General features: G+C 64.0%; 49 protein-coding genes and 2 pseudogenes (2 of these 51 running past the window's edge). 13 read left to right on the forward strand and 38 right to left on the reverse strand.

Annotated features, from left to right (window positions below):
• Together creB and rloA2 are read right to left on the reverse strand one after the other, a co-directional pair.
• On the reverse strand, positions 1-443 hold the 5' portion of the coding sequence (creB, locus tag ACVWY1_RS10255) for a two-component system response regulator CreB (protein ID WP_038707205.1). The gene continues 238 nt to the left of window position 1, outside the view; 443 of the gene's 681 nt are visible here — the first part of the coding sequence; its start codon is at positions 441-443; the stop codon falls past the left edge of the window.
• Between the two features lie 108 nt (positions 444-551).
• Positions 552-1052: a retropepsin-like aspartic peptidase RloA2 gene (gene rloA2, locus ACVWY1_RS10260; RefSeq protein ID WP_094011550.1), complete on the reverse strand. Its 501-nt coding sequence runs from the start codon at positions 1050-1052 to the stop codon at positions 552-554.
• A 182-nt stretch (positions 1053-1234) separates the two neighbouring features.
• On the opposite strand from rloA2, the gene ACVWY1_RS10265 reads away from it, so the two are divergent.
• Complete coding sequence (locus ACVWY1_RS10265; protein ID WP_102681868.1) at positions 1235-2122, forward strand: acyltransferase; 888 nt, start codon at positions 1235-1237, stop codon at positions 2120-2122.
• 171 nt (positions 2123-2293) lie between these two features.
• The gene (locus ACVWY1_RS10270) at positions 2294-3643 is read left to right on the forward strand and encodes an APC family permease (RefSeq protein ID WP_457378222.1); all 1350 of its coding nucleotides are present in this window, start codon (positions 2294-2296) and stop codon (positions 3641-3643) included.
• 53 nt (positions 3644-3696) lie between these two features.
• Here ACVWY1_RS10270 and ACVWY1_RS10275 read toward each other — a convergent pair whose 3' ends face one another.
• Both ACVWY1_RS10275 and ACVWY1_RS10280 read right to left on the reverse strand, forming a co-directional pair.
• Positions 3697-4266 carry a DUF2780 domain-containing protein gene (locus tag ACVWY1_RS10275; RefSeq protein ID WP_139667966.1) on the reverse strand — a complete coding sequence of 190 codons (570 nt, stop codon included), beginning with the start codon at positions 4264-4266 and terminating at the stop codon, positions 3697-3699.
• Positions 4267-4476: 210 nt separating this feature from the next.
• Positions 4477-4785 (reverse strand): hypothetical protein, encoded by a 309-nt coding sequence (locus tag ACVWY1_RS10280; RefSeq protein ID WP_046857444.1) that lies wholly within the window; start codon positions 4783-4785, stop codon positions 4477-4479.
• Between the two features lie 392 nt (positions 4786-5177).
• On the opposite strand from ACVWY1_RS10280, the gene ACVWY1_RS10285 reads away from it, so the two are divergent.
• Together ACVWY1_RS10285 and ACVWY1_RS10290 are read left to right on the forward strand one after the other, a co-directional pair.
• The gene (locus tag ACVWY1_RS10285) at positions 5178-6005 is read left to right on the forward strand and encodes an RHS repeat-associated core domain-containing protein (RefSeq protein WP_457378223.1); all 828 of its coding nucleotides are present in this window, start codon (positions 5178-5180) and stop codon (positions 6003-6005) included.
• A 76-nt stretch (positions 6006-6081) separates the two neighbouring features.
• Entirely contained in the window at positions 6082-6906 is an 825-nt protein-coding gene (locus ACVWY1_RS10290) for an RHS repeat-associated core domain-containing protein (RefSeq protein WP_457378224.1), read from the forward strand.
• Between the two features lie 66 nt (positions 6907-6972).
• On the opposite strand, the gene fdhA is transcribed toward ACVWY1_RS10290, so the two are convergent.
• From fdhA to ACVWY1_RS10325, 7 genes are all read right to left on the reverse strand, one after another.
• Positions 6973-8172, reverse strand: coding sequence for a formaldehyde dehydrogenase, glutathione-independent (gene fdhA / locus ACVWY1_RS10295; protein ID WP_046787516.1), 1200 nt, complete (start codon positions 8170-8172; stop codon positions 6973-6975).
• Between the two features lie 290 nt (positions 8173-8462).
• Entirely contained in the window at positions 8463-9320 is an 858-nt protein-coding gene (purU, locus tag ACVWY1_RS10300; protein ID WP_023631289.1) for a formyltetrahydrofolate deformylase, read from the reverse strand.
• A 12-nt stretch (positions 9321-9332) separates the two neighbouring features.
• Positions 9333-9965, reverse strand: a complete 633-nt coding sequence (locus tag ACVWY1_RS10305) for a sarcosine oxidase subunit gamma (RefSeq protein ID WP_277502515.1) — start codon at positions 9963-9965, stop codon at positions 9333-9335.
• A gap of 176 nt (positions 9966-10141) precedes the next feature.
• Entirely contained in the window at positions 10142-13159 is a 3018-nt protein-coding gene (locus ACVWY1_RS10310; protein ID WP_277502514.1) for a sarcosine oxidase subunit alpha, read from the reverse strand.
• Positions 13156-13491: a sarcosine oxidase subunit delta gene (locus tag ACVWY1_RS10315; protein WP_023631299.1), complete on the reverse strand. Its 336-nt coding sequence runs from the start codon at positions 13489-13491 to the stop codon at positions 13156-13158. The genes ACVWY1_RS10310 and ACVWY1_RS10315 overlap by 4 nt, the downstream gene beginning before the upstream one ends.
• 17 nt (positions 13492-13508) lie before the next feature.
• A complete protein-coding gene (locus ACVWY1_RS10320) occupies positions 13509-14759 on the reverse strand; it encodes a sarcosine oxidase subunit beta family protein (protein ID WP_457378225.1) in 1251 nt (416 codons plus the stop codon).
• Between the two features lie 15 nt (positions 14760-14774).
• Positions 14775-16028 carry a serine hydroxymethyltransferase gene (locus tag ACVWY1_RS10325; protein WP_102681861.1) on the reverse strand — a complete coding sequence of 418 codons (1254 nt, stop codon included), beginning with the start codon at positions 16026-16028 and terminating at the stop codon, positions 14775-14777.
• A 318-nt stretch (positions 16029-16346) separates the two neighbouring features.
• On the opposite strand from ACVWY1_RS10325, the gene ACVWY1_RS10330 reads away from it, so the two are divergent.
• Entirely contained in the window at positions 16347-17387 is a 1041-nt protein-coding gene (locus tag ACVWY1_RS10330) for a threonine aldolase family protein (RefSeq protein WP_457378226.1), read from the forward strand.
• 70 nt (positions 17388-17457) lie between these two features.
• Here ACVWY1_RS10330 and ACVWY1_RS10335 read toward each other — a convergent pair whose 3' ends face one another.
• From ACVWY1_RS10335 to ACVWY1_RS10350, 4 genes and pseudogenes are all read right to left on the reverse strand, one after another.
• Positions 17458-18195 (reverse strand): methyl-accepting chemotaxis protein, encoded by a 738-nt coding sequence (locus tag ACVWY1_RS10335; RefSeq protein ID WP_457378256.1) that lies wholly within the window; start codon positions 18193-18195, stop codon positions 17458-17460.
• A 126-nt stretch (positions 18196-18321) separates the two neighbouring features.
• Positions 18322-19488: pseudogene (locus ACVWY1_RS10340) on the reverse strand (cache domain-containing protein); the annotation flags it as partial.
• 58 nt (positions 19489-19546) lie between these two features.
• A complete protein-coding gene (locus ACVWY1_RS10345; RefSeq protein ID WP_023630184.1) occupies positions 19547-19849 on the reverse strand; it encodes a cell division protein ZapA in 303 nt (100 codons plus the stop codon).
• A complete protein-coding gene (locus tag ACVWY1_RS10350; RefSeq protein ID WP_102681859.1) occupies positions 19846-20076 on the reverse strand; it encodes a hypothetical protein in 231 nt (76 codons plus the stop codon). The genes ACVWY1_RS10345 and ACVWY1_RS10350 overlap by 4 nt, the downstream gene beginning before the upstream one ends.
• A 291-nt stretch (positions 20077-20367) precedes the next feature.
• On the opposite strand from ACVWY1_RS10350, the pseudogene ACVWY1_RS10355 reads away from it, so the two are divergent.
• Positions 20368-21123, forward strand: a pseudogene (locus ACVWY1_RS10355) (MCP four helix bundle domain-containing protein); the annotation flags it as partial.
• Positions 21115-21978 (forward strand): methyl-accepting chemotaxis protein, encoded by an 864-nt coding sequence (locus ACVWY1_RS10360; RefSeq protein ID WP_371920989.1) that lies wholly within the window; start codon positions 21115-21117, stop codon positions 21976-21978. The pseudogene ACVWY1_RS10355 and the gene ACVWY1_RS10360, both read left to right, overlap by 9 nt.
• Positions 21979-22065: 87 nt before the next feature.
• Here ACVWY1_RS10360 and gbcB read toward each other — a convergent pair whose 3' ends face one another.
• On the reverse strand, positions 22066-23166 hold the full coding sequence (gbcB, locus tag ACVWY1_RS10365) for a glycine-betaine demethylase subunit GbcB (RefSeq protein WP_046857453.1): 1101 nt from the start codon (positions 23164-23166) through the stop codon (positions 22066-22068).
• Between the two features lie 297 nt (positions 23167-23463).
• Between gbcB and gbcA the strand changes: the two genes are divergently transcribed.
• The gene (gbcA, locus tag ACVWY1_RS10370; RefSeq protein ID WP_102681858.1) at positions 23464-24756 is read left to right on the forward strand and encodes a glycine-betaine demethylase subunit GbcA; all 1293 of its coding nucleotides are present in this window, start codon (positions 23464-23466) and stop codon (positions 24754-24756) included.
• A 92-nt stretch (positions 24757-24848) separates the two neighbouring features.
• Here gbcA and ACVWY1_RS10375 read toward each other — a convergent pair whose 3' ends face one another.
• From ACVWY1_RS10375 to ACVWY1_RS10410, 8 genes are all read right to left on the reverse strand, one after another.
• Positions 24849-25649, reverse strand: a complete 801-nt coding sequence (locus ACVWY1_RS10375; protein ID WP_457378257.1) for an RHS repeat-associated core domain-containing protein — start codon at positions 25647-25649, stop codon at positions 24849-24851.
• 160 nt (positions 25650-25809) lie between these two features.
• A complete protein-coding gene (locus ACVWY1_RS10380; RefSeq protein ID WP_457378227.1) occupies positions 25810-26757 on the reverse strand; it encodes an RHS repeat-associated core domain-containing protein in 948 nt (315 codons plus the stop codon).
• Between the two features lie 579 nt (positions 26758-27336).
• A complete protein-coding gene (gene etfB, locus ACVWY1_RS10385; RefSeq protein ID WP_457378228.1) occupies positions 27337-28107 on the reverse strand; it encodes an electron transfer flavoprotein subunit beta in 771 nt (256 codons plus the stop codon).
• A gap of 10 nt (positions 28108-28117) precedes the next feature.
• A complete protein-coding gene (etfA, locus tag ACVWY1_RS10390) occupies positions 28118-29350 on the reverse strand; it encodes an electron transfer flavoprotein subunit alpha (protein ID WP_457378229.1) in 1233 nt (410 codons plus the stop codon).
• Positions 29350-31302 carry a dimethylglycine demethylation protein DgcB gene (gene dgcB, locus ACVWY1_RS10395; RefSeq protein ID WP_277502507.1) on the reverse strand — a complete coding sequence of 651 codons (1953 nt, stop codon included), beginning with the start codon at positions 31300-31302 and terminating at the stop codon, positions 29350-29352. The genes etfA and dgcB overlap by 1 nt, the downstream gene beginning before the upstream one ends.
• A 176-nt stretch (positions 31303-31478) precedes the next feature.
• Entirely contained in the window at positions 31479-33539 is a 2061-nt protein-coding gene (dgcA, locus tag ACVWY1_RS10400; protein WP_038707195.1) for a dimethylglycine demethylation protein DgcA, read from the reverse strand.
• A gap of 15 nt (positions 33540-33554) precedes the next feature.
• Positions 33555-34085: a DUF5943 domain-containing protein gene (locus tag ACVWY1_RS10405; protein ID WP_012316656.1), complete on the reverse strand. Its 531-nt coding sequence runs from the start codon at positions 34083-34085 to the stop codon at positions 33555-33557.
• A 77-nt stretch (positions 34086-34162) separates the two neighbouring features.
• The gene (locus ACVWY1_RS10410) at positions 34163-35140 is read right to left on the reverse strand and encodes a dipeptidase (RefSeq protein ID WP_011536164.1); all 978 of its coding nucleotides are present in this window, start codon (positions 35138-35140) and stop codon (positions 34163-34165) included.
• Positions 35141-35415: 275 nt separating this feature from the next.
• Between ACVWY1_RS10410 and ACVWY1_RS10415 the strand changes: the two genes are divergently transcribed.
• Complete coding sequence (locus ACVWY1_RS10415) at positions 35416-35817, forward strand: lysozyme inhibitor LprI family protein (RefSeq protein WP_046857459.1); 402 nt, start codon at positions 35416-35418, stop codon at positions 35815-35817.
• Between the two features lie 55 nt (positions 35818-35872).
• On the opposite strand, the gene ACVWY1_RS10420 is transcribed toward ACVWY1_RS10415, so the two are convergent.
• A complete protein-coding gene (locus tag ACVWY1_RS10420) occupies positions 35873-37549 on the reverse strand; it encodes a DUF4153 domain-containing protein (protein ID WP_110700272.1) in 1677 nt (558 codons plus the stop codon).
• A 350-nt stretch (positions 37550-37899) separates the two neighbouring features.
• Here ACVWY1_RS10420 and ilvD point away from each other — a divergent pair, with 350 nt between their 5' ends.
• Positions 37900-39741 (forward strand): dihydroxy-acid dehydratase, encoded by a 1842-nt coding sequence (ilvD, locus tag ACVWY1_RS10425; protein WP_046857461.1) that lies wholly within the window; start codon positions 37900-37902, stop codon positions 39739-39741.
• Between the two features lie 164 nt (positions 39742-39905).
• Here ilvD and ACVWY1_RS10430 read toward each other — a convergent pair whose 3' ends face one another.
• The gene (locus tag ACVWY1_RS10430; RefSeq protein ID WP_258599615.1) at positions 39906-40961 is read right to left on the reverse strand and encodes an HAD family hydrolase; all 1056 of its coding nucleotides are present in this window, start codon (positions 40959-40961) and stop codon (positions 39906-39908) included.
• A gap of 247 nt (positions 40962-41208) precedes the next feature.
• On the opposite strand from ACVWY1_RS10430, the gene ACVWY1_RS10435 reads away from it, so the two are divergent.
• On the forward strand, positions 41209-42600 hold the full coding sequence (locus ACVWY1_RS10435; RefSeq protein WP_217867546.1) for an L-cystine transporter: 1392 nt from the start codon (positions 41209-41211) through the stop codon (positions 42598-42600).
• Between the two features lie 40 nt (positions 42601-42640).
• Here ACVWY1_RS10435 and ACVWY1_RS10440 read toward each other — a convergent pair whose 3' ends face one another.
• The 4 genes from ACVWY1_RS10440 to ACVWY1_RS10455 form a co-directional block, all read right to left on the reverse strand.
• Complete coding sequence (locus ACVWY1_RS10440; protein ID WP_457378230.1) at positions 42641-45031, reverse strand: TonB-dependent siderophore receptor; 2391 nt, start codon at positions 45029-45031, stop codon at positions 42641-42643.
• 120 nt (positions 45032-45151) lie between these two features.
• Complete coding sequence (locus ACVWY1_RS10445; RefSeq protein ID WP_457378231.1) at positions 45152-46135, reverse strand: FecR family protein; 984 nt, start codon at positions 46133-46135, stop codon at positions 45152-45154.
• Positions 46132-46665, reverse strand: coding sequence for an RNA polymerase sigma factor (locus ACVWY1_RS10450; RefSeq protein WP_198753764.1), 534 nt, complete (start codon positions 46663-46665; stop codon positions 46132-46134). The genes ACVWY1_RS10445 and ACVWY1_RS10450 overlap by 4 nt, the downstream gene beginning before the upstream one ends.
• A 100-nt stretch (positions 46666-46765) precedes the next feature.
• On the reverse strand, positions 46766-47281 hold the full coding sequence (locus ACVWY1_RS10455) for a dihydrofolate reductase (protein ID WP_457378232.1): 516 nt from the start codon (positions 47279-47281) through the stop codon (positions 46766-46768).
• 54 nt (positions 47282-47335) lie between these two features.
• Here ACVWY1_RS10455 and ACVWY1_RS10460 point away from each other — a divergent pair, with 54 nt between their 5' ends.
• Together ACVWY1_RS10460 and ACVWY1_RS10465 are read left to right on the forward strand one after the other, a co-directional pair.
• Positions 47336-48727, forward strand: a complete 1392-nt coding sequence (locus ACVWY1_RS10460; RefSeq protein WP_111532513.1) for a DUF2868 domain-containing protein — start codon at positions 47336-47338, stop codon at positions 48725-48727.
• Positions 48720-50084 (forward strand): GTPase/DUF3482 domain-containing protein, encoded by a 1365-nt coding sequence (locus ACVWY1_RS10465; RefSeq protein WP_102681844.1) that lies wholly within the window; start codon positions 48720-48722, stop codon positions 50082-50084. Before ACVWY1_RS10460 ends, ACVWY1_RS10465 begins: the two co-directional genes overlap by 8 nt.
• 174 nt (positions 50085-50258) lie before the next feature.
• On the opposite strand, the gene ACVWY1_RS10470 is transcribed toward ACVWY1_RS10465, so the two are convergent.
• From ACVWY1_RS10470 to ACVWY1_RS10505, 8 genes are all read right to left on the reverse strand, one after another.
• On the reverse strand, positions 50259-50672 hold the full coding sequence (locus ACVWY1_RS10470) for a hypothetical protein (RefSeq protein ID WP_277502500.1): 414 nt from the start codon (positions 50670-50672) through the stop codon (positions 50259-50261).
• Between the two features lie 4 nt (positions 50673-50676).
• Positions 50677-51093: a hypothetical protein gene (locus tag ACVWY1_RS10475; protein WP_110700251.1), complete on the reverse strand. Its 417-nt coding sequence runs from the start codon at positions 51091-51093 to the stop codon at positions 50677-50679.
• Positions 51093-51995, reverse strand: a complete 903-nt coding sequence (locus ACVWY1_RS10480) for an NAD synthetase (RefSeq protein WP_277502499.1) — start codon at positions 51993-51995, stop codon at positions 51093-51095. The genes ACVWY1_RS10475 and ACVWY1_RS10480 overlap by 1 nt, the downstream gene beginning before the upstream one ends.
• A gap of 95 nt (positions 51996-52090) precedes the next feature.
• Positions 52091-53017: a type VI secretion system-associated lipoprotein TagQ gene (gene tagQ, locus ACVWY1_RS10485; RefSeq protein ID WP_102681842.1), complete on the reverse strand. Its 927-nt coding sequence runs from the start codon at positions 53015-53017 to the stop codon at positions 52091-52093.
• 78 nt (positions 53018-53095) lie between these two features.
• On the reverse strand, positions 53096-54862 hold the full coding sequence (locus ACVWY1_RS10490) for a formylglycine-generating enzyme family protein (RefSeq protein ID WP_457378233.1): 1767 nt from the start codon (positions 54860-54862) through the stop codon (positions 53096-53098).
• Positions 54855-56057 carry an FtsX-like permease family protein gene (locus ACVWY1_RS10495; RefSeq protein WP_277502497.1) on the reverse strand — a complete coding sequence of 401 codons (1203 nt, stop codon included), beginning with the start codon at positions 56055-56057 and terminating at the stop codon, positions 54855-54857. The genes ACVWY1_RS10490 and ACVWY1_RS10495 overlap by 8 nt, the downstream gene beginning before the upstream one ends.
• On the reverse strand, positions 56057-56761 hold the full coding sequence (locus tag ACVWY1_RS10500) for an ABC transporter ATP-binding protein (protein ID WP_110700244.1): 705 nt from the start codon (positions 56759-56761) through the stop codon (positions 56057-56059). The genes ACVWY1_RS10495 and ACVWY1_RS10500 overlap by 1 nt, the downstream gene beginning before the upstream one ends.
• Positions 56761-56940, reverse strand: partial view of a serine/threonine-protein kinase gene (locus tag ACVWY1_RS10505; RefSeq protein WP_457378234.1) — the 3' end only. It continues 2823 nt past the right edge of the window; 180 of the gene's 3003 nt are visible here — the last part of the coding sequence; its start codon lies off the right edge, out of view — the gene reads right to left on this strand; it ends in the stop codon at positions 56761-56763. Before ACVWY1_RS10505 ends, ACVWY1_RS10500 begins: the two co-directional genes overlap by 1 nt.

Here is a 56940-nt window from a genome sequence, read left to right on the forward strand (position 1 = left end):
AGCGCCTGACCCCGGTAGCTGATGCGCATCGCCAGGGTATCGAGCTGGAACGGCGTGCTGTCGCTGGCCACTTCAACCCTCGGCGCCATGCGCTTAAGGATCGCCCGTACCCGCGCCGCCACCTCGCGGGGGCTAAACGGCTTGACCACGTAGTCGTCGGCGCCGATCTCCAGGCCCAGCACGCGGTCGATCTCGGCGTCGCGGGCACTGAGGAACATCACTGGCACCTCGCTGAAGCGGCGCAACTGGCGGCAGGTCTCGAAGCCACTGATATCGGGCAGGCCGATGTCGAGGATCACCAGGTCTGCCGGGCGCAGGCGCTGCTGCTCGACGGCGGCGCTGCCAAGGGTCACCCACTCGGTGCTGTGGCCGTCGGCCTGCAAGGCGTAGATTAGGGTGTCGGCGATGGCGGATTCGTCTTCGACGATGAGGATGTGGGGCATCTGAGCGGCGAGCCTCGAGCTGCAAGCTTCAAGTGAAAGCGGATCGCGGCAACTTACACCGATCCGCCGTTTCTTGCAGCTTGTCGCTCTATGCTTGCAGCTGCTGCATCAGCAGCCCGGATTGCCTGCCGTGAACTTCTCGCGCGGGTCGACCGCCGCCTTGAACTTGCGCAGGGCCTTGGAGCCGATCAACAGCGGATAGCGGAAATTGCTGCGGTCGACCAGGTTGACCTCCACGGTGCGTTTCACATCGCCCAGGCACATTTCCAGGTCGATCACCGGGCGATGCGAGAGCGCTGGCGACTCCTCCTCGTCATCTTCCTCGGCGCGGTTCTTGATCTTGCTGATACGCGACACTTCATGCTCGTAGAGCTTGTCGCTGGCGCCCTCGGTCGCCAGGCGGAAGCGCACCCACTCGTTGCCATCACGGGTGAACATCTCGATGTCCTTGGCCGACAGCGAAGCGGTCCAGGCACCGGTATCCATCTTGGCTTTGAGGGTCTGGCCGATCTCCGGCAGCTTGATGTTCTCGTAACGGCCATAGAGCGTCGGTTCGGCGGCCATTACCGGCAACGCCAGAAGGGACAGCAGGGCAAGCAAGGGTTTCACAGGGCAGGCTTCCTTGAGAGGGGTCAGTGCTTAGACTGTGCGGGCAGGATAGGTTCGTCGCCACAGGTTAAACAACATAATGTGAAACATTTGTCCCAGTTAATGGACGTACGACGTTTGGCTAAGGGCCATACCCTGCTTATCATTGCCAACCGTTCACTTCACACAACAAGAGTCCCCTTATGCGTCGCCTGCTGACCGGCATCCTCACCCTCACCCTGCTGCTGCTCAACACCCTGGTGCTGATCGGCCCGCTGCTGGTCTTCGCCCTGCTCAAGCTGGTGCTGCCGGGCCGTGGCCGCGACTACGCGTCGGCCGCGGTGATGTGGATCGCCGAAACCTGGTCGGAAATCGACAAGGCCATCTTCGCCCTGTGCATCCCCACCCAATGGGACATCCGCGGCGTCGACACGCTGCGCCAGGACACCTCGTACCTGTGCGTGAGCAATCACCAGACCTGGGTGGATATCCCGGCGCTGATCGAGAGCCTCAACCGCCGCGTGCCGTTCTTCAAGTTCTTCCTCAAGAAAGAGCTGATCTGGGTACCACTGCTTGGCCTGGCCTGGTGGGGGCTGGATTACCCGTTCATGAAGCGCTACAGCAAGGCCTTCCTCGACAAGCACCCCGAACTCAAGGGCAAGGACCTGGAGATCACCAAGGCCGCCTGCGAGCTGTTCAAGCGCCAGCCGGTGACCGTGGTCAACTACCTCGAAGGCACCCGCTTCACTGAGGCCAAGCGCGCCGAGCAGCAATCGCCCTACCGCCACCTGCTCAAGCCCAAGGCCGGCGGCGTTGCCTTCGTGCTGGCGGCGCTGGGCGAACAGCTGGATGCGCTGCTCGATGTGACCATCGTCTACCCGGGCGACAAGGCGCCGGGGTTCTGGGACCTGCTCAACGGCAGCATCAGCCGGGTGATCATCGACATCCGCGTGCGCGAGCTGGACCCGGCGCTGTGCGAGGGCGATTACGAGAACGACCCGGCGTTCCGCCAGACCGTGCAGGCCTGGGTCAACCAGCTGTGGCTGGACAAGGACCAGCGGATCGCGCTGTTGCGCGCGGAGATGCGCTGAAACCAATGGCCCTGTCGCGCTCTTGCCCGCGATAGGGCCTACAACTACCTCACCAAACCCCGATTAAAATCCAGATTTATAATCGACATAAAGAACTCTTTGTTTGTCACCACCCACCTGAGTGGATAAAAATCGATCAACCACAACTACAAAAAAAGCCAGGATCGATCGATGGCCAACCCTCCCTGCTCCGCCCCCGCGCAACTGCGCCGCGTCCTGGGCCTGCCCGCCCTGGTGTTCTTCGGCCTGGTGTACATGGTCCCGCTGACCATCTTCACCACCTACGGCATCGTCACCGAACTCACTGGTGGCCGCACCGCCGGTGCCTACCTGGTCACCCTGCTGGCCATGCTGTTCACCGCCACCTCCTACAGTTTCATGGTCAAGCGCTTCCCGGTCGCGGGCTCGGCGTACTCCTACACCAACATGGCCTTCGGCCCCAACGTGGGTTTCCTGGCGGGCTGGTCGCTGCTGCTCGATTACCTGTTCATCCCGATGATCAATTACCTGCTGATCGGGCTGTTCCTCAACATCGCGTTCCCGGCCATCCCGGCCTGGGCCATCGTGCTGGCGGCCATCGCCGTGGTGACCGTGCTCAACGTGGTCGGCATCCACTCGGTGGCCAAGACCAGCAACCTGATCGTCGGCGCGCAGATCGTCTTCATCGGCGTGTTCGTCGCCCTGTCCTGGCAGGGCCTGGCCGGGCAGCCGGTGGACCTGCTGGCGCCGCTGCGCGGTGATGGCAGCGCGCCGGGCTTCGGTGCCCTGATGGCGGGGGCGGCGGTGCTGTGCCTGTCGTTCCTCGGCTTCGATGCCGTGTCGACCCTGGCCGAGGAATGCAAGGACGCCCGCCGCGACGTGCCGCGGGCGATCATCCTCACCACCCTCGGCGCCGGGCTGCTGTTCACCGTGCTGGCCTATGTCAGCCAGCTGGTGCTGCCGGGCAGCACCTTCGCCAACACCGATGCCGCGGCCAACGAAGTGATGATGAAGGCCGGTGGGCAGTTCCTCGCCAACTTCTTCACCGCTGCCTTTGTTGCCGGCAGCCTGGGCTCGGCGCTGGCCTCGCAGGCGGCGGTGTCACGCATCCTGTTTACCATGGGCCGCGACCGCGTGCTGCCGCAGCGCAGCTTCGGCTACCTGTCGCCGCGCTTCGGCACGCCGGTGTTCGCCACCCTGCTGGTGTCGGCGTTCTCGCTGCTGGCACTGGTGATCGACCTGACCACCCTCGCCTCGCTGATCAGCTTTGGCGCGCTGGTGGCGTTCTCGGCGGTGAACCTGGCGGTGGTGAAGACGCACCTGATGGATGACGCCGGACAGCGCACGCCGCTGGGCCTGTTGCGCTACGGCGCGGTACCGCTGGTGGGGTTGAGCCTGACCTTGTGGCTGTGGACCAGCCTGTCGGCGCTGACGCTGGTGATCGGCTTATGCTGGTTTGCCCTGGGGCTGGCGTACCTCGCGGTGCTGACGGCCGGTTTCCGTCGGCCGGTGCGGTTGGTGGATTTCTCCGAGACCGCATAGTCCCACACATTTCCTGTAGGAGCGGGCTTGTCCCGCTCCTGCAAAATCTTGGATCAAACCGACGGGGTGGCTACCGCTGGGTTACCCCACAAACTCCCCAGGTTCTGCAGCAACGACCCGGCAATCCCCTGCTGCCCCAGGTACTGCAGGATCAACGGCGCGAACTGGCCGATCATCCCGGTATCCATGCCCAGCGCCTTGAAGGCGTTGTCCAGGTCATTGCGGTTCTCGACTTCACCGCCCAGCGCATTGCTCAGGGCCGAGCTGTTCTTGTCATTGCCCAGCAACTGCCCCAGCCCGTTCAGCCCACCCAGCGCATTGTTGCCCGACAACAGGTCGAGCCCCGGCACAGCCTTGGTCAACTGCCCGTAGTCATCGCCGCTGAGGTTGTTGCGCGCCAGGCCCAACATGGCCCCGGCGCCGCCGATGGCCTGCTCGGGGGTGATTTTCAACTCGCTGCCCAGCGTATTGAGCAGGTTGGCCTGGGCGGCTGGCGCTTGCCCCTGTGCCTGTGGGTTCTGGTTCTGCATGGCCGAGACGGCATTGGCCGCGTCGCTGAGGTTGAAGGCGAACACCGGGCTTGCGGCCAGGGTCATCAAGGTTGCCAGGGTGAATGCTTTCATCGGGAGGGACCTCGTCGGCCGGAATGGCCGGGAAACGAGGGTTGGACTGGGGGGGCAGAGGTTTGTTCCGGGCCGGCCATCGGTGTTCATCCCAGGGCCCAATCGCTGGCAAGCCAGCTCCCACAGTGGATTGCGCAATAGTCTGAGCCCTGCGCTGTCCCTGTGGGAGCCGGCTCGCCGGCGATGGGCCGCACGGCGGCCCCAGCTATTTCAACCCGGCTGATAGAAGCCCGAGGCAGGCACCTGCTTCAACGCCCCCACCAGCGCATCGACCTGCCCCCAGGCGACGGTCAGGTGCTGCAGGCTGGACGCCTGGAGTTGCTTCAGATCGCCGTCGGTCGCCAGTTCCTGGGCGTGGTAGCCGTCGGTATAGGCGATGAACATGAAATGGCAGACGTTCATCAGCACTTCCTCGATGGGCACGGCGCCTTCGAGGATGGCGGTGGAGAGGGATTGGCCGGGCGGGAGTTGGAATTTGGCGTGGAGGTCTTCGGGTGGGTCGGGGACGATCTTTTTCATAACAGTCACTCGTGTGGTTGAACTGCTCCCGTCCGTTTCCACACGTAGGGTGGCAGTTGTACACGGGGTGGAAAACCGGTCACGAGTAACCCGGTAGGCCATACGGCCTCCCGTGCACAACTGCCATGACGGCAGGAGTCGTGATTGTCGGGTTTCCACACCCGATCGCTGAACCGACAGCGACCGGGAGAGCCTAGTGAGCAGGATTTCCCCGGACAATCAGACGTGCATCGACAGATTGCGTAGGGTATTTCCTTCAACCCCATCCAGTCAGTGAGATACGTCCTGCGAGCAAGTAGGACTCATCTGCGTAACTGACATTTTTGCCAGTTGCTAGCACCGCTCCTTCGTCGCAGAGTCATGCAAAATCGAGCGAACGCCAGGGGTGTGCCGTGAGACAGGGATTCAAAAAAAGCTCAGAAACAGTGCTTTTGGCAACAGACAGGCAGGGATCTGTATTGCACCGGCATAAGCCGCAGGAGCAACACTCCTGCCACTATACCGCATTTGGCTTCGGTCCTCTCAATGGCATGACCCGCTTGCTGGGTTTCACCGGCGTACACCGTGAAAAAAACGATATCTACTTATTAGGCAATGGTTACCGCGGTTACAAAACCGCATTAATGCGTTTCAACTCGCCCGACAGCTGGTCCCCATTTGAGCGCGGAGGTCTGAATAGCTACGCATACTGTCAAGGTGACCCTGTTAACATGACAGACAGGTCCGGACACGCCCTCGACCTCAGCCTCCCTGGCAAAACAAACACTGCATGGCATATTGATAAGTTGTCCGGTTGGCCCGCACTGCTGCTAAATAACAGCGTAGTCGACGGAATTACGACGCACCTACCTGACACCGAAGCCAACAACTTAAAAACACTCGCAAAAAAAACTCAGCGCGTCGCCATCAAAGCATCAAACAAAGCCGCTTTCGAAAACATCACGAGTGACAACTACAGCGACATTCGCGATGCTATTCATGAAGGCACATTTTACATGAAGACTGTTTCACTCGAAGCGGCAGAACACCGTATATACGAACTCCACATGCAACATTCAAAAAGTCTGTGGGGTAATGATGATTCCCTCCCTAGTGGCCGAGATGGGCGCCGCCGTGCAATAGGGCGAGAAACTATTGAACATCGTGAAGATAGCCTTGACAGGCTTGCCGAACATAATGAACGCGCTCAACGCATTCGGGACCGACGCGACAACCCATAGTTAATACCGAACCAGTGAGCTTTACTAGACAAAAATCACTCATGGCGTAATACGGTGGCTATCTCGGGGAGGCAACATGACGAGAAAGTCTATGCTTACATCAGTAAAGGTGTTACTTGGCACAGACAAGAATGGATCTATAATCAGACATTCAAACTCAGCCCAAAACACCATTTCTTATTCAGCTTTTGGCCACAGCCCGCTCAATAGCAGTGAACCCACACTATTGGGATTCAATGCTGAACACAGAGCGCGCTCAGGACTCTACCTGCTCGGAAATGGCTATCGGTCGTATAACCCATCACTGATGCGCTTCAACTCACCAGACAGCTTTAGTCCATTCGATGACGGCGGGATTAATGTGTACGCATATGTACTAAATGACCCCATAAACAAAACCGACCCATCAGGCCACAAGCCGGTGCTACCGCTTTTAAACAGTCAGGGGGTGCTTGTTCTTTCGCAGCCCAGAAAGCTTCAACGTGATTCACTGCTCATAAAAGCTCACGGACTTCCAGGTGCAGTACGAGCCAACGACAAAAAAATGAGCGCAGCACAATTCACCAATTTCCTATCAGACAATAAAATAAATTTAAAAAAATTCAAAAAAATTCATATCTCAATATGCGACTCAGCCACCCCAGATGCCAATGGAAAAATATTCGCCCAGGAACTATCTAACATTTCAGGCCGCAAGGTAAAAGGCTATGAGGGGACGGTATTCGACTTACGTAGCGAATATCTAAATACAGGAAAGGTCGACCTAGAAATCCTTAAAACAGACCGCAGAGGAGCACTTACCGACGCTAACTTTGAAGTTAGCGAGACAGAACCTTTCAACTACAAACCCAGGACCTTCTTCCCCATGCAAGATAGCAGTATCGACTTACGTAGGGTCTAACCCGCAAAGTCACTGGCCGTTTTCAAAAAACTACAACGCCCCAAAAGGGGCGCTGTAGTTAACATCTTACGCCGCACTAAATGTCTTATGCGGATCAATCACAAACTTCTTCGGCACCCCTGCATCAAACTCGCCATACCCCTCCGGCGCCTGGTCCAGGCTGATCACCTGCACCCCCACCACTTCGGCGATATTGATGCGGTCCCACATGATCGCCTGCATCAGCTGGCGGTTGTACTTCATGGTCGGGGTCTGCCCGGTGTGGAAGCTGTGGGACTTGGCCCAGCCGAGGCCGAAGCGAATGCTCAGCGCGCCGATCTTGGCGGCGGCATCCACCGCGCCCGGGTCTTCGGTCACGTACAGGCCCGGAATGCCGATGTTGCCGGCCACGCGGGTCACTTGCATCAGCGAGTTGAGCACGGTGGCCGGGGCTTCGTGTTTGGCGCCTTCATGGCCATGGCCACGGGCTTCGAAGCCGACGGCATCGACGGCGCAGTCCACTTCCGGCTCGCCGAGGATATCGACGATCTGCTCGTGCAGCGGGGTGTCCTTGGACAGGTCGACCACCTCGAAACCTTGGGATTTGGCGTGGGCCAGGCGCAGCGGGTTGAGGTCGCCGACGATCACGCAGGCGGCGCCCAGCAGGCGGGCGGACGCCGCGGCGGCCAGGCCGACCGGGCCGGCTCCGGCGACATACACCGTGCTGCCCGGGCCAACGCCAGCAGTGACAGCGCCGTGGTAGCCGGTGGGGAGGATATCGGACAGGCAGGTCAGGTCGCGAATCTTCTCCATCGCCTTGTCGCGGTCCGGCAGTTTCAGCAGGTTGAAGTCGGCGTACGGCACCAGCACGTATTCAGCCTGGCCGCCGGTCCAGTCGCCCATGTCGACGTAGCCGTAGGCGCCGCCGGCGCGGGCCGGGTTGACGGTAAGGCAGACACCGGTGTGCATCTCTTTGCACGAGCGGCAGCGGCCGCAGGCGACATTGAACGGCACCGACACCAGGTCGCCGATCTTCAGGCGCTCGACGTCACGCCCCATCTCGACGATTTCACCGGTGATTTCGTGGCCCAGCACCAGGCCGACCTGGGCGGTGGTGCGGCCGCGGACCATGTGCTGGTCGGAGCCGCAGATGTTGGTGGAGACCACCTTGAGGATGACACCATGCTCGATCTTCTTGCCGCGCGGGTCCTGCATCTTGGGGTAGTCGATCTTCTGCACCTCGACCTTGCCCGCGCCGAGATACACCACTCCACGGTTACCAGACATGCTTCTTACCTCGCTTGATTTGTATTTATGCAGCGGTGGTGGAAAGCGCCGCCTTTCCGTGGGCGGCCTGTGTTACTGGAATGAAGGGATTGTGGGCTTGATGGGGGATGGGGCGGTGACTGGATGCGACAGGGGGATGCCTGTTTGCGGCGGACATCGCTGGGGCCGCTGCGCAGCCCATTCGCTGCGGTTCGTCGCCACGACAAGCCAGCTCCCACAGAGGTGCGCGCACTGTACCTGTGGGAGCTGGCTTGCCAGCGAAAGGGCCGCAAAGCGGCCCCAGCGATCTATCAGAGAACCACGGTGCGATTGGCGTTGAGGAACACCCTTCTTTCGATGTGATACCCCACCGCCCGCGCCAGGGTCAGGCACTCGATGTCCCGCCCTTTGGCGATCAGGTCTTCCGGGTAGTGGCTGTGGTCCACCACCTCCACGCCCTGGGCGATGATCGGCCCTTCGTCCAGGTCGTTGTTGATGTAGTGCGCGGTGGCACCCACCATTTTCACGCCCTTGTTATAGGCCTGGTGATACGGCTTGGCGCCCTTGAAGCCAGGCAGCAACGAGTGGTGGATGTTGATCGCCCAGCCATCCAGCCGGCGGCACAGCTCCGGCGACAGCACTTGCATGTAGCGGGCAAGAATGACCAGTTCGGCGCCGCTCTCCTCGATCACCTGCAGCACCTTGCGCTCCTGCGCCGGCTTGTCGTTGGGGTCGAGGGCGAAGTGGTAGTACGGAATCTTGTGCCAGTGCGCCAGGGGCTCCAGGTCGGGGTGGTTGGACACCACCGCGACCACGTCCATCGCCAACTGGCCAATGCGTTGGCGGTACAGCAGGTCGTTCAGGCAATGGTCGGCCTTGGACACCATGATCACCACCTTGGGGCGGTGGTTCGGCGCGGTCAGCTCAAAGGCCATGCCGAAGGCTTCGCTGCGTTCGGCGAGGCCGGCGCGGAAGCCCTCCTCGTCGAAGCCGTCCGCGGCGCGGAACTCCACACGGATGAAGAACCGCCCCGACAGCCGGTCATCGAAGGAATGGTGCTCGGTGACGTAGCAGCGCTGCTCGTAGAGATGACGCGTCACCACATCGACCGTGCCGAGCATGCTCGGGCAGTCGGCAGTGAGAATCCAGGTGTCCGGTGCCCGACTCATGGGTAATGCTCCTTAGGCTTCGATGGCCAGGCCGTATTCGGCCGATGCGTCCTGCAGCCACAGCCACCAGTAGTCGGAGAAGCTGCGGCGAATCACCAACTCCCAGGTGTCCTCGGCGGTACGGCGGATCACCAGTTGCGACTTGGCGAACACGGTGCCAACGGCCTTGCCGACCGGGAAGTTGTTCGGGTGTACATCGTAGCTGGTGGATTTCATCAGCACGTCGCGCACGTTGGGGCCGCGCAGCTCGAGCAGGGTCTGCCCGCCGGTGACGTTGACCACCTGGATGTGCTGGCCGTCGAGGGCGTCGCGCAGCTTCTGCTCGACGGCGAACTCCTGGCCGCCGGGGACGATCAGCAGCCACTCGTCCGGGCCCACCCACTGCAGCGACATCTCGCTGTTGGCGACCACGGTCAGGGCCACCGGCAGCTCCAGGCCCAGGGCCTTGTGCACGCCGCCGGCAAAGGCCTGGTCATGGCCGTCGCCACGCAGGGTCAGGTGGCCGAGCAATTTCTTTTCGCGCAGGGTCACGCCTGCGTTCTTGCGGCCCTTGCCGACCAGGCTGGCCAGGTCGGCGTGGTGCAGTGGCGACTGGGCCTTGGCGTCAGGGCCTGGGTTTTGCTGGAAGACGTTGATAGCGCTCATTTCTTACCTGCCTTGAATTCGTGTTCGTCGAAGCGATGCAGCAACTGGATGGATGCGCTGGCCCCATCGCTGGCAAGCCAGCTCCCACAGGGACCGCATCGACCTCAGGAGCTGCATCGAACCTGTGGGAGCCGGCTTGCCGGCGAAGGGCCTGGCCTGCCCCACAGGGCCCGGAATCAAACGTTCTGCCGCTCACCCTTCGGATCGAAGAACACCGAAGACACGATCTCGGCCTCGATCACGCTGCCATCGGCCTGCGGCGAATAGACCCGCTCGCCCAGGCGCTTGAGGCCGCCCTTGACCACGCCCATGGCGAACGAATAGCCCAGAGAGTTGGCCGCGTAGCTGGAGGTGACGTGGCCGACCATGTCCATCGGGATCGGCTGCTTGGGGTCGAACACCAACTGGGCGCCTTCCGGCAGCCACACGTTCGGGTCCACGGGCTTGAGGCCCACCAGTTGCTTGCGATTGTCGCGGGTGGTGTCTTCACGGTTCATGCCGCGCAGGCCGATCCACGAGAAGGCCTTGTTGCGGCCCACGCACCAGCTCATGTTGAGGTCGTCCGGGGTCATCGAGCCGTCGGTGTCCTGGCCGACGATGATGAAGCCCTTCTCGGCGCGCAGCACGTGCATGGTCTCGGTGCCGTACGGGGTCAGGTTGTACTTTTTGCCCGCCTCGACGATCTGTTCCAACACGCCCATGGCGTAGTTGGCCTGCACGTTGATCTCGTACGACAGCTCGCCGGTGAACGAGATGCGGAACACCCGCGCCGGCACGCCGCCGACCAGGCCTTCCTTCCAGCTCATGAACGGGAAGCCGTCCTTGTCCAGGTCGATGTCGCTGACGTCGGCCAGCAGCTTGCGGCTGTTGGGCCCGGACAGGGTCATGGTCGCCCAGTGGTCGGTGACCGAGGTGAAGAACACCTTCATTTCCGGCCATTCGGTCTGGTGGTACAGCTCCAGCCACTGCAGCACGCGAGCGGCGCCGCCGGTGGTGGTGGTCATGATGAAGTGGTTGTCGCCGACGCAGGCGGTCACGCCGTCGTCGAAGACCATGCCGTCTTCCTTGCACATCAGGCCGTAGCGGGCCTTGCCCACGTCGAGCTTGGTCCAGGCGTTGGTGTAGATGCGGTTGAGGAACTCGCGGGCGTCAGGGCCCTGGATGTCGATCTTGCCCAGGGTCGAGGCGTCCAGCAGGCCGACGCTGTCACGCACGGCCTTGCACTCGCGGGCCACCGCGGTGTGGATATCTTCGCCGGGCTTGGGGAAGTACCACGGGCGCTTCCATTGGCCGACGTCCTCGAACTCGGCGCCGTTCTTGATGTGCCAGGCATGCAGGGCGGTGAAGCGCACCGGCTCGAACAGGTGGCCGCAGTGCCGGCCTGCTACCGCGCCGAAGGTCACCGGCGTGTAGTTGGGGCGGAACATGGTGGTGCCCATTTCCGGGATGCCGATCCCGAGCGAGCGGGCGGCGATGGCCAGGCCGTTGATGTTGCCCAGCTTGCCCTGGTCGGTGCCAAAGCCCAGGGCGGTGTAGCGCTTGACGTGCTCGACCGACTCGAAGCCTTCGCGGGTGGCCAGCTCGATGGCCGCGGCGGTGACGTCGTTCTGTTGGTCGACGAACTGCTTCGGCGCACGGGCGGTGCCTTTGTCGTGGGGCACTTGGAACAGGGCCACGGTGGCCTCTTCCTTGCGTGCCAGGGTTTTCGGCAGGGTGCCGACGCTGGCCTTGAAGCCGGCCTCGGTGGCAGCGCGAACACCGCCTTCGAAACCGTCGGCGATCACGTCCCCAAGGGCATAGACGCCGTTCACGCCACCGACGCACACGCGTTTCTGCGGGGCATCGCCCGGCACGAAGCCGAGGATGTCTTCACGCCACACCGGGCGACCGCCCAGGTGCGAGGCCAGGTGCACCACCGGGCTGTAGCCGCCGGAGGTGGCGATCAGGTCGCAGTCGAGGGTTTCACCAGGGCTGGTGACCTTGTGCGCCTGCACATCGATGGCGGCCACGCGGGCGCCGGTGACGTGCTTGCTGCCCTTGGCCTCGATCACGGCGCTGGAGGTGAGGATGCGAATGCCTTTGGCGCGAGCCTCTTCGACCAGCGAGCCACGCGGGTTGTGGCGGGCGTCGGCGATGGCGACCACTTGCAGGCCGGCATCGTGCCAGTCCAACGCGGCACGGTAGGCGTGGTCGTTGTTGGTCGACAGCACCAGCTTGCGGCCCGGGGCCACGCCATAGCGGCGCACGTAGGTGGATACGGCGCCAGCCAGCATGTTGCCCGGCAGGTCGTTGTTGCCGTACACCAATGGACGCTCATGGGCGCCAGCAGCCAGCACTACACGATTGGCACGTACACGGTGCACGCGCTGGCGCACCTGGCCGATCGGGGCGCGGTCACCAAGGTGGTCGGTAAGACGCTCGTGGATGGTCAGGAAGTTGTGGTCGTGATAGCCATTGACCGTGCTGCGTGGCAACAGGGTGACTTCCGGCAGCGACTCCAGTTCGGCGACAACGGCATTGACCCAATCGGAGGCTGGTTTGCCATCGAGGGTTTCGCGGCTGTCGAGCAAGGTGCCGCCGAACTCTTCCTGCTCGTCGGCCAGGATCACCCGTGCGCCACTACGGGCGGCAGCCAGCGCGGCGGCCAGGCCGGCAGGGCCGGCGCCGACGATCAGCACGTCGCAGTGCTGGTTCATGTAGTCGTAGCTGTCCGGATCATTCTGCAGCGGCGCGCGGCCGAGGCCCGCCGCCTTGCGGATGTACTTCTCGTAGGTCATCCAGAACGACTTGGGGTACATGAAGGTCTTGTAGTAGAACCCGGGCGGCATCATGCTGCCGCCGACCTTGCCGATGATGCCCATCATGTCGTTGTTGACGTTCGGCCAGCCGTTGGTGCTGGTGGCCACCAGGCCTGCGTACAGGGCCTGCTGGGTGGCGCGCACGTTGGGGATCTGGGTAGCTTCGCTGGCGCCGATCTGCAGGATCGCATTCGGCTCTTCGGTACCGGCGGCGATGATCCCGCGGGGGCGCGAGTACTTGAAGCTGCGCCCGACGATGTCGACGCCGTTGGCCAGCAGCGCGGCGGCCAGGGTGTCGCCGGCATAGCCCTGATAGGTCTTGCCGTTGAAGGTGAAATTCAGCACCTTGCTGCGGTCGATACGGCCGCCGCTGGCGAGGCGATAGGTCTGGCTCATACTTTTTCCCCTTGGCCCTTGGCGGTCGCTGGCGCGCTGCTCTGTTTCGAGGCGGCGGTGACCTGAGGCTTCTCGCCGATCTTGTAGGTTTCCAGAATCTCGTAGGTCACGGTGTCGCGGGTGACGTTGAAGTACTGGCGGCAGCCGGCAACGTGGTCCCACAGCTCGTGGTGGATGCCACGCGGGTTGTCGCGGAAGAACATGTAGGTGCCCCACTCCTCGTCGGAGCAGGCGTTCGGGTCCAGCGGGCGGGCGATATGCGCCTGGCCGGACGCGTGGAATTCTTCCTCGGAGCGCAGCTCGCCGCAGTGGGGACAGAAGATGTGCAACATGACGGTTGTCTCCGGGGTCAGTGGGCGACGGCAGCGGCGCCGTGTTCGTCGATCAGCGCGCCGTTGTAGAAACGGTCGATGGAGAAAGGCGCGGCCAGCTGGTGCATCTCGCCCTTGGCCAGGCTGGCGGCAAACACGTTGCCCGAGCCCGGGGTGGCCTTGAAGCCGCCAGTGCCCCAGCCGCAGTTGAAGAACATGTTCTTCACCGGGGTCTTGGAGATGATCGGGCAGGCGTCGGGGGTGGTGTCGACGATGCCGCCCCACTGGCGATTCATGCGCACGCGCGAGAGGATCGGGAACATCTCGACGATCGCCTGCAGGGTGTGCTCGATGACCGGGTACGAACCGCGCTGGCCGTAGCCGACCCAACCGTCGATACCGGCGCCGATCACCAGGTCGCCCTTGTCGGACTGGCTGATGTAGCCGTGCACGGCGTTGGACATGATCACGCTGTCGATGATCGGCTTGATCGGCTCCGATACCAGTGCCTGCAGCGGGTGCGACTCCAGCGGCAGGCGGAAGCCGGCGAGCTTGGCCATGTGCCCGGAGTTGCCTGCGGTGACCACGCCGACGCGCTTGGCGCCGATGAAGCCCTTGTTCGTTTCAACCCCGATCACCGCGCCGTTTTCTTTACGGAAGCCGATCACCTCGGTCTGCTGGATCAAGTCCACGCCCAGGGCGTCGGCGGCACGGGCGAAGCCCCAGGCCACGGCATCGTGGCGGGCCACGCCGCCACGGCGCTGCACGGTGGCACCGAGGATCGGGTAGCGGGTGTTCTTCGAGCAGTCGAGATAGGGGATCTCGGCCGCCACCTGTTCGGTGCGGATCAGCTCGCCGTCGACGCCGTTGAGGCGGTTGGCGTTGACCCGGCGCTCGGAGTCGCGGATGTCCTGCAGGGTGTGGCACAGGTTGTAGACGCCGCGCTGGGAGAACATCACGTTGTAGTTGATGTCCTGCGAAAGGCCTTCCCACAGCTTCATGGCGTGCTCGTACAAGTGCGCCGACTCATCCCACAGGTAGTTGGAACGCACGATGGTGGTGTTACGGGCAGTGTTGCCGCCGCCCAGGTAGCCCTTCTCGATCACCGCGACGTTGGTGATGCCGTGCTCCTTGGCCAGGTAGTAGGCGGTAGCCAGGCCATGGCCGCCACCGCCGACGATGACCACGTCGTAGACCTTCTTCGGCGTCGGCGTGCGCCACATGCGCTGCCAGTTCTCGTGGTGGCTGAGGGAGTGCTTGAAGAGGCCGAAGCCCGAATAACGTTGCATGGTGTTCTGCTCCACTCAGCGGTAGACCGGGAAGTCGGCGCACAGCGCGGCGACGTTCTTGGCCACATCGGCCTCGACATCGGCGTCGCCCAGGTTGTCGAGCACATCGCAGATCCAGCCGGCCAGCGCAGTGCACTGGGCAACCTTGAAGCCACGGGTGGTGACGGCCGGGGTACCGATGCGCAGGCCCGAGGTGACGAACGGCGACTGCGGGTCGTTGGGCACGGCGTTCTTGTTGACGGTGATATGGGCGCGGCCGAGGGCTGCGTCAGCGTCCTTGCCGGTCAGGCCCTGGCGGATCAGGCTGACCAGGAACAGGTGGTTGTCGGTACCGCCGGACACCACGTCGTAGCCGCGCTCGATGAATACCTGGGCCATGGCCTGGGCGTTTTCGATGACTTGTTTCTGGTAGGCCTTGAATTCGGGCTCCAGCGCCTCCTTGAAGCACACCGCCTTGGCGGCGATCACATGCATCAGCGGGCCGCCCTGGGCGCCGGGGAACACGGCGGCGTTGAGCTTTTTCTCGATCTCTTCGTTGGACTTGGCCAGGATCAGGCCGCCACGCGGCCCGCGCAGGGTCTTGTGGGTGGTAGTGGTGACCACGTCGGCGAACGGGATCGGGTTCGGGTACAGCCCCGCGGCGACCAGCCCGGCGACGTGGGCCATGTCGACGAACAGCAGCGCGCCGACTTTATCGGCGATCTGGCGGAAACGCGGGAAGTCCAGGGTCTTGGAGTAGGCCGAGAAGCCGGCGACGATCATCTTCGGCTTGTGTTCCACCGCCAGGCGCTCGACTTCGTCGTAGTCGATCAAGCCGGTTGCGGTGTCGATCCCGTATTGAACGGCGTTGTACAGCTTGCCCGAGGACGACACCTTGGCGCCGTGGGTCAGGTGGCCGCCGTGGGCCAGGCTCATGCCCAGGATGGTGTCGCCAGCCTGCAGCAGGGCCAGGTACACAGCGCCGTTGGCCGAGGAGCCGGAGTGCGGCTGGACGTTGGCGTAATCGGCACCGAACAGCTGCTTGGCGCGCTCGATGGCCAGCGCCTCGACTTTGTCCACATGCTCGCAGCCACCGTAGTAGCGCTTGCCCGGGTAGCCTTCGGCGTACTTGTTGGTCAGGCCGCTGCCCTGGGCCTGCATCACGCGCTTGCTGGTGTAGTTCTCCGAGGCGATCAGCTCGATGTGATCTTCCTGGCGCTGCTCCTCGGCATTCATCGCCGCCAGCAGTGCGTCGTCGTAACCCTGGATCTGGTCTTGCTTGCTGAACATCGTGTATCTCCCGGCAGCGATCGTTTCTTGTCTGGTGAGGGTTTTCCCACCCTTTGCAGCGATGGTATGACCGGGCACGGCGGTACAGATGCCTGCGCGCGCCTTGCAATGGCGCGTTTACGACATTGCTACCCCAAGCGCCACACAGCCCTGTGGGAGCCGGCTTGCCGGCGATGGGGCCAGACGTAGAACCATCGCTGGTTGAGCGGACGCTATCGCCGGCAAGCCGGCTCCCACAGGGATAGCGTTGGCCTGTATAGGCAACCGCCGAATCGATGGTTTAGAGTGCGTGCCTGCGTCGTAAAAAGGACAGGCGTCATGACCAATAACAACCAGCAATTCGCCAGCGACAACTATTCCGGCATCTGCCCCGAAGCCTGGGCCGCGATGGAAAAGGCCAACCAGGGTCACGAACGCGCCTACGGCGACGACCAGTGGACCGAACGCGCCTCGGAGTACTTCCGCAAGTTGTTCGAGACCGACTGCGAAGTGTTCTTCGCTTTCAACGGCACCGCCGCCAACTCCCTGGCCCTGGCCTCGCTGTGCCAGAGCTACCACAGCGTGATCTGTTCCGAGACCGCCCACGTCGAGACCGACGAATGCGGCGCGCCGGAGTTCTTCTCCAACGGCTCCAAGCTGCTCACCGCGCCTAGCGTCAACGGCAAGCTCACCCCCGAGTCAATCCGCGAAGTGGCGCTCAAGCGCCAGGACATCCACTACCCCAAACCACGGGTGGTGACCCTTACCCAAGCCACCGAAGTGGGTACCGTCTACCGCCCCGACGAGCTCAAGGCGATCAGCGCCACCTGCAAGGAACTGGGCCTGAACCTGCACATGGACGGCGCGCGCTTCACCAATGCCTGCGCGTTCCTCGGCTGTTCGCCGGCCGAGCTGACCTGGAAGTCTGGCGTGGATGTGCTGTGTTTTGGTGGCACCAAGAACGGCATGGCGGTGGGCGAGGCGATCCTGTTCTTCAACCGCGACCTGGCCGAAGACTTCGACTACCGCTGCAAGCAGGCCGGGCAGCTGGCGTCGAAGATGCGCTTCTTGTCCGCACCGTGGGTCGGGCTGCTCGAAGACGGCGCGTGGATGCGCCATGGCCAGCACGCCAACCACTGCGCGCAGTTGCTCGCATCGCTGGTGAGTGACCTGCCGGGGGTGGAGCTGATGTTCCCGGTTGAGGCCAACGGGGTGTTCCTGCAGATGCCGGAACCTGCGCTGGAGGCGCTGCGCAACAAAGGCTGGCGTTTCTATACCTTCATCGGTAGCGGTGGTGCGCGGTTCATGTGCTCGTGGGATACCGAAGAGGCGCGGGTGCGTGAACTGGCGGCGGATATCCGCGCCATCGTTGGTGCCTGACAGACCGTAATCGCGGGGCAAGCCCGCTCCCACGCAACTTTCGTGGGAGCGGGCTTGCCCCGCGATTGTTTTACAGCCTGAACCCACCCATCTGCCGCGCCAGGTCATCGGCCAGCCCACGCAGCGCCTGGCACTCCTCGCGGCAATCCTGCACCTCGGCGGCTGTCTGCCGCGCCAGGTCGGAAATGCCCTGGACCGTCCGGTTGATCTCCTCGGTCACCGCCGACTGTTCCTCGGTGGCGGTGGCCACCTGCTCGTTCATGCCGCTGATGCGCTCGACCTGATCGGTGATCGCGCCGAGCGAGGTCCCGGTGCGCTGGCTCGACTCGACACCGTTGCCGGTGGCCGTTTGCCCGGCCTGCATCGACGCCACCGCCGTGCCGGCGCCGTGCTTGAGGCGCTGGATCATCTGCTGCACTTCGTCGGTGGACACCTGGGTGCGCCGCGCCAAGGTGCGCACTTCATCGGCGACAACCGCGAAGCCTCGCCCCATCTCGCCGGCCCGCGCCGCCTCGATGGCGGCGTTGAGCGCCAGCAGGTTGGTCTGCTCGGAGATGCTGCGGATCACCGCCAGCACTTCATCGATCGAGGCAACCTCGTCGGCCAGCTGGGTCACGGCCTCGGCAGCGCGGCCAATCTCCCCGGACATGCCCTCGATGTTGTGGATGGAGCGGCGCACCACTTCCCGCGCCTGCAAGGCCTCGTCCCGCGCCGACTGCGAGGCGTGGGCGGCGGAGCCGGCGTTCTGGGCGATGTCCTGCACGGTAAGGCCCATCTCGTGCACGGCGGTGGCGACCATCTCGGTCATTTCCTGCTGGCGGCCCGAGCGCTCGGCGGTGTTGTCCACCACCTGGGTCACCTGCTCCACCGACTGGTGCAGACGTTCGGTGGTGCGCAGCACCTCGCCGATCAGACCGCGCTGGCTGTCGAGGAAACGGTTGAAACCCCGGGCCAGGTCACCCAGTTCGTCCTGGCGCGCATCGTCCAGGCGATGGCTGAGGTCGCCCGCGCCGCCGCCGATCTGCACCAGCGCCGCGGTGACCTGGCGGATCGGCCGCACCAACCCGCGCGCCAGCAGCACCACCAGCAACAACGAGATCAGCGCCACGCCGCCGCCAATCAGGCAGGTCTGCCAGATGGCCTGGCGCGCCTGGGCGTAGATCTCGGCTTCCGGCACTTCGGCCACCAGCGTCCAGTTCAGGTCGCGCAAGGGCAAGCCCAAGGCCAGGTAGTCCTCGCCATCACGTTGCAAACGGCTGCTGCGCAGGCCCTCGCCGCCCACCAGCACAGCCTTCGCCGACTCGACGTCCAGTTGCTCGGCAAGTTGACGCTTGCCGCTGAACTGCTGGTCGGGATGGACCTGGATCAGCCCGTCGTTGCGCACCAGGAACACCTTGCCGTGCTCGCCGAAGCTGAAGTCGTGGATCAGCTTGGACAGCTCGGTCATGCGCAGGCCCATGCCTGCCACGCCCACCAGCTGGCCGGCCTTTTCCACGCGATAGTCGATGAACAGCGCCAGCTCCCCCGTGGAGCCATCGATGTCGATGTTCAGCATGCGTTCGGCGCCGCTGTCGATGTAGCCGTAGAACCAGTTGTCCTTGGGGTTGGCGCGGCTGAGGGTGCGGTCCAGGCCTTTTTCGTTGTAGTAGTTGCCGCTCACCGTGGAGGCGAACAGGGTGGTAAAGGCGTGGTTGCGCTGCTTGGCGGCGTCGAGGTACTCGATGAACGCCGGCAAAGCGGCGGGGTCTTCACCGGCAGCCAGCCAGTCACGCAGGAGGGTGTTGCCGGCAATATCCGCGGCCGCCACCAGCGGGCGGCCGAGCATGCGCTCGATATCGTTGCGGATGGCCTCGATACTGGCCGGCAAGGCCGTATCCACCAGGTAGCGCTCGGTAAGGCGGTTGAGCGCCACCGTGTAGATCGCCACCACCACCAGGATACTCGCCAACAGGGCGGCGCCCATGCTCGCGATCAATTGCCATTGGATGCTCCGCCGCCAGATGCGCATGTGCCACTCCCCGATAATTATTGTTTTTCGGGAAGTGTATACACTTAAGTATCCAGTTGTTCCAGTGATCTGCGACAAGCTGGACGCCTTCATCGCGGGGCAAGTCGGATCGCCGCATCGCCGCTCCCACGAAGCCGCACGATGGCGTCAGTCAGACGTCGGAGACGGCCTTGCTGATGGCATCGACCGTGGCGTCGATCTGCGCCTGGGTGCGCTCGAGGGTGCGGTCGTGCTCGCGCTGCAGTTCGATCTGCTTGGAGCACAGGTTCAGGGCGGCCAGCACCAGCAGCTTGTCGCCGATCAGGGTCGGGTAGCTGCGCTTGGTCTCGGCCAGGGCGACATTGAGCATGCGCACGGCCTGGTTCAGGGTTTCTTCCTGGCCCTCGGGGGCCTTCAGCGAATAGTCGTTGCCCAGGATCGACACGACGTTGACCGGCTGCGCTTGCAGTCTCATGCGTTCACGACACCTGCGCTGGCGCGCTCGACCAAGGCCTGGATGCGCGCGGCGGTGGCGCCGTGCTTCTCTTCCTGCTCCATGAGCGACAACTGCAGGCTGTCGTTCTCTTCCTTGGCCTGGGCCAGTTCCTGGCTGAGGCTGGTGTTCTGTTCGGCCAGCTGTGCGTTCTTGTGCATCAGGTCGCTGACCAGTTGCTCGAGTTGATTCAGGGAAGTTTCCAACATGCGTCTATCTCGGTTGTTGCAAAGGGCGCACACGATAAGGAAAAACCTGCGCCCCCGCCATTAAATATCGGATTCAAAAGGTGTTTGCCGGGTTCAGGTTGACCCAGGATCACCGCCCTTGTTCCGACCTGGGTCAACCGCTGGTCAGGAAAATAGTTAGCTGCCTCACAATTTTATCAAGTCGGCCTAAAGACTGGTCGGTCGCGACCGATAGGCAGGCAGGTCTTCTTCCGTCGCATGGATCGCGGCACCTCTTCTGCCTTGGAAACCGCCTCCATGTCCTTACGCAATATGAATATCGCGCCCCGCGCGTTGCTCGGGTTCGCCGTGATCGGTGTGCTGATGCTCGGCCTGGGTATCTTCTCGCTGATCCAGATGGGCAACATCCGCCAGGCCGGCGTGACCATCGAAGAAGTCAGCGTGCCCAGCATCAAGACCCTCGACGAGCTGACCGCGCTGAACCTGCGCCTGCGCACCCTCTCCTACCGCCTGCTGCTCAACCGCGAGCCAGCCACCCAGCAAGACACCCTGCGCCTGCTGGACGAGCGCAACGCGCAGATCGACAAGGCGCGCCGCGCCTACGAGCCGCTGGTGACCGCCGCCGACGAGAAGGCCGCCTTCGACCAGTACGGCCTGCTGCTCAACCAGTACCGCCAGCTCGAGGCGCGCATGCGCAGCCTGAGCCAGGCCGGCGACCTCGATGCCCTGCGTGACCTGCTCAACCGCGACCTGCTGGACAACTCCGAGCAGATCAACAAAGTCATGGACGCGCTGGTGCGCATCAACACCGACCAGACCAGCGCCACCAACGCCCAGGCGGCCGAGCAGTACAGCGGCGCCTTCGCCCTGGTCATCAGCCTGCTGGTGGCGGCCACGGTGCTGACCTTGCTGTTCGCCTTCCTCCTCACCCGCAGCATCGTCAAGCCCATCGACGAGGCGCTCAAGGCCGCCGAGCAGATCGCCGAAGGCGACCTGACCCACAGCATTCACGCCGACGGCACCGATGAGGCCGCGCGCCTGCTCAAGGCCATGGCCAAGATGCAGGACAAGCTGCGCGACACCCTGCAGCTGATCGCCGGCTCCGCCACCCAGCTGGCCTCCGCCGCAGAAGAGCTGAACAGCGTGACCGACGAAAGCGCCCGTGGCCTGCAGCAGCAGAACAACGAGATCGAGCAGGCCGCCACCGCCGTTACCGAGATGACCAGTGCCGTCGAAGAAGTCGCACGCAACGCGGTCAGCACTTCGGAAGCCTCCAGCGAAGCCAGCCGTTCGGCCGGCGATGGCCGCGACCTGGTACTGGAGACCGTGGGCGCCATCGAGCGCATGAGCGGCGATGTGCAGGCCACCGCCAAGCTGATCGCACACCTCGCCGAGCAGTCCCGTGATATCGGCAAGGTGCTCGACGTGATCCGTGGCCTGGCCGACCAGACCAACCTGCTGGCGCTCAACGCCGCCATCGAGGCCGCCCGCGCCGGCGAGGCAGGCCGTGGTTTTGCCGTGGTTGCCGACGAAGTGCGCGCCCTGGCCCACCGCACCCAGCAGTCCACCAGCGAGATCGAGCGGATGATCGGCAGCATCCAGGGTGGTACCGAGCAGGCGGTGGACTCGATGCGCACCAGCACCGAGCGCGCCGAATCGACCCTGAACATCGCCCGTGGCGCGGGCCTGGCGCTGGACACCATCGCCGGCGCGGTGGCGCAGATCAACGAGCGTAACCTGGTGATCGCCAGCGCCGCCGAGGAGCAGGCCCAGGTGGCCCGCGAGGTGGACCGCAACCTGGTGAACATCAACGACCTGTCGGTGCAGAGCGCCACCGGGGCGCACCAGACCAGCGCGGCGAGTGCCGAGCTATCCCGTCTGGCAGTAGATCTGAACGGGTTGGTGGCGCGGTTCCGCACCTGATCCTCAAACGCATCGCGGGGCAAGCCCGCTCCCACCAGCCTCACTGCGTGGGAGCGGGCTTGCCCCGCGATCGCCTCCGATTGAGGATCAATACTCGATCCGCACATCCCCCTTCGGCACGCTGCAGCACGACAGGATGTAGCCCTCGGCCTCATCCTCCTCGGTGATCCCGCCGTTGTGCTCCATCTCCACCTCGCCGCCGAGCTTGAGTACCTTGCAGGTGCCGCAGATACCCATGCCGCAGGCCTTGGGGATCATCAGCCCGACCTTGGCCGCCGCCGCATGCACGGTCTCGCCCGGGGCCACGCGGATGCTCTTGTCGCTGCCGACGAACTCCACCAGATTCAGATCTGCCACATCCACTTCCGGTGCATCGGCCGCCGCTTCGGCGTGCTCCACCGCGTCGGCCTTGGCTTCAGGCGGCGTCGCGCCGAACGATTCCTCGTGGTAGTTCTTCATGTCGAAGCCGACCGCTTCGAGCATGCGCTTGACCGCGCTCATGTAGGGCGTGGGGCCGCAGCAGAATATGGTGCGCTCGAGGTAGTCCGGGGCGATCAGCTCCATCAACCGCTGGTTCAAGTAGCCGCGATAACCCGCCCACGGCTCGCCCAGCCCATGCTTCTCGCAAATGATATGCAGGCTGAAGTTGGGGATGCGCGAGGCCATCTGCTCCAGCTCACGGTGGTAGATGATGTCTTTCGGCGAGCGGGCGCTGTGCACGAAGACCATGTCGACATTGGCGTTGGTGTCGTAGAACCAGCGCGCCATGGACATCACCGGGGTGATGCCCACGCCGCCGGACAGGTACAGCGTCTTGCCGGCCGGGAAGTCGATGGCGTTGAACAGCCCCACCGGCCCGTGCACCGGCAGCTCGGCGCCTTCGTGCATGGTGTCGTGAAGGAAGTTCGACACCAGCCCGCCCGGTACGCGCTTGACGGTGATCGAGAAGCTGTAAGGCACTGACGGCGAGCTGGAGATGGTGTACGAACGCATCACCGGCTTGCCTTCGATCTCCAGCTCCAGGGTGACGAACTGCCCGGGCTTGAAGAAGAACATGATCGGCTGGTCGGCCATGAAGCAGAAGGTGCGCACGTCCCAGGTTTCCTGGATGACCTTGACGCAGCGCACGATGTGGCGGCCATTGGCCCAGGTCTGGGTGGTAACCGGATTGAGGAAGGTATCGGACATGTTCATCTCCAGCAGCCGACTGTCGGCCTTTCTTATGGCTCCGATAATGCGCATAGCGCCGCCTGCGTACATTCCCATCCGCGACATCGGCGTGCTTATCGCGACCAGCCCCGCGCTACAAGGGCTGGCGCGTCGGAATTCGATGCGGCCATGTCGCCCGTGGATATGGTCCTTTCCCTGCCCGGACGCACACTCCTCGGCAAAACAACACGCTGTTTATCCCGAAGAACAGCCTTGCGGCACTACAACAACGATTAGCCACTTCAGCCGGCCGCACGCGGCCACGAGGACCACACGATGGACGTCACCGCAACCCTGAGCCTGGGCGATCCACTGGAACCTGCACGCAAGGCCACCGCCGAGATGCTGCAGACCCGCGAGCGCACCTACTCGCTGCCGCAACCGTTCTACTGCGATGAGCGCCTGTTCCAGATCGACATGCAGGAGATCTTCCACAAGGAGTGGCTGATCGCCGGCATGGTTTGCGAGATCCCGACCAAGGGCAACTACATCACCCTGCAGATCGGCAAGAACCCGATCATCGTGATACGCGGTGCCGAAGGTAAGGTGCATGCCTTCCACAACGTCTGCCGCCACCGCGGCTCGCGCCTGTGCGTCAGCGACAAAGGCAAGGTGGCCAAGCTGGTCTGCCACTATCACCAGTGGACCTACGAACTCGATGGCCGCCTGCTGTTCGCCGGCACCGAGATGGGCGCCGACTTCGACATGAACCAGTACGGGCTCAAGCCTGTGAATGTGAAGGTGGCCGGAGGCTACATCTTCATCAGCCTGGCAGAGAATCCGCCGGCCATCGACGAGTTCCTCGCCACCCTCGACCACTACATGGAACCGTACGACATGGAGAACACCAAGGTGGCGGTGCAGACCACCTTGATGGAAAAGGCCAACTGGAAGCTGGTGCTGGAGAACAACCGCGAGTGCTACCACTGCAGCGGCTCGCACCCGGAGCTGTTGAAGACGCTGCTGGAGTGGGACGACACCAACGACCCCCGCGCCAGCCAGGAATTCAAGGATCACGTGGCCGCCTCGGCCGCTGCCTGGGACGCCGAGAAGATCCCCTACCTGCACAAGAGTCATGGCCTGCGTAATCGCATCGTGCGCATGCCGCTGCTCAAGGGCACCGTGTCGATGACCATGGACGGCAAGGTGGCGTGCAAAAAGCTGATGGGCCGCATCAAGAATCCGGATCTGGGCTCGATGCGCATCCTGCATCTGCCGCATTCGTGGAACCACTGCATGGGCGACCACATGATCGTGTTCACCGTGTGGCCGATCAGTGCGCAGGAGACCATGGTCACCACCAAGTGGCTGGTGCACAAGGATGCGGTGGAGGGGGTGGATTACAACCCTGAAGAGATGCGCAAGGTGTGGGATGCCACCAACGACCAGGATCGGCGGTTGGCGGAGGAGAACCAGCGGGGCATCAATTCCACCGCTTACCAGCCTGGTCCGTACTCCAAGACCTATGAATTTGGTGTGGTCAATTTCATTGATTGGTACAGCCAGCGATTGCTGAACAATCTGGGGGCGGAGCCAGCGGCTTACTTAAGAGAAGTACAAGCCCAGTGAGCGATTGACAATACGCCTGGTTTAATCAATGGCTGCAATGCAGCCATTGATTAAACCAACCCGTAGCATTCGATTGTGTCAACGAACTGTTCTCAATTCGTTTCGCTCCGGAAACCGAATACATCATCAGAGAGTGGCGTTGTAGCACGTGAAGTGCTTGCCGAGCTCCCTCCAGCAACATATCCAGAACCTGAACTCGAACTTGAGGACCGCCGCTCTGCGTTTCTCCTGCGCCGAACGCCTTCATTCTCGTAAGTGAAAATCGCAGAAGGGCTGCCAGCAGTACCCTCAACCGGTGGATGAATCATGCTTCCGGTCGAATCACCTCCTCCCAGCTCCGCGTCTGGTACCGCTCTCGGCACTCCTCTAAACAAAAGCTTCAGGTTTTCGGTGACTCGCTGAACCGGTTGCGCATCCTCACCAAATATAGACCGGCCTACCCTGATCACATTTCCTGTGAGAGAGGTCGCAGTTCCCACTGCCGCTACGACGGGAGCTCCCGGAGCACCGGCTAAAGTAGCCGCCGCACCTGCCAAGCCAATCGCCGCCCCCCCCAGAATTGCACGGTTTACATTGACACCTAAATTATCCTTCGGTGGTGTGCCGAGCACGACCCAGCCAATCGAAAAGGCATTGTTGACCAGGCCCGTAATACGACCGACTTGAGCAAAGGTAGTGATGACATGGCCAGACGGATCACGTCGGTTAACGGGATCACCGGCACAGTAGGCGTATGCGTTAGCTCCTCCCTCGCCGAACGGGCTCCATGAGTCCGCACTGAGAAAACGCATCAGGATCGGGCTGTAGACACGGTAGCTACCCAGCAGATAGCCACCCAGGTTCGACTCGATTCGCTGACCGGTGAAGCCCAATGCCGCAGCATCGGGAGTCATTCGAAAGTGGCCGTACGGACAGTAGGTGCGATAGGCGTTGTTTGAAGAGCCCAAAGTAACAAGTGGGCTTTCAAGTCGATCGGTAGTCAGTAGGCGGCTGCTCACGAACCGGTACCCCCATGATGAGAGAAATGAACAAAGTTGAACCGGACAGTTAGATCTATATGGTTTCGATTAAATTTTCCAGTTCACGAACATTCACCATATTGTCACTAGGTGAAACGACGGGGTTGTTGCTGGAGGTAGAAGAACCACTACCCGACCCTGGCACCGTTATTTGAAGCAGCCCCCCAAATCCCCCAGCAATATTTTGCCTGCTACCATGCGGTCTAGTGCCAGATGTTGAGCTGCTGCTATCAGTGGGCGTTGTGGGTGGGCTCGAGCCGTTCGAGGGTGGCCTGCTTCCCCCCCTTGAAAAGCTTTGCACATCGCTCTGTGCCCCAGGCTGGTTCCGCCACATGCTTCTGAGACCATCGAATGTGGTTGCCGTACCTGCGAGATTCATCGTAGTAACGCCAACGGTCGCTATATCAGCCCCGGAAGGGTGGCCTTGAAGCTCCATGGTTCGTCCAGCAGCGTAAATTCCCGCTCCCACAATCCCGCTTACAACTCCCCCCACGGACGTTCTGGAGAAGGGCTCTTTGAGCCACCAGCTCGCAAGCAGTACCGCAACACCCGCCACCAAGGGCAGGACGCCTGCATAGTCGTTCATCGCACTGCTGAATCCATAACCACCCTGTGTGGTAGTCGCCAGCGTCGAGGAGGGAGTGATAGGCATGTTACGGCGCCCACCCCGGTCATGCCTGTTAATGGGATCGCCCTGGCAATAGGCATAGCTATTCAAACCACCTTCAGCGAAAGGGCTCAATCGGTCAGGCGAATGGAAACGCCGCACGACCGGGTTGTAAACCCGATGCCCATTGCCAAGCAAGTACCACCCTAGAGCAGGGTCACGCGGCTGGCCGACAAAGCCCGTTACCGAGGTCAAGGCCCCAGCGCAGGCCGGACGATGGCCATAGGGGTTGTATGTAGTCGATAGGTTCTCGAGCGACTCAAATATAACCAGAGGCGTTCTCGCACGGTCACCGGCGAGCAGCGGTGCGGTCATTCGTGGGGCCCTTAAAATGTTGGCTCCTACGAATCTATCAAGGCCATGAGGAATGCGAACCTGTCAAAAGTGATAGGTCGAGCCGGCAGAATCATTGGAAGGATCAATGCACACCTCCCCAGTTTACCCACAGCTCCACCCACCGCCCCTGTTGACAACCTCAACTGACTTGTCAGCGCCTTTGCATCCATGCGCTTGGCGCGATGCATTGCGTGGCTCTCAGAGGCGTCTCCCACGACTGTACGTTTTTCGATCAATTGCTCGAAGGCCCTGTGTCCAGGGGGCTGGAGTGATGCCTGAACATGTTATCCACAGCCCTGCCAACAGCAACTGTGCGTAAATGGTAGAAATATCGGATTAGCCGACGCCCATTAATTGCACAAATATTGTTCAATTCCTTGGAGGCTATACCGTGCAAGGGCTGTAGAGAAGCGCAAACAATTTATCCACATGTTGGCAAACAGATTTCGTGGGTAAGAGCTGAAGTCCCAATGACTCTAGTGAACTTATCCACATAGCAGAACTGCGAGCAGACCTGTTCCCACCACATAATCAATCATCCCTGGTGCCGCACCGACTTCAGCGCAGCACCCCCTCCTCCATCAGCAACTTGAGAATGGCCTCGGCTCCTTCCTGTGGAGAAACGTCCTTAAGCACCTTGCCGCCCCCGCCACTGGCCTTGGCCGTGGCGGCCTTCATGCGGTCTGCCCCACTTTTGGCCTTGATCACCTTGAGGCGCTTCGGCCGTGGGCGGGCCGGTTGCAGGGCATCTTCGGCCAGCACAGTGTCTTCCAAGACCTCCACAGTGCTTGCCGCCAGCACCCCACGCCTTGCCGGGCCAAAGGCTGACTGCCGTGGCTTGGGTGCGGCGTTGTCCACAGTCGCCAGCAACGGCAGGCGCACCTTCAGACGGCGCCGCTGCCCCCGAGGTAAGGCCTGCAGCACCTGGGCAGTGCCGTTTTCGATGGACTCGACCTCGGCCAACCCCACCACCAGCGGCCAGCCCAGTTTCTCGGCCAGCAGGAACGGCAGCATGCCGGAGCCCTCGCCGGTTTCCGCCTGGCTGCCGGTCAGCACCAGTTGGGCACCCGCATCGCGTAGATAGTCGCCAAGCACACCCAATACATCGGCGCCAGTAGGCTGTTCCAGCACATCCAGATGATCCAGCCCCATGCCCAAGTAGGCACGCAGCGCCTCTTCACGAGGATCGCCAGCATGCACCACCTGCAAGTTATCCCCAGCCAGTTGCAAGCCCAGTTCGACGGCACGGGCATCCTGCTCGGCGCGTCGGGCGCGGCCGGAGCTGGGGTGGGCACCGATGGAAACCAGGCTGATGACTTTGGTACTCATGCTTGTGCCCCTATGCTGCATCGCGCTGGCCGCCGCTGCGGAAGTTGTCCACAGCCTCGATCAGAGCCTGGAGAATTGCCGAGCTGTCGCCAATCACCGACAGGTCAGCCCGTTTGATCATGTCGCAGCCCGGGTCCATGTTGATTGCCACCACCTTGTCGCAGGCGCCGATGCCCTGCAGGTGCTGGATGGCGCCGGAGATACCCACAGCCACGTAGACCCGCGCCGTGACCCAGGTGCCGGTGGCGCCGACCTGGCGGTTGCGCGGCATGAAGCCATCGTCCACTGCCACCCGCGAGGCACCCTCTGTAGCGCCAAGCGCCGCCGTGGCCCGATGGTATAGGTCCCAGTCCTTGACACCGTTGCCGCCGGAGACGATGAACTCGGCCTCGGCCATGGCGATGGCGGCCGGGTCCACGGCCACCGAGCCAAGGTCTTCGATGCGCGACAAGCTGCGTGCCACGCCTGTGGACAACTCCACCGGCAGGGCTTCATGGCGAGTCTCGCTTACCGGCTCGGCGCATTCGGCGGCGGCCAGGATCAAGCGTGGCGTGGCGCGCTGGATATCCTGCTGGCCTGCGCCAGCACGGCCGATGCACTGGCCATCCTTGACCTGCCACACCCGCGTCGCCGGGCGTTCACCCAGGGCCGCGCCAAAGCGTCGGCCCAGTTCGCCGCCACCGCTTCGGCTGTCAGGCAACAACCAGTGGCGTGGAGTGAACTGGTTATCCACAGCCCGTAGGCCCTGGACCAGCTGTTCCGGTGCATAACCCTCGAAGGCCTCACCCTCGATGACCAGCAGGCGGTCGACACCGGCTGTGGAAAAGTTGGTTTCCTTGTGTTCGCCGAACACTATTGCCAGCACTGCGCCGTCGTTACCGGCGAGGCTGTGGGCCAGGCCCAGCAGGTCGCGGTCGTGGCTGCCGAGACGACCGCCGACCATGTCCGGTACCACGGCGATATAGAACGCAGGCGCAGCCACGCTGTGCAGCGGCAACTGCACTTCGGCAGCTGCTGTGCGCCGGCCGCCGACACTGGTGCCCTGCTGGGCGCCGCTGCGGTCGATGCGCTTGAGGCCGTTGGGGCCGATGAAGCCGGCAGCAATCGCATGGGGATTCTTGCGCATCAGCCCATTGGGGCCCATCCAGCTGGTTTGTTGCGTCTGCATGGCCGCATGCAGCGGGTGCAGGCGGTTACGGGCGATCCACTCGGCGCGTGGGTCGCGGCGGATGATGTCGCTCATCAGTGCACCTCCGCAGGTTCACGTTTGGCCGCTGGCGACTTTGCGCTGGCGGGGGCCTCATCTTCGATCAGTACATCGGCGACCAGCTCGGCCAGGTCCTTGATCTGTGGGCGCGGTTCGACCACGCCTTCGAGCATCGCCGTGCACTGCGGGCAGCCCACGGCCACCAGCTCCGCTTCGGTTTCGCGGATATCGTCCATGCGCATGTCGGGGATACGCTGCTTGCCGGGGATATCGGTGATCGGCGCACCGCCGCCTCCGCCACAGCAGCGGGAACGGAAGCCCGAGCGCTGCATTTCGCGTACCTCGATACCGAGGGCCTTGAGCACGTCGCGCGGGGCTTGGTACTCGCCGTTGTAGCGGCCCAGGTAGCAGGGATCGTGATAGGTCACGCTACCGCCCTTGTGCTGGCCGAGGTTGAGCTTGCCGGCGGCGATCAGTTCGGCGATGTAGGTGCTGTGGTGCTGCACCTGGTACTCGCCGCCAAGGGCGCCGTATTCGTTCTTGAGTACATGGAAACTGTGTGGGTCGCAGGTGACGATGCGCTGGAACTGGTATTTGGCCAGGGTCTGGATATTGCGCTTGGCCAGCTGCTGGAAGGTCGCTTCATCGCCCAGGCGGCGCGCCACGTCACCGCTGTCTCGCTCTTCCAGGCCGAGCACGGCGAAGTCGACGCCGGACGCCTTGAGCACTTTGACGAAGGCGCGCAGGGTGCGCTGGTTGCGCATGTCGAAGGCGCCATCGCCCACCCAGAACAGTACCTCGGTGGTTTTCACCTCTGAGAGCAGCTGCAGGTTGAGGTCGGCCGCCCAGTTCATCCGCCCGCCGGGGGCGAAGCCGCCGGGGTTGTCGGTGGCGATCAGGTTGTCCAGCACCTCGGCGCCCTTGTTCGGCGTGGCGCCCTTTTCCAGGGTCAGATGGCGGCGCATGTCGACGATGGCATCGACGTGCTCGATCATCATCGGGCATTCCTCGACGCAGGCGCGGCAAGTCGTGCACGACCACAGCGTCTCGGCATCCACCAGGCCGTTGACGATCGGCTGGTGCGGGTGGCCGCCATGCTCGCCGATCGGCTTGCCCGGGTACGGGCTGCCGGCGAACCGCGCGTCGGTGCCACCGGCCAGGCCGATGACCATGTCCTGGATCAGTTTCTTCGGGTTCAGCGGCTGGCCAGCGGCGAACGCCGGGCACATGGCCTCGCATTTGCCGCACTGCACGCAGGCGTCGAAACCGAGCAACTGGTTCCAGGTGAAATCCACCGGCTTTTCCACGCCCAGCGGCGCATTCGGGTCTTCCAGGTCCAGCGGCTTGAGGCCCGTGGAGCGGCCACCGCCAAAGCGCTCGGCGCGGCGGTGCCAGGCCAGGTGCAGGGCGCCGGCGAAGGCGTGCTTCATCGGCCCGCCCCACGTCATGCCGAAAAACAGCTCGGACACGCCCCACAGCACGCCGACACCCAGCAGTGCGACCAGTACCCAGCCGCCCGTGCCTTCAGGCAGGATCCCCGCCACCGGCAAGGTGGCAATGAAGAAGCTCGCCGCGAACATCAGCAGGCTCTTGGGCAGGCGCATCCACGGGCCCTTGGACAGCCGGGAGGGCGGGTCCAGCCGGCGTTTGAAGACAAACAGGGCGCCACTGAACATGATCACCGTGGCCACCAGCAAGGCGTAACCGAGGATCTTGCTGTGCAGGCCAAAGCCATGCACCAGGATCGCCAGCACGGCCGAGAGCACGAAGCCGCCAGCGGTGGCCACGTGGGTCTTGGACATGTACTTGTCGCGCTCGACCACATGGTGCAGATCCACCAGGTAGCGCCGTGGCATGGCCAGCAGGCCACCAAGCAGGTCAACCTTGCTCGGCCGCCCGCGCCGCCACATGCGCACCCGGCGCAGGGCGCCGAGCACCGCCAAGGCGAGGGCGGTGAACAGCAGGATGGGTAGAAGGGTGTTCAACATGGGAGGCTCCCACAACAGCGGTAAGCGTGCGCCGGTCCCTGTGGGAGAGGTCGGTGGGAGCGGGCTTGCCCCGCGATAGCGTCCGATCGGCCAATCAGGTTGCACCTGCTGACGCTATCGCGGGGCAAGCCCGCTCCCACCGTGTTCTCCGTACAGGAACCGCGTTGGTCCTGGGCTCAGAAATCCTTGCACAGCCGCAAGGCGTCGTAGATCGCCGCATGCACGTTGCGCTGGGCCACGCAGTCGCCGATGCGGTACAGCAGGTAGCCCTCGCCCGGCTGGCTGAGGATCGGCTGCGGCTTGATGGCGAACAGCGCCTCGACGTCGATCTGGCCCTTGTTGCGCGAGCCGTCCTTGAGCGCGTAGTACAGCTGCTCGTCGGGACGCACACCGTTTTCCACCACCACCTGGTCAACCACCCGTTCTTCCTTGGCGCCGGTGTACTCGTTCTCGAGCACCGCCACCAGCTTGTCGCCTTCGCGGTAGACCTTTTCCAGCATCATGTCGCCGGTCATGATCACTTCTTTCGGGTACATGCTGCGGTAGTAGGTCGGGAAGGTGGTGCCGCCCATGGCCACGCCCGGCTTGATGTCGTCAGTGACGATCTCGACCTGGCTGCCCTTGTCGGCAATGAAGTCGGCCACCGACATGCCGGTGAACTCACAGATGGTGTCGTACACCAGCACGTTCTTGCCCGGCGCGACCTTGCCGTCGAGCACATCCCAGCTGCTGACCACCAGGCCTTCGGCAGCGCCCCAGTGCTCGTTCTGTTCAAGGAACGAGTGCCCACCCACCGCCAGCACGATCACATCCGGGCGCAGGTCCTGGATGGTCGCCACGTCGGCGGCAGTCCCCAGGCGCAGGTCGACCTTCAGACGTGCCAGCTCCAGCTGGTACCAGCGGGTGATACCGGCAATCTGGTCACGCTGCGGGGCCTTGGCGGCGATGGTGATCTGCCCGCCAATCTGCTCCTTCTTCTCGAACAGGGTCACGTCGTGACCACGTTCGGCTGCCACGCGGGCCGCCTCCATACCGGCGGGGCCTGCGCCAACCACCACCACCTTGCGCTTGACCCCGGTGGTCTTCTCGATGATGTGCGGCACGCCCAGGTATTCGCGGGAGGTGGCCGCATTCTGGATGCACAGCACATCCAGGCCCTGGTACTGGCGATCGATGCAGTAGTTGGCACCGACGCACTGCTTGATCTGGTCGATCTGGCCCATCTTGATCTTGGCGATCAGGTGCGGGTCGGCCATGTGCGCGCGGGTCATGCCAACCATGTCCACGTAGCCGCCTTCGAGAATGCGCGTGGCCTGGTTCGGGTCCTTGATGTTCTGCGCGTGCAGCACCGGAACCTTGACCACTTCCTTGATGCCGGCCGCCAGGTGCAGGAACGGCTCCGGCGGGTAGCTCATGTTGGGGATGACGTTGGCCAGGGTGTTGTGGGTGTCACAGCCCGAGCCGACCACGCCGATGAAATCGAGCATGCCGGTGGCGTCGTAGTACGCGGCGATCTGCTTCATGTCCTCGTGGCTGAGGCCATCGGGATGGAACTCGTCACCGCAGATGCGCATGCCCACGCAGAAATCGTCACCGACTTCCTTGCGCACGGCCTTGAGCACTTCCAGGCCGAACTTCATGCGCCCTTCGAAGGTGCCGCCCCATTCGTCTGTACGCTTGTTGACCCGTGGGCTCCAGAACTGGTCGATCATGTGCTGGTGCACGGCCGACAGCTCGACGCCGTCCAGGCCGCCCTCCTTGGCCCGACGCGCAGCCTGGGCGTAGTTGCCGATCACCCGCCAGATCTCTTCCACCTCGATGGTCTTGCAGGTGGCGCGGTGCACCGGTTCACGAATGCCCGATGGCGACATCAGCGTGGGCCAGTTGAAGCCGTCCCAGCGCGAGCGCCGGCCCATGTGGGTAATCTGGATCATGATCTTGGCACCATGCTTGTGCATGGCGTCGGCGAGGTTCTGGAAGTGCGGGATGATGCGGTCGGTGGACAGGTTGACCGAGGCCCACCACTCCTGCGGGCTGTCGATGGCCACCACCGACGAGCCGCCGCAGATCGCCAGGCCGATGCCGCCCTTGGCCTTCTCTTCGTAGTACTTCACATAGCGGTCGGTGGTCATGCCGCCGTCGGTGGCATATACCTCGGCGTGCGCGGTGCTGAGCACGCGGTTGCGGATGGTCAGCTTGCCGATCTGGATCGGCTGGAACATTGCTTCGAAGGCCATGACGCTATCTCCGGCTTACAACGGCTTTGTAACGAACAGGCCATCTTCGTGGCCTTCTTCCGACCCGCCGTAGACCTGCTCGGCCACGGTGCGGATCGAGCTGCCGCGAGCGGCGAGAATCTGGTCCATGGCGCCGGCGAACCAGCCGGTGAACATGTAGTCGACCTTGCGGCCGCACTTGCCGTACACGTACACGAACGCCGAGTGCTTGAGCTTGACGCTGCAGGTGCCTTTATCCAGGTCGATATCCTGGATCTCGAACAGGCCCCAGCCACGCTGGCTCAGCCGCTTCATGTAGTGCTCGAACACCGCCACCCCTTCCAGGCCATGGCACTCGGCCTCTTTCTCGCACCAGTGCCAGGCGGACTTGTAGCCGGCCTTGTAGAGGATCTCGGCGTAGGCGTCGGCACCCAGCACTTCCTCGATGCCCATGTGGTTATTGACGAAGAAATGCCGCGGCACGTACAGCATCGGCAGGGCGTCGCTGGTCCAGACACCGGTCTCGCTGTCGACTTCGATTGGCAATTGCGGGGCGATCTTGGCCATGGAAACTCAACTCCATAAAATTTTTTGTTTGGGTGCCCCGGCGTTGCTGGCAAGGGCTTTCAGGCTTGGAGAGCGGCTTACTCGCCCCAGACGTCTTTCAACACGTTGACCCAGTTTTCGCCCATGATCTTGCGCACCACGCGCTCGGAATGGCCGCGCTTGAGCAGCGTCTCGGTCAGGTTGGGGAACTCGCCGACGGTGCGGATGCCCAGCGGGTTGATGATCTTGCCGAAGTTCGTCAGGCGCCGGGCGTAGCCCTTGTCGTGCGTGAGGTACTCGAAGAAGTCCTGGCCGTGGCCCTGGGTGAAGTCGGTACCGATGCCGATGGCGTCTTCACCGACGATGTTCATGGTGTACTCGATGGCCTCGGCGTAGTCGTCGATGGTCGAGTCGATGCCTTTGGCCAGGAACGGCGCGAACATGGTCACACCGACGAAGCCGCCGTGGTCGGCGATGAACTTCAGCTCTGCGTCGGACTTGTTGCGCGGATGTTCCTTGAGGCCCGAGGGCAGGCAGTGGGAATAGCAGACCGGCTTCTTCGATTCGAGGATGACCTCCTCGGAGGTTTTCGAACCGACATGGGACAGGTCGCACATGATGCCGACGCGGTTCATCTCGGCGACGATTTCGCGGCCGAAGCCCGACAGCCCGCCGTCACGCTCGTAGCAGCCGGTGCCGACCAGGTTCTGGGTGTTGTAGCACATCTGCACGATACCCACGCCCAGTTGCTTGAACACGTCGACGTAGGCGATCTGGTCCTCGAACGCGTGGGCGTTCTGGAAGCCGAAGAGGATGCCGGTCTTGCCCAGTTCCTTGGCCTTGCGGATGTCGGCGGTGGTGCGCACCGGCATCACCAGGTCGCTGTTTTCGCGGATCAGCTTCTGGCTGGAAGCGATATTGTCGACGGTGGCCTTGAAGCCCTCCCACACCGACACCGTGCAGTTGGCCGCGGTCAGCCCGCCCTTGCGCATGTCCTCGAACAGCTCGCGGTTCCATTTGGCAATGATCAGGCCGTCGATGACGATGCTGTCGGCGTGAAGTTCGGCTGGGCTCATCAGGCTGTCCCCTTTTATAGAAGTTTGCTGGCGCCGAACCTTGTGCCGACGCTTTGGGGCCAGCATATGCCTGCGGCTCGAGGCGCCCCGATGCAAAAACGACAGGGGGTTTGCCGAAAGCGTCAATGGCCGACCTGGCACGCTCTAACGCGCCCCTCGGCAATGAGAGCGAGTCTCGACAACGCTGTTTCATGAACATTTTCTCGGGGAGCTATCGCCCGGGCCTGGGCTGAGCGAGAATCCAGCGCATCGTCAGCCTCTTCAGGAGAAACCCGATGAAATCAATGGCATGGCTGGTCTTGCTGGCAGTGGCTTTCGGCGCGCACGCCGCCGAAGAGGAGAGCACCCCCTGCGACAACGTCGAGACCGACCAGCAGGGCTATGCCTGCGCCGCCTACAACAAGCAGACCGCCGAACGCGAGCTGAAGGCGGCCTATGACGACCTCATGCAGCGCATTCGCGACCAGTACGCGGATGAAAGCGACAAGGCCGCGGCGCTGAGCGGCAAGATGGAAGCCGCCGAGAAACTCTGGACGCAGCTGCGTGACGCCGACTGCAAGGTCGAGACCTGGGCCGAGAAACCCGGCAGCAAGGCGTTCGAGGCAGCGTGGGACACCTGCGTGGCGCAACGTAGCGATGAGCGGTCGGAGTACCTGCAGGGCATCGGCCAGCAATGACCTTTGGCCCGCGACGGGCCGCCAAGCGGCCCCCGGGAAGTTTCCGCGCCGGGCGCTAGCGCCTGAAGTCAGGCCGCAGCTCCTGGCCATCGATGCTCAGCGTCTTGTAACGCGGCGCCACCAGTTTCACCGCCCCCTCGCGAATCCCGTTGGCCAGGCTTTCGAGGTTTTCCATGTTGCCGCTCAGGCTGCCCACCTCGCGCCACTCCCGGTCTTCCCAGGTGAACACGAACAGCTGCGATGCATAGGTGTGCCGGGGGATCATCAGCACTTCGTTGTGCCCGTCGCCATCCAGGTCGACTGCCCACAGGTAGCAGCCCTTGCCACCGCACTGGCTTTGCGCAAGTGTCGCGTCGGCCAATGATTCGCTACTCGATTGCACCGGCCCGAGCCACTCGAACTTCGGGCCATGGTCTTCGGCCACTGTCGGTTGACGCACCTGGGCCATCAGCACCAACAACTGCTGGCGGCGGCCCGCATCGAACAGTTCATCCGTCTGCAGCCGCTGCTCGAGCTGCTCGAAGGCTTCACGCCCCGGCTGGCCGAGGTCGCGATACAAGGTCTCGGCGTCGAACTCGGTGATCGGCGTGTACCCGTTGACCAGGCGCTGGACCTGGTTCCTCGCACTCAATGCCTGCGGATCGAGCAGTGGCGTGTAGAACACCACCACCAGCAGCGCACTGAGCAGGGCGATCCATGGATTGCTCAGGCGCAGGCTGTGCAGCCAGGCTTGGCGCGAAGCCAGCACCGACCAGACCGCCGCCAGGCCGTGCGCCAGCATCACGCCCACCAGCATCGACGCCATGATCCGTGACGGTGTAAGCCCGTATTGGTCGATACGCAGCCAGCTCGCATAGGCTGCCAGGCCCACCAGCACCGGCAGGCACAGCAGGCTGGCCTCCACCAGACGCTTGAGCGGCGCGGGGTAGACGCTACCTTGCCGGCCATCCTGGAACACGCCGTTGACCAGGAACAGGTTGATGCCCGCCAGTACCAGCAGAAGGGTGGTCGAATAGCCGGTGTTCCACACCGGTTGCAGGCCGGAGAATGGCAATGTCAGGGTGAACAGCACGGCGATCAGCGCGCTGAGCGGCAACAGGAAGCGGCACAGCGTCAGCAGGATGCCGCGCAGCAGGCCGATGATCTTCTCGTTTTCCCGCCCCATGCGCATGCCCAGCGAAAACACCACCGGCAACACCAGCCAGAGAAACACCGGTGACTCCACCGCGTCCTTGACCTGCGGGATACCCAGCATGCTGAACAGCAGCGCGCACAACCACAGCAGTTGCCAGAACAGGCCGGTCAGCAGCTGTGCCAGGAAGACAATGAACACGTTGTTCCAGGCATGCCGGAACAGGTCTTCGTAGCGCAGGCGCAGCCCTTCGCCGGTCGGCCAGGCGAGAATGAACGCGGTACCGATATAGGCCAGCACGACGGCGGCCAGGCACCAGGTCTGCTGCAGCCAGCCCATACGCCCGGTATCGAGGAGCCAGGCACTGATCCCGCTGAGCAGCACGGTCAGGCCCAGTACCAACCAGCCGGTGCCACGCTGCAGCACCGCGCTGCCAAGCAGTTGCAGGTTCACGCCCGCTACCGCCACCGCGACGCACAGGGCTACCGACAGGCTGAAACCCAGCAGCTGACCCTCCCCCTTCACGGTGGTGAGCCACACCACGCCCTGAATCAGGCCGATGACGACGTAGAACAATAAGGAGCGACTTGGCGCTGGCATTGCAAATCCTTTTGGCCAGAGGAGTAGAAGGCGCGCAAGTCTACCGAAACCGGCCCCCTCCACACCAAGGCCTTTACCTTGCGGGCTGGCGGCAGCCAATTATCACAACGCCATTCCCTCACGAGCGCGGCGGTGTAGAATCGGGCTATTCATCGCCAGACACCCCCGGCGGGTTTATGAGCTCTGGTCGAGCCTGCGGCGATCCCGCGCGGTCCTTCGACCCCCATCCGTGCCTGTGGCAACCGGCCTTCGGCGTATTAGGACAAGAGAAGCTCACTCCCTGTTTGGGTTTGCGGAAAAGCACTTTTCTCGCAAAGCCAGTGACCTGATTAAGCCGCCAGGAGCGCTCCATGCCTGATTATCGTTCCAAGACCTCCACCCATGGCCGCAACATGGCCGGCGCCCGCGCCCTGTGGCGCGCCACCGGGATGAAGGATGAAGACTTCAAGAAACCGATCATCGCCATCGCCAACTCGTTCACCCAGTTCGTCCCGGGGCACGTGCACCTGAAGGACCTGGGCCAGCTGGTTGCCCGCGAGATCGAACGCGCCGGTGGCGTGGCCAAGGAATTCAACACCATCGCCGTGGATGACGGCATCGCCATGGGCCACGACGGCATGCTCTACTCGCTGCCCAGCCGCGAGATCATCGCCGACGCCGTCGAGTACATGGTCAACGCCCACTGCGCCGACGCCATCGTCTGCATCTCCAACTGCGACAAGATCACCCCCGGCATGCTGATGGCGGCCTTGCGCCTGAACATCCCGGTGATCTTCGTCTCCGGTGGCCCGATGGAAGCCGGCAAGACCAAACTGGCCAGCCACGGCCTGGACCTGGTCGACGCCATGGTCATCGCCGCCGACTCCTCGGCCAGCGACGAGAAAGTTGCCGAGTACGAGCGCAGCGCCTGCCCGACCTGTGGTTCGTGCTCCGGCATGTTCACTGCCAACTCGATGAACTGCCTGACCGAGGCCCTAGGCCTGGCTCTGCCGGGAAACGGCTCCACGCTGGCGACCCACTCCGACCGCGAGCAGCTGTTCCTTACCGCGGGCCGCACCATCGTCGAGCTGTGCAAACGCTACTACGGCGAGGGCGATGCGTCCGTGCTGCCGCGCAGCATCGCCAACTTCAAGGCGTTCGAGAACGCCATGATGCTCGACATCGCCATGGGCGGCTCGACCAACACCATCCTGCACCTGCTGGCCGCGGCCCAGGAAGGCGAGGTGGACTTCGACCTGCGCGACATCGATCGCCTGTCGCGCAAGGTGCCGCAGCTGTGCAAGGTGGCGCCGAACATCCAGAAGTACCACATGGAAGACGTGCATCGCGCCGGCGGCATCTTCAGCATTCTCGGCTCGCTGGCCCGTGGCGGCCTGCTGCACACCGACCTGCCGACCGTGCACAGCCCCAGCATGGAAGAAGCCATCGCCAAGTGGGACATCACCCAGACCGATGACGAAGCGGTGCACACCTTCTTCAAGGCAGGCCCGGCCGGTATCCCCACGCAAACCGCCTTCAGCCAGTCGACCCGCTGGGAAACCCTGGACGACGACCGCGAAAACGGCTGCATCCGCAGCTTCGAGCACGCCTACTCGCAAGAGGGCGGCCTGGCCGTGCTGTACGGCAACATCGCCCTGGACGGCTGCGTGGTGAAGACCGCCGGCGTGGATGAGTCGATCCACGTGTTCGAGGGCAACGCGAAGATCTTCGAGAGCCAGGACAGCGCGGTACGCGGCATCCTCGCCGACGAGGTGAAGGCCGGCGATATCGTTATCATCCGCTACGAAGGCCCGAAAGGCGGCCCGGGCATGCAGGAGATGCTCTACCCGACCTCGTACTTGAAATCCAAGGGCCTGGGCAAGGCGTGCGCGCTGCTCACCGATGGCCGCTTCTCCGGCGGCACCTCGGGCCTGTCCATCGGCCATGCCTCGCCGGAAGCCGCCGCAGGCGGCGCCATTGGCCTGGTGCGCGATGGCGACAAAGTGCTGATCGACATCCCCAACCGTTCGATCAACCTGCTGGTCAGCGACGAAGAGCTGGCCGCGCGCCGTGTCGAGCAGGACAAGAAGGGCTGGAAGCCGGCGGAAGTGCGCCCACGCAAGGTTACTACCGCATTGAAGGCCTATGCCCTGCTGGCCACCAGTGCCGACAAGGGTGCGGTGCGTAACAAGGCAATGCTCGAAGGGCTGTGAGGCTCTGAAGGCAATAAGAACCGGCGCCTGGTGCGCCGGTTTTTTTATGCCTGAGAAGGCCTCATCGCCGGCAAGCCGGCTCCCACAATGTAATCGCAGGCCTTGGCATTGCACCTGTGGGAGCTGGCTTGCCAGCGATTGGGCCGGAACAGGTTATGCGTATTTCACTGAATCTGCTCCGGCGTCACGATCACCCAGTTCTTGTCCGCCGTCACCGGCAAGCCTTCCTTGGCCTGGGCCGCTGCATTCTTCGCGATCATGCCGTTGAGCTGGTCCATGTACTTGGCCTTGCGGTTTATCCACAGATGGATGCCGCCTTTGTTCACATCGACGCCGTGGAACTGCATGTAGCCATCGCTGGTTGGGGTATCGCCCCCCACCAGCACCGGCTTCTTCCATTCGTCGATGTAGGTGAGGATGGCCGCCTGCTTGCCCGCCATCCAGGTGGCCGGCGTCCACAGGTACGGGGTCAGCTCCAGGCCTTCGTTGGCCTTGGAATCGTACTGCCCGGCGCTGATCTGCTTGCGCGCCGTGGTCAGCTGGCCACTGGCGCGATCCTTGAGCAGCAGGCTCACACCGATCACGTTCTGTGGTTTGACGTTGTAGCCGTACTTTGGATCTGAGGCGACCATGCGTACCAGCTCTTCGGACGCCGCCGAGATCACATAGACCTCGATGCCGTTCTCCATCAGCTTGTTGTACAGCTCGGCCTGGCCCGTGAACACCTTCGGCGGCTGCACCTCGATACTCTTGACCTGGTCGCCCTCGAAGTAGGTGCTGGGGATCGGCTTGCCCGAGGCCATCAGCTCGTCGACCTGCTGCTTCAGTTCCTTGAGAGTGAAGCCCGAGAACACCTGGGCCACCCAGGGGTAGCAGACCATGTCGTCGAGTTCGCACAGGCGGTAGTAGTAACTGAACAGGCTTTCCTTATGCTCCGCTGTGTCCTTGAATGGGATCAGCTTGAGCGAGGGGTCGAGCTTGTCGCGGGTCAGCAGGCCCTTGTTCTCCATGAACGGCAGCAGTGCCTCTTCGAGGTCGAAGCGGTAGCTGGTGTTGTCCATGTCGAACACCGCGTAGTTACCCTTGTTGGCGTTGGCGGCAATCATCGCGTCGAGCTTCTGCGCGGCTTCGGCCGGCCAGTGCTTGAGCTCGGTGGCCGCCCAACTGCTGGCACTGAGCAACAGGGCAAGGCCGCCGGCAAGGATTTTCGGAGCTGACATCATGTGCGGTTCTCCCAAAGACGTGGCCGCTCAACCCTAGACCTGATTTGTGACAGGCAGGCATGCGCCACCGACCTCGAAGCAACCGCAAACGCCATGTGTATTGCCAAAAACGACCAGGCGTTATTCCATAAACGACTATGCAAATTCCTTTTAGGTATAAATTCGTTTGTTTTCAGGCTGTTAGCATTTCCGTTCGTAATCGCTCACAGAGGCGATGCCTCTTTTGCCTTTTTCCGGAGCTTCAATGAACCTGCCGCTGTCACTCAACCTGCTGGCGTTCCTGGCCCTGCTGCTGGGCCTGGCGCAAACCCGTCGCACCGACTGGAGCCTGGCCAAGAAGGTGCTGCTGGGCCTGGCCCTCGGCGTCGGCTTCGGCCTGGTGCTGCACACGATCTACGGCGCCGGGCACCCGGTGCTCAAGGCCACCATCGGCTGGCTCGACCTGGTCGGCAATGGCTACGTCGGTTTGCTGCAGATGATCGTCATGCCGCTGATCTTCGCCTCGATCCTCAGCGCCGTGGCCCGCCTGCACAACGCCTCGGCGCTGGGCCGCATCAGTGTGCTGAGCATCGGCACCCTGCTGCTGACCACTGCGATCGCCGCACTGATCGGCATCGCCCTGACCAACCTGTTCGGCCTGAGCGCTGAGGGGCTGGTGGCCGGCGCCCAGGAAAGCGCCCGCCTGCAGGCCATCCACAGCGACTACGCGGGCAAGGTCGCCGACCTCAACATCCCGCAACTGCTGCTGTCGTTCATCCCGACCAACCCGGTCGGCGACCTGGCCCGGGCCAAGCCGACCTCGATCATCAGCGTGGTGATCTTCGCCGTGTTCCTCGGCCTCGCCGCTTTGCAACTGATCAAGGACGACAAGGACAAGGGGGAGCGCGCCCTGTCGGCCATCGACGTGCTGCAGGCCTGGGTCATGCGCCTGGTGCGCCTGGTGATGAAGCTCACCCCCTACGGTGTGCTGGCCTTGATGACTAAGGTGGTGGCCAGCTCCAACCTCGACGACATCCTCAAGCTGGGCAGCTTCGTGGTGGTGTCGTACATCGGCCTGGGCCTGATGTTCGTGGTCCACGGGGTGATCCTGGCGCTGACCGGCGTCAGCCCGCTGCGCTTCTTCCGTAAAGTCTGGCCGGTGCTGACCTTCGCCTTCACCAGCCGCTCCAGCGCCGCCAGCATCCCGCTGAACATCGAGGCGCAGACCCTGCGCCTGGGCGTGCCGCAGTCGATTGCCAGCTTCAGCGCGTCGTTTGGCGCCACCATTGGCCAAAACGGCTGCGCCGGCCTGTACCCGGCGATGCTGGCGGTGATGGTCGCCCCGGCGGTGGGCATCGACACCTTCGACCCGCTGTGGATCGCCACCCTGGTGGCCATCGTCACCCTCAGCTCGGCAGGCGTTGCCGGCGTCGGCGGCGGCGCGACCTTCGCCGCGCTGATCGTGCTGCCAGCCATGGGCCTGCCGGTGGAACTGGTGGCGCTGTTGATCTCGGTGGAACCGCTGATCGACATGGGCCGCACGGCGTTGAACGTGAATGGCTCGATGACCGCGGGCGTGGTTACCAGCCAGTTGCTCAAGCAGACCGACCAGCAGGTGCTGGCTGGGGATGAGCATGCGCAACTGAGTCACTCCTGAGAGATTATCGGGGGCGCTTTGCGCCCCCGGCGATCCAGGCTCAATACGTCGCGCGCAGCTTGAGCGTCAGGTTGCGCGGCTCGCCATAGAAGTTCGAGCCCCAGGCACTGTCCACACGCTCGTAATACACACGGTCGAACAGATTGTTGGCCGTGAGTGTCGCCGACAGGTGCTTGTTGAAGCGATAGCCCACCTGCGCCGTGGCCACGCTGTAGCCACCCTGCACGAAGTCCACGCTGTTGCGCGTGTAGTAGGTGGAACTGACCACCCGCACACCACCACCGACACTGAACCCTTCCAGCGGCCCATCGGCGAACGCATAGCGCGTCCATACATTGAAGTTGTGCTTGGGCGTGATGCTGATGCCCTGGTAGTCGGCCTGACGCCCCGACTCCAGCCGGGTAAAGGCGTAGCCGGTGCTGACGCTCCAGTTGTCGGTCAGGTTGCCGGACAGCTCGGTTTCCCAACCCTGGCTGCGCACCTTGGCCTGGGCCTCGTAGAACGGCGTCTGGTCGATTTGCTGGGCGCGGTTCTCGTCATAGATGCGGAACACCGCCACGCTGCCGTTCAGGCGGCCGTCGAAGAACTCCCGCTTCAGGCCCAACTCATACTGTTTGCCCTCGCGCGGCGCCACCGTGCTGTCGCCGCCGGCCATCTGCGTCTGCGGCTTGTACACCGTGGTGTAGCTGGCATAGGCCGACAGTTCGGGGGTGAGCTTGGCGACCAGCGCACCGTAGGGGATCACCTTGCGGCGAACACTGGTGTGGGGGTCGGAGAATTCGTTGAAGAACGGGTTGGCATTGTGGCCATCGCTGTCGAACCAGATCACCCGGCTACCGAGGATCACGTCCAGCCAGTCGTTGGCGCTGAACTTGGTGCGGGCATACAGTCCGTACTGGTTCGACTTGGACGAGTTGCCGTTGTCCATGGCGTAGTCGATCTTGGGGATGTCGATGCTGCCCGGGTCGAACACGTTGATGTCGAACCACTCCCGGCCACCGTAGCGAAAGTCCTTGTCCACATGCTGGTAGTCGGCGCCCACGGTGAGCTCATGGGTACGCCCGAACGCCTCGAACGGCCGCGTCACGAAGCTGTCCAGACCCAGAGTCTTGATGTGGGTGTAGTAGTTGTAGGCCACCGCGGAACTGGCACCGGTCACCGGGTCCACGGCGCCGTCGGTCCAGGTGAAGTTGCGCGTGGGTGCCTCGGCGTCGCGATAGCTCAGCGAGGTCTTGAACTGGCCACCATCGTCCAGCGCATGGTCGACCTCGAAGAAGCTTTCCCAGACGCGCTCGTCCAGCTCGTTCCACTTCGCGTCGACGAAGGTCGAGCGCTTGACGTCGAGCAGCTTGCCGCTGTCGTAGGCCGGCAGACCGAACGCGGGCACCGACTTGTTGCGCTGGTAGGCGCCGCCCAGGGTCAGGGTGGTGGCCGGCGACAGGTCGTACTCCAGGCGCCCGTACATCATCGGGCGCTCGTTCTGGGCGTAGTCGACAAAGGCCTGGTTGTTCTCGTAGGCGGTGACGAAACGCCCGCGCAGGCTGCCATCGCTGTTCAGCGGCCCGGTGACGTCAACTGTGGAGTGGTAACGGTCATAGGTACCCGCCGACAGCTCACCAGACAGGGCAAACTTGCCCAAGGCGCGCTTGCGCACCAGGTTGATGGTGCCGCCGGGTTCGCCCGCGCCCTGGTACAGGCCGGATGGCCCGCGCAGCACTTCGACACGGTCATACATGGCCAGGTCGAACGCCGTGGCCATGTCGCCTTGCCCGGTGGGCTGGGTGACGCCATCGACCTGCACCAGGTCGACCGGGAAGCCGCGCATGTAAACGTCATTGAGGTTGGAGCCGGTGTTGTAGCTCTTGATCGTGGTACCGGTCACCTGCCGCATGGCGTCCTGCAGGCTGTTCATGTTCTGGTCGTCCAGGCGCTGGCGGGTCATTACCGACACCGACTGCGGGATGTCCTTGAGCTTCTGCTCGCCCTTGCCAAGGGTCAGCGACCCAGTGGTGTAGGAGCCGGTGCCTTCGGTGGTGGTGCCCAGCTGGCTGCTGTCGATCTTCACCGCGCCCAGTTGCATCGCGTCGTCGCCCCCGGCGCGCAGGCGCTCCAGGGTGACGCTGTCGTTGTCGATGTAGGCGGCATTCAGGCCAGTGCCCTGGAGCAGGCGGGCCAGTGCCTGGTCCTGTGGATAACTGCCACTCAGGCCCGGCGAGCGCAGGCCCTGGGTGAACTCACCGGGTACCAGCACCTGGATCCGGGTAACCGCACTGAAGGCCGCCAGGGCCGAGTCCAGCGACTGCGCTGGGATGTCGAAACGGTAGACCTGAGCCTGCGTGGCGGCCTGGGCCTGCAAGGGTCCGGCCAGCGCGGCGCTGCCAAGCGCGATGGCCAGGCCGAGCACGGCCCGAGTGGCGGTGGTTTTCATCAATGGGGCTCCCCGAAAGCGTCAAAGTGATCGACTGGCGCGGCACTGTCTGAGAGTGCTTATTATTTGCGCCTACGAAATCAAGGACGTCGGCCCGGCGGGAATCCCCGAAAAAATTTTAAATCAGCCTTCGCGCAGGATGCGCAGGTACGGTGTGTACTGGTCGGCACGCACGCCCAGGGTATGGGTCAAGGCCTTGAGCACGGCCTCCGGCTTGTCGATGTCGAACACGCCGGAGACCTTGCGCTGGCGCAGGCCGTCGCCCAGCACCAGGGTCAGCCCGGGCCAGTAGCGATTGAGTTCGGTCACCACCTCACCCAGCGGCTGCTGACTGAATACCAGTTGCCGCTCGCGCCAGGCGAAGGCGCGGGCGGGCTCGAAGCCATGCACGGCACCCGGCCCGCCTGCCGCGTACTCCAACGCCTGCCCGGGCTCGAGGAATACGCCCTGGCCGGTACCGGCACGGACCTCGACTTTGCCTTGGGCCAGTTGCACACGGGTCTGCCCGTCTGCCTCAGCCACGCTGAAGCGCGTGCCCACCACCCGCACCCAGCCATCCCCGGCACGCACCACAAAGGGCCGGGCCGGGTCGCGGGTCACCTCGAACCAGGCCTCGCCACGCAACAGCCGGACACGTCGCTCGGTGATCCCCAGTTCGACCTGCACGGCGCTGTCGGTGTTGAGCTGAATGCGCGAGCCGTCCTCCAGTTGCAGGCTGCGGGTTTCACCCGTGGCGGTGGCGTAATCGGCGCGCCAGCGGTCGAGCCAGGGCGTCTGGACGAGCAGCACACCCAACAGAACCGCCGCCGCGGCAGCGCCTGCCAGCTTGGGCCAGACCCGGCCACGGGGGGCGCGCCATGCCGCCTGCTGGTGTTCCCGCAGATGCCTGGCAGGGCCTTGCAAGGCCCCCAGCAAATCGAGCACTTCCTCCCAGGCCTTGGCATGCGCCGGCCCCTGCGCGCGCCATACGGCGAACGCCTGGCGTTCGTCCAGGGTGACGTCCTCGGCATGCAGACGGTAATACCAGGCTGTGGCTTCGGCGAACAGGCGCTCGCTGTCGGGCAGGTCGCTCATGGGATCGGTCGCACTCTCGGGATGACGGCTCATGGACGTTGCCCTCTCGCGTCACCGGCCAGCCGCGCCTGGATGAAGGCGCGGCAATCGAGCAATGCCCGACGCAGCTGGTACTCGACACTGCGGGGCGTGACGTTCATGCGCTCGCCGATTTCGCGGTAGGTGCAACCGTCGACATGATAGAGCAGGAAGATGTGCCGGGTCGCCTCGGGCAGGGCCTGGATCGCCGCCTGCATCAGCGCCTGCTCCTGCTGCGCGGCCAACTGGTCCTCGGCGCCGGGGGCTTCGCTGGCCAGTTCGTCGCTGGGCTCGCCGCCATCCAGGCGCTCGCGGCGAATGGCCTGGCGCTGATGATCGCGCACCAGGTTGCTGGCAATCGTGAAGAGGAAGGCCGGCAGGTTGTCGATCTGCTTGTCGGCAGGCAGCCGCGCCAGGCGCAGGAAGGACTCCTGGGTCAGGTCGGCGGCCACTTGGCTATTGCCGGTGCGCCGTGCGACGAACGCCTCCAGGGCCTTCTTGTGCTCGGTGAACAACCGGGCGATCTGCTTGTTCCACGAAGACACGGCACATCCTGGCTCTGGGTCTCAAGAGGAGCGAACGCTAGCAGAAGATGATATTTGTTCGCAATTGCAGTTATTGCGTATCAGCGGGCCCCGAACACACTCAAGCCTTGTCCCAGACTTCGAAGTGATAGGCCGGCTTTTCCGCTTCGGACTGCGCCTCGCTCGACGTCAACTGCCACTGCCCGTGGTCGAACTCCGGGAACCAGGCATCGCCTTGCGGCGACAATTCCACCCGGGTCAGGTACATCCGGCTCACCAGCCCTTTTTCCAGCGCCTGCCCATACAGCTGCGCACCGCCGATCAGCATCAATTCCCCGACGCTCTGCTCGCGCGCCCACTGCTCGGCGCGCACCAGCGCCGCCTCCAGCGAGGCGAACACCTCGGCGCCGGCCAGTTGCAGTCCAGGCTGACGGCTGACGACGATGTTCAGCCGCCCCGGCAATGGCCGGCCCAGCGAATCCCAGGTCTTGCGCCCCATGATTATCGGCTTGCCCAGGGTGGTGGCCTTGAAGTACTTGAAGTCCCCCGGCAGGTGCCAGGGCATGGTGTTGTCGATGCCGATCACACGGTTCTCGGCGAGCGCCGCGATCAGGCTGAGGGGGAGTGATGTATTCATGCCGGCGAGGATAGCACCGGGCGCGTGGGTTATGCTTGCGGCCAGACCTGTGCAATGGAAGAGCTTGTGACTGCACCCACTCCACTCGACAAGCGCTGGCTCACCGAAGCGGTACGCCTGCGCGAGGAACACGCCGGTCCCCTGGAGGACCAGGAGGCCAACCGACGCGCCCGCCAGCAGGGCGGCGACCTGGCCACACGCATCGAGGCCCGCGCTCTGTGGCTGGCCGAGCGCGACGGCATGGACGCGGCGCTGCGCCACTGGAAGCAGGGCGCACGGCTGGCATTGCTGAGCTTGATGGTCCTGGCTCTGTTCAGTGGCGCCGGCCTGGGGCTGGCGGCCCTGGGCGACGGCCAGCGGCCGGTGAACGTGTTCTGGGCCCTGGGCAGCCTGCTCGGGCTGAATCTCGTGCTGCTGCTTGGCTGGGCCGTGGGTTTCTTCTTCGCCGGTGAGCATGGCGCGGCGCTGGGCCGCCTGTGGCTGTGGCTAAGCGAGCGTTTTGCCCGTGACGCCAAGGCCGCGCAACTGGCTCCCGCGCTGCTGGTGCTGTTGCAGCGCCAGCGCCTGAACCGCTGGCTGCTCGGCCTGCTGGTGCATGGCCTGTGGTCGCTGGCAATGCTCGCGGCGCTGGGCATGCTCCTGGCGCTGCTGGCGACGCGACGCTACGGCTTCGTCTGGGAAACCACGCTGCTTGCCGCCGAACCTTTCATCACGCTGACCCAGGCCCTTGGCGCCCTGCCCTCGCTGCTCGGTTTCGCCGTCCCCGACGAGGCGATGATTCGCGCCAGCGGCGACACCCTGCCTGCACTCGATCTGGCGCGCCAAGCCTGGGCCAGCTGGCTGCTCGGCGTGGTGCTGGTCTATGGCCTGCTGCCCCGCATGCTGCTGGCCGCGCTGTGCCTGTGGCGCTGGCGCCAGGGCCGCGAGCGCCTGGCGCTGGACCTCAATCTGCCAGGCTACGCGCAACTGCGCGAAGCCCTGATGCCGCGCAGCGAACGCCTCGGCGTGCAGGATGCAGCCCCCGACACCCTGCCCCGCTTCGAGGCCGGCCAACTGGAACGCGACGGTGGCGGTGCCCTGCTGGTCGGCCTGGAACTGGACGACCAGCGCCCCTGGCCACCCGCACTGCCCCGCTCGGTCACCCATGCGGGCGTGCTCGACAGCCGCGAATCGCGCAACAAGCTGCTCGAGCAACTCAGCCGTTTCCCCCCGGCGCGCCTGGCCATTGCCTGCGACCCGCGTCGCTCGCCCGACCGTGGCAGCCTGGCCTTGCTCGCTGAACTGGCGCGCAACGCCGGCGCCACGCGTATCTGGCTGCTGCAGGCGCAGCCCGGCCAGGCACTGGACGCGGCACGCCTGGGCGATTGGCACGAGGCCCTCGACCGCCTGGGCCTGCCCCATGCCGACACCTCGCCCCTGACCTGGCTGGAGCATGGCCATGACTGAGCCGCTGAAACTGGCCGTGGTCGGCCACACCAACGTCGGCAAGACCTCGCTGCTGCGCACCCTCACCCGCGACGTCGGCTTCGGCGAGGTCTCGCACCGCCCCAGCACCACCCGCCATGTCGAAGGCGCCCGCCTGTCGGTGGACGGCGAACCGTTGCTCGAGCTCTACGACACCCCCGGCCTGGAGGACGCCATTGCCCTGCTCGACTACCTGGAGCGCCTCGAACGCCCGGGCGAGCGCCTGGACGGCCCCGCTCGCCTTGAGCGTTTCCTCCAGGGCAGCGAGGCGCGCCAGCGTTTCGAGCAGGAAGCCAAGGTGCTGCGCCAGCTGCTGGCGAGCCATGCCGGTCTGTATGTGATCGACGCCCGCGAACCGGTGCTGGCCAAGTACCGCGACGAGCTTGAGGTGCTGGCCAGCTGCGGCAAGCCGCTGTTGCCGGTGCTCAACTTCGTTGCCAGCAACCAGCACCGCGAGCCCGAATGGCGCGAGGCCTTGGCGCGCCTGGGCCTGCATGCGCTGGTGCGTTTCGACAGCGTGGCCCCGCCCGAGGATGGCGAGCGCCGCCTCTACGAAAGCCTGGCGCTGCTGCTGGAAGAGGCCCGCCCTGCCCTGCAACGGCTGATCGATGACCAGCAGGCCCAGCGCGAAGCCCGTCGCCACAGCGGCAAGCGTTTGGTCGCCGAGCTGCTGCTCGACTGCGCTGCCTGCCGGCGCAGCGTAGAGGCCGAGCCCGCCGCCGAGGCGCAGGCCATCGAAGCGCTGCGCCAGGCGGTGCGTGAGCGCGAGCAACGCTGTGTCGAGGCGCTGCTCAAGCTGTATGCGTTCCGTCGCGAGGACGCCAATGCCGGCGACTTGCCGCTGCTCGATGGGCGCTGGGGCGACGACCTGTTCAATCCGGAGACCCTGAAGCTGCTCGGTGTGCGCCTGGGCAGCGGCGTGGCGGCGGGCGCGGCGGCAGGTGCCGGCGTCGACCTGCTGGTTGGCGGCCTGACCCTGGGCGCCGCCGCGCTTGCCGGGGCCATTGCCGGCGGCGCGCTGCAGACCGCGCGCAACTATGGCTCGCGCCTGATGGGCAAGCTCAAGGGCCAGCGCGAGCTGACGGTGGATGACGCCGTGCTGCGCCTGCTGGCGCTGCGTCAGCAACAGTTGATACTGGCCCTGGAGGCACGCGGGCACGCGGCGCAGGACAGCATCCGCCTCGCGGCGCCGGAGGACAAAGGCTGGCGCGAAGGCAAGCTGCCCGAGGCCTTGCGCAAGGCGCGGGCGCATCCACAGTGGTCGACGCTCAATCCCGGGGCACGGGTCAACCAGGCCGAGCGGCAGGAGCAACTGGAAGCCCTGGTGGCGGAACTGTAGCTCCGTGCGCGGCGCCAACCCGCGATGATGGCTAGGGTCTGTATGAAAAGTCTTGAGACGAAGGTCAGGCAAGGCGAAAACAGCCGAGGAAGCGGAGTTTACGGGTTGTAAATGAGCATTCCGAGGCTGTTTTCAACGCAGCATCACCGAGTATCAAGGCTTTTCATACAGAGCCTAGGGCTTTGCCTTGCGCCTTTGCTCCCGGTACTGCGCCAGGAGAACGCGCATTTCTCTGTACCTGTTGCTATTGATCAACAGCAACGCTACCAGCGCTGCCAGCAGGCAGCTCGCGTAGATGAACATGTTGGGACGATATCCATAGGCCGGCAACGCGATCACCAGGCTGGCCAGGCACATCGCGGCCACGAGCCAGGCTCCCCACGTCCGCCCCCGAACTACAGCGCCATGGCCCAACATGAAGACTGCCAGCGTCAGGAACAGACTCGAAGCGAAGGCGCCATCCTTCAGGCAGTTCCGGCAATACGTGCTCCACACCAGCGCAAATGTCCAGGACACGGCAATGATCGACGAGAAGTAGGCGCCGATGAATACGCCGAAGTAACGCTTCAGAAAAGGCTTGAGCGTCATTGCGCTAGCGCCGCACCTTGCGCAGCTCCACCAACCGCCGCCGCATCTCTCGATGCCGCTGGCTGTTGAATACCAGCAGCGCGAGCAATGGCAGCGCCAGCAGGATTGCCAGCAACACGGCATTCACTCCACTACCGAGCAGGCTCAACGCCATCAGCAAGGCCACAGTCGGTACAGGGAGCACCACCCATACTGCCCATGTGAAGCCCCGGACCATCGCGAAATGCCCGGAACACAGCAGCAAGACCAGCACCGCGCTGGACATCATGGTGAATAAGGGGTTATCCGGGTGATTGCGCCAGTGACTGTCGATCCACAGAGTCGCTGACAACGCCGCCGACAGGAGGCAAATGAAAAACCCCAGCAAGAACGTCGGGAAGTAACGGCGCATGAAAGTCTGGAATTGCGCAGGCTTCATCATCACTCGATCTCTTCGTATAGCCCTACGGCTATGCTCTGCACCGTGGCACTCCCGGCCAACCCGAAGGTGGCGCCGAGCGAGTCGCGCATCAGGGTCTGCGTGGCGTGGCTGATCTCGGTCGGGGTGTAGCGCTTGGTCATGGTCCCTGCCGCCTGCTGCAACTTGATCTGCCTGGCCGTCAGGCTCGGGTGCTTGATCGACAGCAGCTCGTCGGTCAGCGCCTTGCGCTGCTGGCGGCTGAGGCTCTTGGACAACTCCAGCCAGCTGCGACCCGTGGCGGCCTTGTGTACTTGCAGGTACTTCAACGTGCTCAGGCCCGACGCGCCGACACCCAGCAACGAGACGCCATCGAGCACCATCGAGGCGGCCTGGTACCACTGGTTCTCATCGAGGGCATCGTTAGCCGCTGGGTTGGTCACTTCACGCACCGTGCGCATTACACCGATGCCGCACTGGACGCTGCTGGCGGTGGCGGCGGCGCCACCGACATAGGTCAGTACCAGGCTGGTACCACCGGAAAAGGGCGCGGCAATGGTGCCACTGAACACCACGAACCAGCCGATCACAGCGCCCGCACAGGAAAGGGTGGTGTTGACCGCCTCCTTGACCACCCGCGACTCGCGCGGATTGTGCTGCAACTGCTGGGTGTACTGGTCAGGTGTCTGGTACTTCTTGATCTCGCGCAGGATCACGCGCTTGGGGCGGATGCTGCAGATCGGCTGAAACTCACGCAGGGTGACAATGTTGTATTCGGCGTCGATGTAGACCACACCGGCACCGACGATACGCGGGTCGGCGTCGATGGCGGCGAACATCTGCGGCAGGTTGATCCGCGCCTGGATACGCTGACGGGCAAGAAACTGGGAGTTGTTGGCCAGGGAATTGACCAGAAGATCTGTCACGAATAGGTTTCCTTGCACAAAGCCTGGCCAAGTCGCATGACCTGCAGGCGTGGGCTTGCCCCGCGCCTACAGGTCATGCAAGCAGCCTCAACGGATCACACGTTCGGGCACGGCACCGGCGCCCAGTCACCCATGTCCGGGTTGCGGCACATGGCGTTGACCTGGTCGGCGCCCGCCTTGGCCACCTGCTGGGCCTCGGCTTTCTTGCCGTTGGCGTTCTGCAGGGTCTTCTCGGTGGCCACCGCTTCCTGTGGCACCTTGGTGTTGGTCTTGGCCGGCTGGACCTTCTTCACATCCTTCTTCTTGCCGGTGGTTGCCACCTTCGGCGGCTCGGCCACTGCGACCACTTCGGTGCGCTGCACGCCCACCTGCTTGAGGTCCTGCTCGTAGGCCTGGGTGTAGTTGTTGAGGTTCTCACCCAAACGACCGTTCACGGTGGTCAGCAGGTTGTTCGACTCCTGCAGGCCGGCAACGATCTCGGCCAGGCGCTTGCGGCCCTCGGTGTCGTTGATGCGGCCAGCCTTGCGGTTCTGGATCAGGCTGGCGAACTCGCGCTGGTAGCAGCTCTGCGACGACTTGGCGTAGGCCGTGGTGCGGTCCATGTCGGCCGCGCTCTTGTCGATGTCGGTGGCGTACGAGGCGATGCGCTGCTTGTCGTCGCTGATCTGTTTCTGGCGCTCGGTGTAGTAACCGGCCGCGCCGCCAACCAACGCGCCGCCAGCGGCACCGATGGCGGCATTGCGGCCGCGGTTTTCCTTGTCGACCAGGGCACCGGTGAGGGCACCGCCGACCGCGCCGAGCAGCGCGCCGGTGGCGACCGAGCGGGTCATGTCACCGTCGGTGGAGCGCAGGTGCTGCACCGGCTCGTAGCAGTTGGGGTAGTACTCGACCTTGGTCGTGGCGCCAACCTTGGACGCCGGCGAGCTGGCGCAACCGCTCAACAGCACGGTGCTGAAACCGGCTGCCAGCAGCAGTGCGGTACGGGCCTGGGATGCGGTGATCAGGGGTTTGCGGGTGAACATGGTCTGGTTTCTCTTCTTGGGTTTCTGGGTGACCGGGGGCTTCGTGCCACCCGGGAGTCCTTTCTGTCGAAGCTGTCCTTAGGGTCGCGGGGCGGCCGATGCCAGCAGCTCCTTGAGGATCGTCGCCGGATCGGCCCGCCGGTTCTGGCGGTACTCCCCGACGTGGCGGACGAACAGGGTGGCGCGGGTGACCAGGCTGTTGCCCAGCACCGGCTTGCGATTGAGCTCTTCCTTGACCCGCTGGAACTGCGCCTGGATCACCGCGTCGGTGTAGCGCGTGCCACTGGCCAGGTTGTCGATGTAGATCGCCACGGCGCCGTCGAGGGCGGCGCGGCCATTGGCGATGGCGGCGCCGTACATGCGCGCGCTGGTCTGGTCGCCGGAAGCCTCGGCCTTGGCCTGGGTGTTCTGCAGGTTGGTCAGGCGGATGTTGTAGTTGTTGACGGTTTCGGCCACCAGGGCGGCGGACTGGATCAGGTTGCCGGCCGCTTCCTCGCGCTGGCGGGCGATCAGCGACACGTTGCGCTTGAGCTCTTCGTTGACCAGCCCCAACTCGGCCTGCTGGCGCGGGTCGGTGGCGGCGGCGATGATGCTGTCAAGGCGCTTGGTCGGGTCTTGGGCGGCGTCGATGTCGTCGGTCAGGCCGGCCAGGCGACCTTCCTTCTGCCACTGCTCGAACAGCTCCTGGTAACGCGAGCGCGGCGCCGACAAGGCGCCGATGGCCACGCGGAAACCAGTGGTCTCGTTGCGCTGCTCGGTGCCGTCGACGCCGAACAGCGGGTACTCGCGGCGCATGCCGGTGAACAAGGTGCCCTCGCCTTCTAGGTAGTTGCCGCCCTTGACCACGAAGCCGCCGTAGGCGCCCTGCAGGCGCCCGGCGTTGACCAGCTGGAACGACTCCTGGACCATCTCGGCGGCGTTGCCGATCACATCGAACAAGCCCAGCGGGTTGGGCTGTTTGGTGCCGATCGGCATCAGCCGCGCCGCCTGCCCGGTACCACCGGCGACCTGGTTGAACACCGCGAAGTCGCCCAGCGGCCCTTCGCTGTCGGCGCCTTCGACCTTACGCGGGAACAACCGCCCTTCCAGCTCCTGGCGGCTGACCGCCGAACCGCCACGGGCGGCGAACTCCCATTCCACCTCGGTGGGCAGGCGCACGAAGCCCACGCCACCATCCTCGGCCTTGCTGCCTCGGCCGCTGACCGGCAGCAGGTCGCGGTGGTGCTTCATCAGCCAGGCGCTGTAGACGGCGGCGAAGCGTTCGGCCTCGAAGCGCGACAATTTTACCTTGGGCAGGCGCCCCGCCGCGTCGTTGTTCGCCTCGCAGGCCGGTGCCGCGTCGCCGCCGGCCAGCGACGGCGCCTGGGCCATCACCTGGGCGTATTGGCGGGCGGTCACTTCGTACTTGCCGATGAAGTACATCATCGGCGTGAGCGGGCTGCCTTTGTCGACCTTGGGCAGGCTCGGGCCAACGGCCTTCTGCCACTGTGGCGCCAGGTCCTGCAGGCTGAACTGGCCGTTGATGAAGTCGCGCCGGTAACCGGAGATGAACGACTGCTTGTAGCCGGCCTCGCCTTCGCTGAACGGGTAGCCGAGGTTGACCTCGCGGTCGTCGAGGCTGCCCTGGGCCAGCACATAGACACTGCGCAGCACCAGCTCACCGCCACAGGGCAGCGGCAGGCTGACATCGCCCGGCAACGGTTTGGGGTTGTCGAACTTGCTTTCAGTCCCCGGCTGCGCCTGGGCAACTGGCTTGGCCTTGTCGTCGCCATCGGCCGGGGAACAGGCGCCCAGGCTCAAAGCGGTCAGGAGCAGGGCGGCAGCCCCGAGGCGGCGATCAGACATCACGTATTCCTTGGCAAGCCTCGATGCGCGCCACCCGCCAGCCGCCCAGGGCGGCGGCGGCGGTGCTGGCCAGCAGCACGGCACACAACGCAACGAGGTAGTGCATGGGCAGCAGGTGGCTGGCGAACTCGCCGGGCACCTGCATGAAAAGTCGGTTCAGGCCATGTTCGGCCAGCAGGTACAACAATCCCGCCGCGGCGGCGGCAAAAAGGCCGCTGTAGAGCGCCTGGAGCACCACGAACAACAGCAGCGCAGCAGTGCCGAAGCCCAGCAGACGCAGCACTGCCAGCTCGCGCTGCTTGCGCTCGACCGCCGCGACTGCGCCTGCGGCGATGGCCGCTACGGCGCCGGCCACAGCCAGGCTGGCGATGATCCAGAACACCAGGTCGAGATTGCGGCTGAGCGATTGCACCTGGGCGATCTGCGCGGCCTGAGTGGAAACCAGCAGCTTGCGTTCGACGAAGAACTGGCGCAGCGGCTCGACATCGCTCAGTTCGCGGGCATACAGGCGGAAGGCCGGGTACACCCGCTGCGCCGCGCTGCCTTGCGCCTCCCCCTGCCAGCCCAGCGCAGCCACGGCGCGGCCATCACGGTAATCCTCGACGGCTTCGAGCAGTTGCAGCGAGGCAAACAGGCCATCGCGCTCGAACGCAGCCAGGGGCAGCACGCTGCTGACCTGAAGGCGCGCCCGTCGCCATTGCATCTGCCCGGCCTGCTGGCGACTGAAGCTGGCCTGCAGTTCGTCCCCGGCCCTGGCACCGAGTTTTTCTGCAGCGGTAAAGCTCAGCACCACCTGTAGCAGGCCGTCCGGGGGGGCTACCTGCCCCAGCAAAGGATCGCCCTCGGCAGTGGGCAGCATCTCCGCCGTCAGGCCACGCCCATGGGCCGGGAGCAACAGCTCGGCGGTCGCAGCGATCTGCCGGGTGCGCGGGATCGCGAAGGCCACTCGCGGGTGCCGGGCCAGTTCCTCGATGAACTCGGCGCGAAAGCGCCCACCGCCCAGGGGAATGATCTCGCGCACACCCGGGTCGCGCTGCAGGCGCTCGGTCAGGCTGCCGACCAGTCCGAACTTCAGCCCGAACAGCACCAGCAACGGCGCGATCACCGCTACCAGCGCGAGCACGGCGCACGCCGACAGCCGCGCATCGTTGCGGTAGTCCTGCCAGGCCAGCCCGGCGATCAGCAGCGGGCGCATCAGGCCGCCCGCTCCAGGCACGCCGTGACGCCGCCATCGGCTTCGCGCCGGCAGGCCATGCGCAGCACTGTCAACCCGGCGTGGCGGGCCAGAGCCTCGTCGTGGGTGGCGACCACACAGGTCACCTGCCGCGCTTCGGCCTCGCACAGCAACAGCTGCATCACCCGCTCGGCGTTGACCGGGTCGAGCGAGGCGGTCGGTTCATCAGCCAGAAGCAGCGTCGGGGCATGGGCCAGGGCACGGGCACAGCTGACCCGCTGGCGCTGGCCGAGGGACAGGGTGGCGGGTTTCTTGCCCAGCTGGTCGTGTACATCCAGCGCTTCGGCCAGGCGCTCGACACTGCCGTCATCGCCGAGCCCCAGCAACTGGCGCGGCAGAGAGATGTTGCCGCGCACATCGAGAAAACCCAGCAGCCCACCCGCCTGCAGCACGTAGCCGAGGTGGCGGCTGCGCCAGTTGGCCAAACGGTCGAGCTGCCGGCCGCGCCACAGCCCGGCGACATCCTCGCCGCCGAGGACGAAGCCCTCTGCCGCATCCGGCGCCAGCACCAGCGCCAGCAGGTCGAGCAAGGTGCTCTTGCCGCAGCCGCTGGGCCCGACCAGCGCCACCCGCTCGCCCACGGCCAGGTGCAGCCGGTCGATCTGCAGGCTGTAGCGCTGAGCACCCTGCCCGCGTGTCTTGCGCACTCCGTCCAGGCGGATCATCACGGCAGCGTCGACAGCGGGACACGGTACAGGGCGTCGCCCGGTTCGGCCTTGCCGAAGCGCACCCAGTTGGCCATGTCGTTGTGGAAGGTCTCGTACAGGCGGATCTTCGAGTCCAGTTCGTCGATGAAGTCTTCCTGCTCGGCCACCGACAGCGACAGCCACAGGTCCTGGGTCAT

The organism is Pseudomonas sp. TE6288 (assembly GCF_054062095.1).

What these genes read in the sequence shown, in the direction of transcription:
- ACVWY1_RS10265 (WP_102681868.1), top strand. Translation starts at nt 1,235, where the DNA reads ATGCGTCGCCTGCTGACCGGCATCCTCACCCTCACCCTGCTGCTGCTC.
- ACVWY1_RS10270 (WP_457378222.1), top strand. Translation starts at nt 2,294, where the DNA reads ATGGCCAACCCTCCCTGCTCCGCCCCCGCGCAACTGCGCCGCGTCCTG.
- ACVWY1_RS10275 (WP_139667966.1), bottom strand. Translation starts at nt 4,266, where the DNA reads ATGAAAGCATTCACCCTGGCAACCTTGATGACCCTGGCCGCAAGCCCG.
- ACVWY1_RS10280 (WP_046857444.1), bottom strand. Translation starts at nt 4,785, where the DNA reads ATGAAAAAGATCGTCCCCGACCCACCCGAAGACCTCCACGCCAAATTC.
- ACVWY1_RS10290 (WP_457378224.1), top strand. Translation starts at nt 6,082, where the DNA reads ATGACGAGAAAGTCTATGCTTACATCAGTAAAGGTGTTACTTGGCACA.
- fdhA (WP_046787516.1), bottom strand. Translation starts at nt 8,172, where the DNA reads ATGTCTGGTAACCGTGGAGTGGTGTATCTCGGCGCGGGCAAGGTCGAG.
- purU (WP_023631289.1), bottom strand. Translation starts at nt 9,320, where the DNA reads ATGAGTCGGGCACCGGACACCTGGATTCTCACTGCCGACTGCCCGAGC.
- ACVWY1_RS10305 (WP_277502515.1), bottom strand. Translation starts at nt 9,965, where the DNA reads ATGAGCGCTATCAACGTCTTCCAGCAAAACCCAGGCCCTGACGCCAAG.
- ACVWY1_RS10310 (WP_277502514.1), bottom strand. Translation starts at nt 13,159, where the DNA reads ATGAGCCAGACCTATCGCCTCGCCAGCGGCGGCCGTATCGACCGCAGC.
- ACVWY1_RS10315 (WP_023631299.1), bottom strand. Translation starts at nt 13,491, where the DNA reads ATGTTGCACATCTTCTGTCCCCACTGCGGCGAGCTGCGCTCCGAGGAA.
- ACVWY1_RS10320 (WP_457378225.1), bottom strand. Translation starts at nt 14,759, where the DNA reads ATGCAACGTTATTCGGGCTTCGGCCTCTTCAAGCACTCCCTCAGCCAC.
- ACVWY1_RS10325 (WP_102681861.1), bottom strand. Translation starts at nt 16,028, where the DNA reads ATGTTCAGCAAGCAAGACCAGATCCAGGGTTACGACGACGCACTGCTG.
- ACVWY1_RS10330 (WP_457378226.1), top strand. Translation starts at nt 16,347, where the DNA reads ATGACCAATAACAACCAGCAATTCGCCAGCGACAACTATTCCGGCATC.
- ACVWY1_RS10335 (WP_457378256.1), bottom strand. Translation starts at nt 18,195, where the DNA reads ATGACCGAGATGGTCGCCACCGCCGTGCACGAGATGGGCCTTACCGTG.
- ACVWY1_RS10345 (WP_023630184.1), bottom strand. Translation starts at nt 19,849, where the DNA reads ATGAGACTGCAAGCGCAGCCGGTCAACGTCGTGTCGATCCTGGGCAAC.
- ACVWY1_RS10350 (WP_102681859.1), bottom strand. Translation starts at nt 20,076, where the DNA reads ATGTTGGAAACTTCCCTGAATCAACTCGAGCAACTGGTCAGCGACCTG.
- ACVWY1_RS10360 (WP_371920989.1), top strand. Translation starts at nt 21,115, where the DNA reads ATGCAGGACAAGCTGCGCGACACCCTGCAGCTGATCGCCGGCTCCGCC.
- gbcB (WP_046857453.1), bottom strand. Translation starts at nt 23,166, where the DNA reads ATGTCCGATACCTTCCTCAATCCGGTTACCACCCAGACCTGGGCCAAT.
- gbcA (WP_102681858.1), top strand. Translation starts at nt 23,464, where the DNA reads ATGGACGTCACCGCAACCCTGAGCCTGGGCGATCCACTGGAACCTGCA.
- ACVWY1_RS10375 (WP_457378257.1), bottom strand. Translation starts at nt 25,649, where the DNA reads ATGACTCCCGATGCTGCGGCATTGGGCTTCACCGGTCAGCGAATCGAG.
- ACVWY1_RS10380 (WP_457378227.1), bottom strand. Translation starts at nt 26,757, where the DNA reads ATGACCGCACCGCTGCTCGCCGGTGACCGTGCGAGAACGCCTCTGGTT.
- etfB (WP_457378228.1), bottom strand. Translation starts at nt 28,107, where the DNA reads ATGAGTACCAAAGTCATCAGCCTGGTTTCCATCGGTGCCCACCCCAGC.
- etfA (WP_457378229.1), bottom strand. Translation starts at nt 29,350, where the DNA reads ATGAGCGACATCATCCGCCGCGACCCACGCGCCGAGTGGATCGCCCGT.
- dgcB (WP_277502507.1), bottom strand. Translation starts at nt 31,302, where the DNA reads ATGTTGAACACCCTTCTACCCATCCTGCTGTTCACCGCCCTCGCCTTG.
- dgcA (WP_038707195.1), bottom strand. Translation starts at nt 33,539, where the DNA reads ATGGCCTTCGAAGCAATGTTCCAGCCGATCCAGATCGGCAAGCTGACC.
- ACVWY1_RS10405 (WP_012316656.1), bottom strand. Translation starts at nt 34,085, where the DNA reads ATGGCCAAGATCGCCCCGCAATTGCCAATCGAAGTCGACAGCGAGACC.
- ACVWY1_RS10410 (WP_011536164.1), bottom strand. Translation starts at nt 35,140, where the DNA reads ATGAGCCCAGCCGAACTTCACGCCGACAGCATCGTCATCGACGGCCTG.
- ACVWY1_RS10415 (WP_046857459.1), top strand. Translation starts at nt 35,416, where the DNA reads ATGAAATCAATGGCATGGCTGGTCTTGCTGGCAGTGGCTTTCGGCGCG.
- ACVWY1_RS10420 (WP_110700272.1), bottom strand. Translation starts at nt 37,549, where the DNA reads ATGCCAGCGCCAAGTCGCTCCTTATTGTTCTACGTCGTCATCGGCCTG.
- ilvD (WP_046857461.1), top strand. Translation starts at nt 37,900, where the DNA reads ATGCCTGATTATCGTTCCAAGACCTCCACCCATGGCCGCAACATGGCC.
- ACVWY1_RS10430 (WP_258599615.1), bottom strand. Translation starts at nt 40,961, where the DNA reads ATGTCAGCTCCGAAAATCCTTGCCGGCGGCCTTGCCCTGTTGCTCAGT.
- ACVWY1_RS10435 (WP_217867546.1), top strand. Translation starts at nt 41,209, where the DNA reads ATGAACCTGCCGCTGTCACTCAACCTGCTGGCGTTCCTGGCCCTGCTG.
- ACVWY1_RS10445 (WP_457378231.1), bottom strand. Translation starts at nt 46,135, where the DNA reads ATGAGCCGTCATCCCGAGAGTGCGACCGATCCCATGAGCGACCTGCCC.
- ACVWY1_RS10455 (WP_457378232.1), bottom strand. Translation starts at nt 47,281, where the DNA reads ATGAATACATCACTCCCCCTCAGCCTGATCGCGGCGCTCGCCGAGAAC.
- ACVWY1_RS10460 (WP_111532513.1), top strand. Translation starts at nt 47,336, where the DNA reads ATGGAAGAGCTTGTGACTGCACCCACTCCACTCGACAAGCGCTGGCTC.
- ACVWY1_RS10465 (WP_102681844.1), top strand. Translation starts at nt 48,720, where the DNA reads ATGACTGAGCCGCTGAAACTGGCCGTGGTCGGCCACACCAACGTCGGC.
- ACVWY1_RS10470 (WP_277502500.1), bottom strand. Translation starts at nt 50,672, where the DNA reads ATGACGCTCAAGCCTTTTCTGAAGCGTTACTTCGGCGTATTCATCGGC.
- ACVWY1_RS10475 (WP_110700251.1), bottom strand. Translation starts at nt 51,093, where the DNA reads ATGATGAAGCCTGCGCAATTCCAGACTTTCATGCGCCGTTACTTCCCG.
- tagQ (WP_102681842.1), bottom strand. Translation starts at nt 53,017, where the DNA reads ATGTTCACCCGCAAACCCCTGATCACCGCATCCCAGGCCCGTACCGCA.
- ACVWY1_RS10490 (WP_457378233.1), bottom strand. Translation starts at nt 54,862, where the DNA reads ATGTCTGATCGCCGCCTCGGGGCTGCCGCCCTGCTCCTGACCGCTTTG.
- ACVWY1_RS10495 (WP_277502497.1), bottom strand. Translation starts at nt 56,057, where the DNA reads ATGCGCCCGCTGCTGATCGCCGGGCTGGCCTGGCAGGACTACCGCAAC.
- ACVWY1_RS10500 (WP_110700244.1), bottom strand. Translation starts at nt 56,761, where the DNA reads ATGATCCGCCTGGACGGAGTGCGCAAGACACGCGGGCAGGGTGCTCAG.